At 68.5% G+C, this 49,753-nt stretch carries 46 protein-coding genes; 27 read left to right on the top strand and 19 right to left on the bottom strand.

Annotated features, from left to right (window positions below; translation table 11 throughout):
• Positions 1-344 precede the first annotated feature (344 nt).
• On the bottom strand, positions 345-1,124 hold the full coding sequence (locus tag ACM14_RS22020) for an IclR family transcriptional regulator (RefSeq protein WP_012203056.1): 780 nt from the start codon (positions 1,122-1,124) through the stop codon (positions 345-347).
• A gap of 126 nt (positions 1,125-1,250) precedes the next feature.
• Here ACM14_RS22020 and ACM14_RS22015 point away from each other — a divergent pair, with 126 nt between their 5' ends.
• The 3 genes from ACM14_RS22015 to ACM14_RS22005 all read left to right on the top strand — a co-directional run bounded on the left by ACM14_RS22015 (position 1,251) and on the right by ACM14_RS22005 (position 4,339).
• A complete protein-coding gene (locus ACM14_RS22015; protein WP_034390060.1) occupies positions 1,251-2,273 on the top strand; it encodes a fumarylacetoacetate hydrolase family protein in 1,023 nt (340 codons plus the stop codon).
• Complete coding sequence (locus ACM14_RS22010) at positions 2,270-3,283, top strand: TraB/GumN family protein (protein WP_065347329.1); 1,014 nt, start codon at positions 2,270-2,272, stop codon at positions 3,281-3,283. The genes ACM14_RS22015 and ACM14_RS22010 overlap by 4 nt, the downstream gene beginning before the upstream one ends.
• An 81-nt stretch (positions 3,284-3,364) precedes the next feature.
• On the top strand, positions 3,365-4,339 hold the full coding sequence (locus ACM14_RS22005) for a tripartite tricarboxylate transporter substrate binding protein (protein ID WP_016446620.1): 975 nt from the start codon (positions 3,365-3,367) through the stop codon (positions 4,337-4,339).
• Positions 4,340-4,503: 164 nt separating this feature from the next.
• Here ACM14_RS22005 and ACM14_RS22000 read toward each other — a convergent pair whose 3' ends face one another.
• Together ACM14_RS22000 and ACM14_RS21995 are read right to left on the bottom strand one after the other, a co-directional pair.
• A complete protein-coding gene (locus tag ACM14_RS22000) occupies positions 4,504-6,261 on the bottom strand; it encodes an AarF/ABC1/UbiB kinase family protein (protein ID WP_065347331.1) in 1,758 nt (585 codons plus the stop codon).
• A 90-nt stretch (positions 6,262-6,351) separates the two neighbouring features.
• Positions 6,352-8,430: a molybdopterin-dependent oxidoreductase gene (locus tag ACM14_RS21995; protein ID WP_065347328.1), complete on the bottom strand. Its 2,079-nt coding sequence runs from the start codon at positions 8,428-8,430 to the stop codon at positions 6,352-6,354.
• Positions 8,431-8,627: 197 nt separating this feature from the next.
• Here ACM14_RS21995 and ACM14_RS21990 point away from each other — a divergent pair, with 197 nt between their 5' ends.
• The 4 genes from ACM14_RS21990 to ACM14_RS21975 all read left to right on the top strand — a co-directional run bounded on the left by ACM14_RS21990 (position 8,628) and on the right by ACM14_RS21975 (position 12,231).
• Positions 8,628-9,785 carry an ABC transporter substrate-binding protein gene (locus ACM14_RS21990; RefSeq protein WP_065347327.1) on the top strand — a complete coding sequence of 386 codons (1,158 nt, stop codon included), beginning with the start codon at positions 8,628-8,630 and terminating at the stop codon, positions 9,783-9,785.
• Positions 9,786-9,811: 26 nt separating this feature from the next.
• Positions 9,812-11,020 carry a M20 aminoacylase family protein gene (locus ACM14_RS21985; RefSeq protein WP_043825815.1) on the top strand — a complete coding sequence of 403 codons (1,209 nt, stop codon included), beginning with the start codon at positions 9,812-9,814 and terminating at the stop codon, positions 11,018-11,020.
• 61 nt (positions 11,021-11,081) lie between these two features.
• Positions 11,082-11,861 carry an ABC transporter ATP-binding protein gene (locus tag ACM14_RS21980; protein ID WP_065347326.1) on the top strand — a complete coding sequence of 260 codons (780 nt, stop codon included), beginning with the start codon at positions 11,082-11,084 and terminating at the stop codon, positions 11,859-11,861.
• Between the two features lie 115 nt (positions 11,862-11,976).
• Positions 11,977-12,231 (top strand): acyl-CoA-binding protein, encoded by a 255-nt coding sequence (locus ACM14_RS21975; RefSeq protein ID WP_012203065.1) that lies wholly within the window; start codon positions 11,977-11,979, stop codon positions 12,229-12,231.
• An 82-nt stretch (positions 12,232-12,313) separates the two neighbouring features.
• Here ACM14_RS21975 and ACM14_RS21970 read toward each other — a convergent pair whose 3' ends face one another.
• Entirely contained in the window at positions 12,314-13,336 is a 1,023-nt protein-coding gene (locus ACM14_RS21970) for an isopenicillin N synthase family oxygenase (protein WP_065347325.1), read from the bottom strand.
• A gap of 597 nt (positions 13,337-13,933) precedes the next feature.
• Here ACM14_RS21970 and ACM14_RS21965 point away from each other — a divergent pair.
• The 6 genes from ACM14_RS21965 to ACM14_RS21940 all read left to right on the top strand — a co-directional run bounded on the left by ACM14_RS21965 (position 13,934) and on the right by ACM14_RS21940 (position 18,776).
• Positions 13,934-14,962 carry an ABC transporter substrate-binding protein gene (locus ACM14_RS21965; RefSeq protein WP_043780730.1) on the top strand — a complete coding sequence of 343 codons (1,029 nt, stop codon included), beginning with the start codon at positions 13,934-13,936 and terminating at the stop codon, positions 14,960-14,962.
• 10 nt (positions 14,963-14,972) lie between these two features.
• Positions 14,973-15,488, top strand: coding sequence for a nucleoside deaminase (locus tag ACM14_RS21960; protein WP_065347324.1), 516 nt, complete (start codon positions 14,973-14,975; stop codon positions 15,486-15,488).
• A gap of 55 nt (positions 15,489-15,543) precedes the next feature.
• Positions 15,544-16,581, top strand: coding sequence for an ABC transporter substrate-binding protein (locus ACM14_RS21955; protein ID WP_065347323.1), 1,038 nt, complete (start codon positions 15,544-15,546; stop codon positions 16,579-16,581).
• 68 nt (positions 16,582-16,649) lie between these two features.
• Entirely contained in the window at positions 16,650-17,492 is an 843-nt protein-coding gene (locus tag ACM14_RS21950) for an ABC transporter ATP-binding protein (RefSeq protein ID WP_012203070.1), read from the top strand.
• A gap of 16 nt (positions 17,493-17,508) precedes the next feature.
• Complete coding sequence (locus tag ACM14_RS21945; protein WP_012203071.1) at positions 17,509-18,276, top strand: ABC transporter permease; 768 nt, start codon at positions 17,509-17,511, stop codon at positions 18,274-18,276.
• Between the two features lie 14 nt (positions 18,277-18,290).
• Entirely contained in the window at positions 18,291-18,776 is a 486-nt protein-coding gene (locus ACM14_RS21940) for a nucleoside deaminase (protein ID WP_065347330.1), read from the top strand.
• Between the two features lie 24 nt (positions 18,777-18,800).
• Here ACM14_RS21940 and ACM14_RS21935 read toward each other — a convergent pair whose 3' ends face one another.
• On the bottom strand, positions 18,801-20,558 hold the full coding sequence (locus ACM14_RS21935; RefSeq protein WP_065347322.1) for a phosphoethanolamine transferase: 1,758 nt from the start codon (positions 20,556-20,558) through the stop codon (positions 18,801-18,803).
• A 136-nt stretch (positions 20,559-20,694) separates the two neighbouring features.
• Between ACM14_RS21935 and ACM14_RS21930 the strand changes: the two genes are divergently transcribed.
• A complete protein-coding gene (locus ACM14_RS21930; protein WP_013804362.1) occupies positions 20,695-21,369 on the top strand; it encodes a response regulator transcription factor in 675 nt (224 codons plus the stop codon).
• A complete protein-coding gene (locus tag ACM14_RS21925) occupies positions 21,362-22,789 on the top strand; it encodes an ATP-binding protein (protein ID WP_065347321.1) in 1,428 nt (475 codons plus the stop codon). The genes ACM14_RS21930 and ACM14_RS21925 overlap by 8 nt, the downstream gene beginning before the upstream one ends.
• Here ACM14_RS21925 and ACM14_RS21920 read toward each other — a convergent pair.
• The gene (locus tag ACM14_RS21920; protein ID WP_065347320.1) at positions 22,741-24,012 is read right to left on the bottom strand and encodes an aminopeptidase; all 1,272 of its coding nucleotides are present in this window, start codon (positions 24,010-24,012) and stop codon (positions 22,741-22,743) included. The genes ACM14_RS21925 and ACM14_RS21920 overlap by 49 nt on opposite strands.
• A gap of 22 nt (positions 24,013-24,034) precedes the next feature.
• Between ACM14_RS21920 and ACM14_RS21915 the strand changes: the two genes are divergently transcribed.
• The 3 genes from ACM14_RS21915 to ACM14_RS21905 all read left to right on the top strand — a co-directional run bounded on the left by ACM14_RS21915 (position 24,035) and on the right by ACM14_RS21905 (position 26,359).
• Entirely contained in the window at positions 24,035-24,643 is a 609-nt protein-coding gene (locus ACM14_RS21915; protein WP_065347319.1) for a hypothetical protein, read from the top strand.
• A gap of 81 nt (positions 24,644-24,724) precedes the next feature.
• On the top strand, positions 24,725-25,996 hold the full coding sequence (locus tag ACM14_RS21910; RefSeq protein WP_175403294.1) for a class I SAM-dependent methyltransferase: 1,272 nt from the start codon (positions 24,725-24,727) through the stop codon (positions 25,994-25,996).
• Positions 25,997-26,029: 33 nt separating this feature from the next.
• Positions 26,030-26,359: a DUF1840 domain-containing protein gene (locus ACM14_RS21905; RefSeq protein WP_013804357.1), complete on the top strand. Its 330-nt coding sequence runs from the start codon at positions 26,030-26,032 to the stop codon at positions 26,357-26,359.
• Between the two features lie 22 nt (positions 26,360-26,381).
• Here ACM14_RS21905 and ACM14_RS21900 read toward each other — a convergent pair whose 3' ends face one another.
• The gene (locus ACM14_RS21900) at positions 26,382-27,365 is read right to left on the bottom strand and encodes an aldo/keto reductase (RefSeq protein WP_065347317.1); all 984 of its coding nucleotides are present in this window, start codon (positions 27,363-27,365) and stop codon (positions 26,382-26,384) included.
• 123 nt (positions 27,366-27,488) lie between these two features.
• On the opposite strand from ACM14_RS21900, the gene ACM14_RS21895 reads away from it, so the two are divergent.
• Positions 27,489-28,391, top strand: coding sequence for a LysR family transcriptional regulator (locus tag ACM14_RS21895; RefSeq protein ID WP_065347316.1), 903 nt, complete (start codon positions 27,489-27,491; stop codon positions 28,389-28,391).
• A 64-nt stretch (positions 28,392-28,455) separates the two neighbouring features.
• The gene (locus ACM14_RS21890; RefSeq protein ID WP_016446600.1) at positions 28,456-28,971 is read left to right on the top strand and encodes a hypothetical protein; all 516 of its coding nucleotides are present in this window, start codon (positions 28,456-28,458) and stop codon (positions 28,969-28,971) included.
• 109 nt (positions 28,972-29,080) lie between these two features.
• Here ACM14_RS21890 and ACM14_RS21885 read toward each other — a convergent pair whose 3' ends face one another.
• The 8 genes from ACM14_RS21885 to ACM14_RS21850 form a co-directional block, all read right to left on the bottom strand.
• Positions 29,081-30,070, bottom strand: a complete 990-nt coding sequence (locus tag ACM14_RS21885) for a tripartite tricarboxylate transporter substrate-binding protein (protein WP_012203083.1) — start codon at positions 30,068-30,070, stop codon at positions 29,081-29,083.
• A gap of 241 nt (positions 30,071-30,311) precedes the next feature.
• Positions 30,312-31,559 (bottom strand): phenylacetate--CoA ligase family protein, encoded by a 1,248-nt coding sequence (locus ACM14_RS21880; RefSeq protein WP_063327372.1) that lies wholly within the window; start codon positions 31,557-31,559, stop codon positions 30,312-30,314.
• A 53-nt stretch (positions 31,560-31,612) separates the two neighbouring features.
• On the bottom strand, positions 31,613-32,446 hold the full coding sequence (locus tag ACM14_RS21875; protein ID WP_016446597.1) for an ABC transporter ATP-binding protein: 834 nt from the start codon (positions 32,444-32,446) through the stop codon (positions 31,613-31,615).
• Positions 32,447-32,614: 168 nt separating this feature from the next.
• Positions 32,615-33,931, bottom strand: coding sequence for an ABC transporter substrate-binding protein (locus tag ACM14_RS21870; protein ID WP_065347315.1), 1,317 nt, complete (start codon positions 33,929-33,931; stop codon positions 32,615-32,617).
• A 79-nt stretch (positions 33,932-34,010) separates the two neighbouring features.
• The gene (locus tag ACM14_RS21865) at positions 34,011-35,075 is read right to left on the bottom strand and encodes a branched-chain amino acid ABC transporter permease (RefSeq protein ID WP_012203087.1); all 1,065 of its coding nucleotides are present in this window, start codon (positions 35,073-35,075) and stop codon (positions 34,011-34,013) included.
• Between the two features lie 21 nt (positions 35,076-35,096).
• Complete coding sequence (locus ACM14_RS21860; RefSeq protein WP_012203088.1) at positions 35,097-36,026, bottom strand: branched-chain amino acid ABC transporter permease; 930 nt, start codon at positions 36,024-36,026, stop codon at positions 35,097-35,099.
• Between the two features lie 10 nt (positions 36,027-36,036).
• Positions 36,037-36,822, bottom strand: a complete 786-nt coding sequence (locus ACM14_RS21855) for an ABC transporter ATP-binding protein (RefSeq protein WP_012203089.1) — start codon at positions 36,820-36,822, stop codon at positions 36,037-36,039.
• A 14-nt stretch (positions 36,823-36,836) separates the two neighbouring features.
• Positions 36,837-38,774, bottom strand: a complete 1,938-nt coding sequence (locus ACM14_RS21850) for a long-chain fatty acid--CoA ligase (protein ID WP_065347314.1) — start codon at positions 38,772-38,774, stop codon at positions 36,837-36,839.
• A gap of 319 nt (positions 38,775-39,093) precedes the next feature.
• Here ACM14_RS21850 and ACM14_RS21845 point away from each other — a divergent pair, with 319 nt between their 5' ends.
• From ACM14_RS21845 to ACM14_RS21835, 3 genes are all read left to right on the top strand, one after another.
• Entirely contained in the window at positions 39,094-39,822 is a 729-nt protein-coding gene (locus ACM14_RS21845; RefSeq protein WP_065347313.1) for a Crp/Fnr family transcriptional regulator, read from the top strand.
• 161 nt (positions 39,823-39,983) lie between these two features.
• Positions 39,984-40,721 (top strand): type IV toxin-antitoxin system AbiEi family antitoxin, encoded by a 738-nt coding sequence (locus tag ACM14_RS21840; protein WP_065347312.1) that lies wholly within the window; start codon positions 39,984-39,986, stop codon positions 40,719-40,721.
• A complete protein-coding gene (locus ACM14_RS21835; protein ID WP_065347311.1) occupies positions 40,718-41,632 on the top strand; it encodes a nucleotidyl transferase AbiEii/AbiGii toxin family protein in 915 nt (304 codons plus the stop codon). Before ACM14_RS21840 ends, ACM14_RS21835 begins: the two co-directional genes overlap by 4 nt.
• Positions 41,633-41,650: 18 nt before the next feature.
• Here the strand turns inward: ACM14_RS21835 and ACM14_RS21830 are convergent, their stop codons facing one another.
• From ACM14_RS21830 to ACM14_RS21820, 3 genes are read right to left on the bottom strand one after another with little or no spacing between them, the layout of a single operon-like run.
• On the bottom strand, positions 41,651-42,859 hold the full coding sequence (locus ACM14_RS21830) for a CaiB/BaiF CoA-transferase family protein (RefSeq protein ID WP_065347310.1): 1,209 nt from the start codon (positions 42,857-42,859) through the stop codon (positions 41,651-41,653).
• On the bottom strand, positions 42,859-43,857 hold the full coding sequence (locus ACM14_RS21825; RefSeq protein ID WP_065347309.1) for a tripartite tricarboxylate transporter substrate binding protein: 999 nt from the start codon (positions 43,855-43,857) through the stop codon (positions 42,859-42,861). The genes ACM14_RS21830 and ACM14_RS21825 overlap by 1 nt, the downstream gene beginning before the upstream one ends.
• Before the next feature lie 14 nt (positions 43,858-43,871).
• Complete coding sequence (locus tag ACM14_RS21820; protein ID WP_065347308.1) at positions 43,872-45,041, bottom strand: acyl-CoA dehydrogenase family protein; 1,170 nt, start codon at positions 45,039-45,041, stop codon at positions 43,872-43,874.
• A gap of 57 nt (positions 45,042-45,098) precedes the next feature.
• Here ACM14_RS21820 and ACM14_RS21815 point away from each other — a divergent pair, with 57 nt between their 5' ends.
• Positions 45,099-45,965, top strand: a complete 867-nt coding sequence (locus tag ACM14_RS21815; RefSeq protein ID WP_016446586.1) for an IclR family transcriptional regulator — start codon at positions 45,099-45,101, stop codon at positions 45,963-45,965.
• Between the two features lie 17 nt (positions 45,966-45,982).
• On the opposite strand, the gene ACM14_RS21810 is transcribed toward ACM14_RS21815, so the two are convergent.
• Complete coding sequence (locus ACM14_RS21810; protein WP_065347307.1) at positions 45,983-46,522, bottom strand: hypothetical protein; 540 nt, start codon at positions 46,520-46,522, stop codon at positions 45,983-45,985.
• Positions 46,523-47,079: 557 nt separating this feature from the next.
• Between ACM14_RS21810 and ACM14_RS32125 the strand changes: the two genes are divergently transcribed.
• From ACM14_RS32125 to ACM14_RS21795, 3 genes are all read left to right on the top strand, one after another.
• Positions 47,080-48,705, top strand: coding sequence for a pseudouridine synthase (locus ACM14_RS32125; protein WP_368072937.1), 1,626 nt, complete (start codon positions 47,080-47,082; stop codon positions 48,703-48,705).
• A gap of 174 nt (positions 48,706-48,879) precedes the next feature.
• On the top strand, positions 48,880-49,377 hold the full coding sequence (locus ACM14_RS21800) for a sigma-70 family RNA polymerase sigma factor (protein ID WP_013804342.1): 498 nt from the start codon (positions 48,880-48,882) through the stop codon (positions 49,375-49,377).
• Positions 49,377-49,753: FecR/PupR family sigma factor regulator (locus tag ACM14_RS21795; RefSeq protein WP_139093480.1), on the top strand; the 377-nt coding region annotated here is incomplete at its 3' end. The genes ACM14_RS21800 and ACM14_RS21795, both read left to right, overlap by 1 nt.

The raw sequence follows: 49,753 nt of genomic DNA, 5'->3' as shown, positions 1-49,753 counted from the left end.
CGCTGCAGGCGGGGGGGCGGGTGGCTCGGGCAGGGACAGCGCCCGCGTCTGCATGGCTGCCACCTCGGTGTGCGGCGCTGACACCTGGCTCCACAGCGGCAGGCCCAGCAGGGCCAGGGCGTGCACGCCCAGCACCACGGCGGTGAGGGCGGGCAGGGCGCGCTGGCGCAGGCTCATGTCAGTTATCCATAGTGCTGCGCGCCACCCACAGCCCATGAAACCGGCGCGGCCCAAGGCCAGGGACAGCGAGCAAGGGCCTACGCCGGCCGCGCCGCCCCGCAGCGAGGCTGTCGTCCCCCTTCCAGGGGGAAGGCGCGAAGCGACTCAGGGGGTGTAGCTTCATCTCAGGCATTCCAGCCCAGGTCCTGGGACAGCTGGACGCAGGCCTCGCGCAGGGGCGCATCGATGGCGCCGCCGTATTCGGGGTCGAAAGTGGCAATCGAGCCCAGCGTGGTCAGGCCCAGCACGATATGGCCCGAGGAGTCGAAGACCGGCGTGCAAAAGGCCACGATGCCGGGCAGCACGGTATCGACCACGCGGGCGGTGCCGCGCTCGCGCACCTCGGCCAGCATGGCGTCTATGGCCTCGGGGGTGAGCGGCAGGTCCTTGCGCTGGATGCGGCGGGCCTTGTCCACCTCGGGCTCCAGCAGCGGGGCCGTGACCTCGCGCGGCAGCCAGGCCGCGAAGCAGCGCCCGGTGGCCGAGGCCAGCATGGGCATGACATCGCCCAGGCGCAGGTTGGCGGTGACCGACTGGGCGCTTTCCTCCCAGTGCACGATGGTCGGCCCGTGGTTGCCCCAGACGGCGATGGCCGCCGTGTGGTGGATGCGCTCCATGAGCGCGGGCATGCGTTCGCGCGCCAGCCGCACGGGGTCCAGCCGCGCCAGCGATGCCAGGCCCAGCTTGAGCGAGGCCGGGCCCAGGTCGTAGCGGGAGGTGCGCGCGTCCTGGGTGACCAGGCCGATGCGCTGGAAGCTCACGAGGTAGCGGTGCGCCTTGGCGGCGCTCATGCCGGCGTCGGACGCCAGGTCCTTGAGCATCTGCGGGCCCCGGGCGCGCGTCAGCGCCTCCAGCAATGTAAAACCGACCTCGACCGATTGAATCCCTGCGCGTTCCTTGTCCATTGCAATAGAATTTGGTTTTGTTTAGTTAAATCAATTTAACTTATCGTAATTCGTGGCTGCGTCGCCATGGGTATCCAGGCCGCTGCCCGGATGCCGTGGCGCGCGGCGGCGGCACGGGGGAGCAGCATGAAACTTGCCACATACAAGGACGGATCGCGGGACGGGCAACTGGTCGTGGTGTCACGCGACCTGAGCCAGGCCCATTATGCGACCGGCATAGCGAGCCGCCTGCAGCAGGTGCTCGACGACTGGAGCTACATGGCGCCCCAGCTGCAGGACCTGTACCACCTGCTCAACAGCGGCAAGGCGGTCCATGCCTTTGCCTTCGATCCGCGCCAGTGCATGGCGCCGCTGCCGCGTGCCTACCAATGGGCCGATGGCTCGGCCTACATCAACCATGTGGAGCTGGTGCGCCAGGCGCGCGGCGCCGAGGTGCCCGCCAATTTCTACACCGACCCGCTGATGTACCAGGGCGGCAGCGACGATTTCCTGGGCCCTTGCGACGATGTGGTGGTGCCCAGCGAGTCCATGGGCATCGACTTCGAGGCCGAGATCGCCGTCATCACCGCCGACGTGCCCATGGGCGCCACGCCCGAGCGTGCGCTGGGCGGCGTGCGCCTGGTCATGCTGGCCAACGACGTGAGCCTGCGCAACCTGATCCCCAATGAGCTGTCCAAGGGCTTCGGCTTCTTCCAGTCCAAGCCCGCCACCTCCTTCAGCCCCGTGGCCGTGACGCTGGACGAGCTGGGCGACGCCTGGAAGGGCGGGCGCCTGCACCTGACGCTGCAGTCCACCTGGAACGGCCGCAAGGTCGGCATGTGCGATGCGGGCGAGGACATGAGCTTTCACTTCGGCCAGCTCATCGCCCATATCTGCAAGACGCGCAATGTGCGCGCCGGCTCCATCGTGGGCAGCGGCACCGTGAGCAACAAGGGCGTGGAAAGCGGCAAGGGCAAGAACCGGCGCATGGAGTGGCCCAAGGGCTACAGCTGCATCGCCGAAAAGCGCTGCATAGAGACCATCCAGGACGGCGCGCCCAAGACCGAGTTCATGCGCTTTGGCGACACCATCCGCATCGAGATGAAGGGCAAGGACGGCCAGAGCATCTTCGGCGCCATCGACCAGAACATCGTCGAGCCTGCCGAATGAGCCGCGTCTGCGCACCCTGGTGGCGCCTGGCGGGCAGGTCGCTGCGCGCCGGCCTGGCCGCGCTGGCGCTGTCGCCGCTGGCGGGGGCATTCGCGGCGCCCCCGGCCGCGGACCCCGTCACCTGCCCGCCCGAGGCGCGCATGCCCGGCCCGGACGAGATCCGCGCCATGCAGCGCAAGGCGCAGGACCGCGGGCTGCTGTGGCGCATCGAGCACCGGGGCCGCACCAGCTGGCTCTACGGCACCATGCATGCGGCCAAGCTCGACTGGAGCGTGCCCGGCCCCACGGTGGCGGACGCGCTGCGCGCCTCCGACAGCCTGGCGCTGGAGCTGAACATCCTCGATCCCGAGGTCATGAAGGTCCTGTTCGCCGGCATGCAGGCCCGGCCCGATGCGCCGCCGCTGCGCGGCGATCTCCAGCGCCGGCTTGAGGAGCAAAGGCGCCTGGCCTGCGCCGGCCCCGAGCTGGCCCTGCTGCGCCCCGACGCCCAGGTGATCTCCCTGTTGTCGCTGGCCGGCCGCAGCGAGGGGCTGGACGCGTCCTATGGCATCGATTTCTCGCTGGCCGGCGTGGCGCTGGCCCTGGGCAAGCCCGTACTGTCGCTGGAGACACCCGAGCTGCAACTGCGCGAGCTGGTCTCGGACGACCCCGCGCGCGTGGCCGAGACGGTGGAGTCCGGCCTGCGCCAGCTGGAAAGCGGCATCGCCTCCCAGAAGCTGGGACTGATCGCACGCGTCTGGGCCGATGGCCGCATCCACCTGCTGGAGAGCCTGCCCGACTGGTGCGACTGCATGGCCAATGCCGCCGAGCGCGCCGACTACGACCGCATGGTCTATGGCCGCAACCCCGGCCTGGCGCGTGAAGTGGCGCGGCAGATCCGTTCCGGCCGCAGCGTGTTTGCCGCCGTGGGCGCCCTGCACATGGTGGGCACGCGCGGCCTGCCGGCGCTGCTGGCGGCCCAGGGCTTCAAGGTGCAGCGCGTGGAGTTCCCCGCAGCCAGCCCGCCCTGAAACACACGGCCGCCGCCTCCATGAACAAGAGCAACAGGGCGCGGCCAGGACCCATCCACACCCATCCCACAGGAGACAACAATGGACCGTAGACAATTCCTGGCCGCCGTGGCGGCCTCATCCGCCGGCATGGCCGCGCCTTTTGCGCAGGCGCAGGACTGGCCCGCCAGCAACATCCGCTGGGTCGTGCCCTATCCGCCCGGCGGCGGCACCGACGTGCTGGCGCGCACCGTGGCCGAGGCCATGCGCCAGACGCTGAACCAGACCATCGTGGTGGACAACCGCCCCGGCGCCTCCACCAACATCGGCGCCCAGATCGTGGCCACGGCCAAGCCCGACGGCTACACCATCATGTCGGCCGACAACGCCGTGCTGGCCTACAACGAGCACCTGTTCAGCAAGCTGTCCTTCAACCCCGAAAAGGACTTCACCTACATCGGCGGCATCAGCCGCTTCCCGATGGCGCTGGTGGTGAACCCGAACTTCGAGGCCAAGACCTTCAAGGAATTCCTGGCCTACGTGAAGGCGCATCCGGGCCAGGTCAACTACGCCTCGCCCGGCAACGGCTCGCCCCACCACCTGGCCATGGAGATGTTCAAGAACCGCACGGGTACCTTCCTGACGCACATCCCCTACCGTGGCGCGGCGCCTGCGCTGGCCGACGTGATGGGCGGCCAGGTGCCCTGCATGTTCCTGGACCTGGCCTCGGGCCTGCCCGTGATCCAGTCGGGCAAGGTGCGCGCCCTGGCCATCGGCACGGGCAAGCGCGTGCCCAGCCTGCCCGAGCTGCCCACGCTGGCCGAGGTCGGCGTGCCCGATACCGAGGTCTATGCCTTCCAGGGCATCCTGGGCCCGGCCAAGATGCCCCCCGCCGTGGTGCAGCGCCTGAACGCCGAGCTCAACAAGGCGCTTGCCAACCCCGCCGTGGTCAAGCGCATGCAGGACTTCGGCATGGAGGCGCTGCCCGGCACGCCCGAGCAGTTCCTGGCCATGTCGCGCGCGGAATCCAAGCGCTGGGGGGCGATCATCAAGAGCGCGGGCGTGAAGCTGGACTGACCCCCTGAGGCGCTGCGCGCCTTCCCCCTTCTCGCTTCGCGGAGGGGGACGACACCCTCGGTGCGGGGCTGCCCTTCCTCGGTGTCTCTGGGTTGGGCCGTGGCGGGTTTGGGCGCTGGTGTGCTGGCGGTGCCTTTGGGCGTTGCTCATCGCCAATCCAGCGATCAATCCAGCGCCTTCTGCCTGCGCATGGTGGTGAAAAGAACTGCCAGGCTGGCGGCGGCGCCGGCCACGCCCAGGACGGCGAAGAGGGGGATGCCCCACAGGCGCGGGCCCATGGTCAGCAGGCCGGGGGCCAGGCCCAGGATGAAGGCGCCGGAGACCACGGCCAGGGCCAGGCGGGTGGCGGCGCGTTCCAGTGCCAGGGAAAGCCGGTCGATGTGGCGTATGTCCAGGTCGGCCTGCAGCCGGCCCGAGCGCAGTCTTTGCATCACCAGCCGCAGGGTGTGCGGCGCATCGTCGGCCAGTTCCAGCCACTGCGCCATGGCGGCGCGGCGCTGGCGCGCCAGGCTGCGCAGGGAGTAGCGCTGCAGCAGCTGGGCCTTAACCAGGGGCGTGGCCGTCTGCACCACGTCGAATTGCGGGTCCAGCTGCAGCAGTACCTGGTCGGCCGTGATCAGGGCCTTGAGCAGCAGGGCCATGTCGGCGGGCAGGGCCACGCCGGTTTCGCGGGCCAGAGCCATGAAGTCCTGCAGTGCGCGGGACATGACCAGGCGGCCGTTGCTGGCGCCGGGGCCATGGCGGGTCACGAAGCGGTCCACGGCAGCCTCGATGCGTGCGGCCGAGGGCGGGGCGCGGCCGGGCATTTCGCTTTCGGCCGCCCATTCCAGCAGCACGCCCGAGAGGCTGCGGCCCTGGCCCTCGACCAGGGCGCGCATCAGGCCCAGCACCTGGCGGCGGCGCTGGGGAGACAGCCGCCCGACCATGCCGAAGTCGATGAAGCCCACGCGGTTGCCGGGCAGGGCCAGCAGGTTGCCCGGGTGCGGGTCGGCGTGGAACAGGCCGTCGCGCAGCACCATCTGCAAAAACGCGCAGGCGCCACGGCGCGCCAGCAGCGGGCCGTCCAGCGCGGGGTCCGCACCCACGGCCGAGGCTGGCACGCCCGGCACGAAGTCCTGCACCAGCAGGCGCGGCCCGCTCAATGCCCAGTGGATGGCCGGCACGACGATCTCGGGCTGGGCCGCGAAGTGCCGCGCCACGGCGTCGCCGTTGTGGGCTTCGACGGTGAAATCCAGTTCCTCGCGCAGCGCCTGGCCTAGCTGGCGCGTGACCTCGCGCGGGCGGTAGCGCGCCAGCTGCGGCCATTGTTCCTGGGCCAGCAGCGCCAGGTGCTCGAGCAGGCGCAGGTCGGCCTCGATCTGGGGGCGCAGCCCGGGGCGCTGGACCTTGACCACGACTTCGATGTCGGCAGCGCTGGCCGCAGGGGTGCTGTCGCTGTCGCGGCCGTCTTTCTGGTCTTCCCGGTCATCCCGGTCTTCAGCCGCAGGCAGCCGCGCGCGGTACACCTGGGCCATGGAGGCCGAGGCCAGCGGCACGGGATCGAAATGCGTAAACACCTGCTCCACTGGCAGGCCCAGCGACTGCTCGATCAACGGCTGGGCCGTCTCCCAGGGCAGCGGGGCGGCGTGGCTGTGCAGTTGCTGCAGTGCGGCCGTCCATTCGGGCGCGAGCAGGTCCGAGCGCGTGGCCATGATCTGGCCCAGCTTGACGAAGCTGGGACCCAGGTGTTCGAGGGCCATGCGCAGGCGCTCGGGGCGGCTGGCATCCAGCGGATGCTCGGGATGGGGCTGGCTGCCGCGTGGCGCGAAGCGGGCCAGGCCCAGCGTGTCGACCAGGTCGGCCAGCCCGAAGCGCAGCAGCACGCCGACGATTTCCTGCAGCCGGGCACGGTCGCGCACGGCGACCACGGCGGTTTGCAGCATGGGCATCTCCTGTCGGTGGTGGCAATGCGGTCCATTGTGCCGATGCGCCAGACGCCATTGCGCAGGAATCGCCCGTCTCCGGGGCGGGGCTCAGGCCAGCCGCTGCACCTGCACCGCGCAGTCGTAGAAGCTGGGCGCGCGGCCCAGGTCGGTCAGGCGCTGGTGGGTGAGCTCGTTGACATTGGTGCCGTTGTCGCCATGCTTGCGCCACCAGATGCCCAGGCCGTTGACCACGCCACGGCGCGCGCGGCCGTTGAGGGTGGCGTGGCATTCGTAGCTGCCCCGGTCGTTGAAGACGCGCACGCGGTCGCCCTCGGCCACGCCGCGCGGGGCGGCGTCGTCGGGGTGCAGCTCCACCAGCGGGCGGCCTTCCATGGTGCGCAGGCTCTTGACGTTGACGAAGCTGCTGTTGAGAAAGTTGCGTGCCGGCGGCGAGATCATGGCCAGCGGGTAGCGCGCATCCGTTTCGGCGGTTTCGTAGTTGGGCAGGTAGTCAGGCAGCGGGTCCATGCCGCGCCGCGCCAGCTCGGCGCTGGTGAATTCGCAGCGGCCCGAGGGCGTGGCGAAGCCGCCCTCGGCAAAGGGGGCCTCGGGCAGGGCCAGGGTGGCAAAGCCCTTGTCCATCAGCTCGTTGAAGTCCACGCCGCGCCCCTCGAAGGCTTCGCGGCACAGTTGCTCGTCTCCCGTCTGGAAATGGGCAGCGGCAAAGGCGTCGTCATGCCGCGCCATGTGCGCGGCCAGGTCGCGGAAGATCTGGCCGTTGCTGCGCGCCTGGCCCAGCGGCGCGATGGCGGGGCGGTTGAGCAGCACGTCGGTATGCCCGTAGCTGCCGTGAATGTCCCAGTGCTCGATCTGCGTGGTGGCCGGCAGCACGTAGTCGGCCAGGTCGGCCGTGTCGGTCATGAACTGCTCCAGCACCACGGTGAACAGGTTCTCGCGCGCAAAGCCGGCCACGACCTTGGCCGACTCGGGCGCCACGGCCACGGGATTGCTGTTGTAGACCACGATGGCGTCCACGCGCGGGCCGAAGCCATTGCCGCCTTCGTGCAGCAAGGCGTCGCCGATGGTGCTCATGTTGATGGTGCGCGGGCGGCGTTCGCCCAGCAGGTGCGGCATCTGCAGTCGGGCGCGCTGTGCGGGCAGGGCGCCCGAGGCGGACAGCAGCAGGCCGCCGGCACGGTGGCGCCAGGCGCCCACCAGGGCCGGCAGGCAGGCAATGGCGCGCACGGCATTGCCGCCGCCGCGCGCGCGCTGCACGCCATAGTTCAGGCGGATGGCGGCGGGCGTGGTGGTGCCGTAGTCGCGCGCCAGCTGGCGGATCTGCTCCACGGGCAGGCCGCAGACCTGGGCCGCGCGCTCGGGCGGCCACTGCAGGGCGCGGGCCTTGAGTTCCTCCCAGCCCAGCGTGTGGCGCGCAATGTAGTCATGGTCCAGCCAGCCGTGCGTGATCAGCTCGTGCATCAGGGCCAGTGCCAGGGCGGCATCGGTGCCGGGCAGCAGCTGCAGGTGCTCGTGGCACTTGTCGGCGGTCTCGGTCTTGCGCGGGTCTATGCACACCAGGCGTGCGCCGTTGCGCTTGGCCTCCAGCGCATAGCGCCAGAAATGCAGGCTGCTGCCGATGCTGTTGCTGCCCCAGATGAGGATGAGCCGGCTTTCGGTGAAATGCTCCACGCGCATGCCCAGCTTGCCGCCATAGGTCAGGTTCAGGGCCTCGCCCCCGGCGCTGGAGCAGATGGTGCGGTCCAGCAGCGAGGCGCCGAGCTGGTGGAAGAAGCGCCGGTCCATGCTCTCGCCTTGCACCAGGCCCATGGTGCCTGCGTAGCTGTAGGGCAGGATGGTTTCGGGATCGCGCGCCGCCAGGGACTGCAGGCGCGCGGCGATGTCGGCCAGCGCCTCGTCCCAGCCCACGGGCTCGAACTGCCCGGAGCCCTTGGGGCCCACGCGGCGCAGCGGGGTGAGCACGCGCTCGGGGTGGTAGCTGCGCTCGGTGTATTTGCTGACCTTGGCGCAGAGCACGCCGCCCGTGTGCGGATGGGCGGGGTTGCCCTGGACTCTCTTGGCGATGCCGTCTTCGACCGTGGTCACCAGCGAGCAGGTATCGGGGCAGTCATGGGGGCAGGCGCCCAGCACCTGTGAGGTGGCCTGGAGTGGGGGCGTGGCGGAGGACATGGTGGCAGCGGTCTCGGACAGGTGGGTACTTTGCGAAAAAACCGTGAAAAGCCGGGAAAACGGGAAAAGGCCGTCACGGGCAAGGGGCGGTGCCGGTCTTGCATGCCGCAATCGCCGCTTGTCTTTATTATGCGGACCCTTGCAGCCGGCTGCACGCAGCAACGGCGCCGATTCCAGCGACAAAAACAGGCAAGTTCATGTTCCGACCCAAGACGGCGTTCAGCCGCAGACAGTTCATCGCAGCCAGCACGGCTGCTGCCGCCACCTGGACCGGCGCAGTGCGCGCCCAGGACGCGGGTGGCACCATCGTGCTGGGCCAGTCCTGCCCGTTGACCGGGTCTGCAGCGCAGATCGGCCAGCCCTTCCATGAAGGCGCCAAGCTGTACTTCGAGCAGCTCAACGCGCAGGGGGGCATTGCCCGGCGCAACATCGAACTGCGCGTGATGGACGACGGCTACGAGCCCGAGCGCTGCGCGGCCAATACCCAGCGCTTCCTGTCCGACGACGTGTTCGCCCTGTTCGGCTACGTGGGCACGTCCACCAGCATGGCCGCGCTGCCGCTGCTGCAAAAGGCGCGCGTGCCCCTGTTCGCACCGCTGACGGGCGCCGACGCGCTGCGCCAGCCCCAGCTGGCCCACCTGGTCTTCAATGTGCGCGCCTCCTATGCCGACGAGACGGCGCTGATGGTGCGCCACCTCACGGGCCTGGGTCTCAAGAAGGTGGCCGTGCTGCACCAGAACGATGCCTATGGCGAGTCGGGCCTGGCCGGTGTCAAGGCGGCCCTGGCCGCCAAGGGGCTGGAGCCCGTGGGCGCGGCCACGGTGGAGCGCAACTCGAACAATGTGGCGGCGGCCGTCAAGACGCTGGTGCCGCTGGGCGCCGATGTGATCGTGCAGATCGTCACCTACTCGGCCAGCGCGGCCTTTGTGCGCGCGGCGCGCCAGGCAGGCTTTGGCGGGCAGTTCTACAACGTGTCCTTCGTGGGTGCCCAGGCTTTGTCGGAGACGCTGGGCAAGGATGCCGAAGGCGTGGTGGTCACCCAGGTCGTGCCCTCGCCCTTCCAGACCTCGCGCCAGATCACGCGCGATTTCCTGGCGGCCATCCAGAAGGGCGGCGGCAAGCTGACGCCCAGCTATTCCAGCATGGAAGGCTACTTGGCGGCGCGCGTGTTCGCCGATGCGCTGCGCCAGGCATCGGCCTCGGGCAAGCCCACGCGCGACGGCCTGGTGGCCGCGCTCGACGCCATGCACGGCCAGCAGGTGGCAGGCTTCCCGCTGGTCTTCAAGCCGCAGTCCGGCAAGCCGCGCTTCGTGGAGTTGTCCATGCTGACCGGCGACGGCAAGGTCCGGGTGTAGGCTTGCAGCTCTAGAAGGAGAACCCCATGGCCTTGCTGCAGGAACTGCTGGACCGCGCACCCGAGATCACCGCGCTGCGCCGCGACATACATGCCCATCCCGAACTGTGCTTCGAGGAGATCCGCACCGCCGACCTCGTGGCCCGGCAACTGGAGGGATGGGGCATTGCCGTGCACCGCGGCCTGGGCCGCACGGGCGTGGTGGGCACCATCCATGGCCGTGACGGCGGCGCCAGCGGCCGCGCCGTCGGGCTGCGCGCCGACATGGACGCGCTGCCCATGCAGGAGTTCAACACCTTCGAGCACGCCAGCCGCCATGCCGGAAAAATGCATGCCTGCGGACATGACGGCCATGTCGCCATGCTGCTGGCTGCCGCGCAGTACCTGGCCGCGCACCGCGACAGCTTCGAGGGCACGGTGCACCTGATCTTCCAGCCGGCCGAAGAGGGCGGCGGCGGCGCGCGCGAGATGGTCGAGGACGGCCTGTTCACCCAGTTCCCCATGCAGGCCGTGTTCGGCATGCACAACTGGCCGGGCATGAAGGCCGGCACCATGGCCGTGGGCCCGGGCCCGGCCATGGCGTCGAGCAACGAGTTCCGCATCGTCGTGCGCGGCAAGGGCGGCCACGCGGCCATGCCGCACATGGTGATCGACCCGCTGCCCGTGGCGGCACAGCTGATCCTGGGCCTGCAGACCATCGTCAGCCGCAACGTCAAGCCCATCGAGGCGGGCGTGGTCTCGGTCACCATGGTCCACGCGGGCGAGGCCACGAACGTGGTGCCCGACAGCGTGGAGCTGCAGGGCACGGTGCGCACCTTCACGCTGGAGGTGCTGGACCTGATCGAGCGGCGCATGAAGACCCTGGCCGAGAGCATCTGCGCGGCGCATGACACGCGCTGCGAGTTCGAGTTCGTGCGCAACTACCCGCCCACCATCAACTCCGCCCCCGAGGCCGAGTTCGCACGCCGCGTCATGGCCGAGGTCGTGGGCGAGGCCAACGTGCTGCCCCAGGAGCCGTCCATGGGCGCCGAGGACTTCGCCTTCATGCTGCTGGAAAAGCCCGGCGCCTACTGCTTCATCGCCAATGGCGACGGCGACCACCGCGCCATCGGCCACGGCGGCGGTCCCTGCACGCTGCACAACCCCAGCTACGACTTCAACGACCAGCTGATCCCGCAGGGCGCCACGTTCTGGGTGAAGCTGGCCCAGCGCTGGCTGAGCGAGCCCACGCGCTGAGGCCCTTGCAGGGTCCGGCCGACACCGGCATGTCACACACCGCACCTAGCATGCGGTCCCTGTGACCTCCATCGAATCCTCCACGGCCGCCGCGCAGGGCGTGGCCGTCCAAGCCCGGCAGCTCAAGCGCATCCACGGCGAGCGCGCCGTGCTCCAGGACATCAGCCTGCAGATCGCCCCCGGCGAGGTGCTGGCCCTGCTGGGTCCTTCGGGCTGCGGCAAGACCACCCTGCTCAAGATCCTGGCCGGGCTGGAGCAGCCCAGCCGCGGCGAAGTCTGGATGGGCGGGCAGTGCGCGGCCAGCGCCTCGCAGCCCCTGCCGCCCGAGCGGCGCGAACTGGGCCTGGTGCTCCAGGACCATGCGCTCTGGCCCCATATGAGCCTGCAGGCCAACGTGGCCTTCCCATTGGAGATGCGCGGCCTGCCTCGCGCGCAGATCCACGAGTGGGTGCAGCAGACCCTGGGCCTGGTCGGGCTGCAGGGCATGGGCGAGCGCCTTCCCGGCAGCCTGTCGGGCGGCCAGCAGCAGCGCGCGGCGCTGGCCTGCGCCGTGGTGGAGCGCCCGCGCCTGGTGCTGCTGGACGAACCCCTGTCCGGCCTCGACTGCAACCTGCGCGAGCGCCTGTGCGAGGAAATTCCCCGGCTGCTGCGCAGCCTGGGTTGTACGGCCGTCTATGCGACCCAGGACCGCCAGCAGGCCTTGGCCGTCGCCGACCGCGTGGTCGTGATGGAGCACGGCCGCATCCTGCAACCGGGCAGCGCCCGGGACCAGGCGCCGGCCCCCACGCCTTGCGAGGCCGACCGATGGCCCGTGGCCGGGCACCTGTGCAGCCCAGCGTAGGAGCGGCATGGCCGGTCTCGGTGCGGCTGACGGAGAAAAAAGCACGGTCGTTCTAAATTTCTGCTTTTTTGGCTACACTGTGCCGCTACACGAACCGCCCACCAGGAGACCTGCCATGTCCGATCTGAACGCCGCCTTCGAGGCCGCCGTCAAGAACTCCACCTCGATCAGCGAGCGCCCCGACAACGCCACGCTGCTCAAGCTCTACGCGCTGTACAAGCAGGCCACCGAAGGCGACAACGAGGCCAAGAAGCCCAGCTTCACCGACATGGTCGGCCGCGCCAAGTGGGACGCCTGGGAAAAGCTCAAGGACACCTCGGCCGACGACGCCAAGCAGCAGTACATCGACCTGATCGAATCGCTGCGCTGATCCGCGCCACCACCGATCGCAGACACAGACAAGGCCCCGGACTCCGGGGCCTTGTCGTTTCCGGCCACGGTCCCGGCCGGGCTCAGTACTTGTTGGAAAAGTTCGCGCTGATGCGCTGGCGCAGATATTCCGCGCCCGTGATCGGCGGGTACTTCTTTTGCGGCCCTTCGATCACCGCGTCCTCGTTGGCCTGGCAGAAGAAGGCCAGGCTGTAGCGCGCGCCCTGGTATTCATGGGGCAGGGGGTTGCGCACGCGGTGGAAGTTGCTGGGCAACTGGTCGTCGCTCCAGCGCGTGAGCATGTCGCCGATGTTGCAGGTGATCACGCCTTCCACCGGGTCCACGGGCGTCCATTGCTGGCCTTCCATCTCCTTGCCCGGCAGCACCTGCAGGCCGCCTTGGCCTGCGCGCTGGAACAGCAGGGTCAGGCAGTCGAAGTCGGTGTGGGCGCCTGCGCGCCACAGGCCCAGCTCGTCCTTGAGCGCGGGATCGACCGCGAAGTAATGCAGCATGCGCAGCGTGCTCTGGTAGGCGGGCACCGAAGGGTCGTGGGCGCGCGTGAAGAAGTCCGCATCAAAGCCCAGCTTGTGCGCAAAGCACGACAGCAGCTGCATGCCCACCTGCCAGCACTGGCGCTCAAAGCCCAGCGTGGCCTGCTGAAAGCCCGGCAGCTCCTGCTCCGTGGGCCACAGGCCGGCCATGCGCGGGCGCGTCATCTGGTAGGACTCCTTCTGGTCGGGCGTGCGCGTGGAAGGCCGGATCTGCGCCTTGTGCTCCCAGCCCGCATTGCGCGACAGCGGCCACTGCGCCTTCACCTCGCGCGGCAGGGCGAACAACTGCTCGGCACGCCCAAAGGCCGCATCGATATCGGGCTGGGGAATGCCGTGGCCCGACACCTGGAAGAAGCCGATCTCCACCGAGGCCTGCCAGATCGCATCGGCGATCTCGGCCTTGCGGCGGTCAAAGTCGGAGATATCGATCACCCGCACCTCCCGTGCGCGCGTCTCCTGCCCCTGGCCGCCCATGCGGGCCTCCTTGGCGAGTTCACCCAGCGCGTAATCTGAAGCCGGTGCCGAAGTCAGGGTGGGGTTGGCAAGCATGTTCATGGTCTGTTTCCTTTGCCGCAAAGGCAGTGGCAAGGCACGTGGCGGCCGGCGCAAAAAGACACCGATCCCGCCCGTCGCTCTTGAAGTGGCTGACAGGGCACAGGTCGCAGCCACGCCGCTCCCGCACCCGCTTCAAGAGCAATGACCCGCGCCGGCACAGGCCGGCAAGCTGAACGCTTCTACTCTTGCCAACCACCCAAGCAAACAGCGCGCCAGCCCGCGCAGGCCGGTTCAAGGCCACCTGCGTTCCATCGTGGTGCAAGAGGGCCGGGCAGCTTGGTGCACGCGCCGTATCGGAACCGTCTGGCACCAATCTGATGCATGCCCGCCGCGTCGAAAACCGGCGCGGCCCAGCCCAGTGACACCGAGGAAGGGCCGCCCCGCACCGAGGGTGTCGTCCCCCTCCCGCGAAGCGAGAGAGGGGGAAGGCGCGAAGCGACTCAGGGGGTGGTACGCACTTTGCATACAAGGACGAACGAGTAGAAGCGTTCAGCACGCGCCCAGTGCGCGTTGCCCGGAAATTGCTCATGTCACGCCAGCCGCCCGGCCCCATGCCAGCGGCCGGTCCCCATGTTGATAGCGACTGAGAGTTCCACCATGCAACGCCGCCATTTCCTTGCCGCCGCCGCCCTTCCCGCTGCCAGTGCCGTGATGCCCGGCGCCTTCGCCCAGGGCAAGGCGCTGACACCGCTGAAGTTCACGCTGGACTTTCGCGTGACCTCGCAGACCGCGCCCTTTTTCGTGGCGCTGCAAAAGGGCTACTACCGCGACGAGGGGCTGGACGTGAGCATCGACGTGGGCTCGGGCTCGGTGGCATCCATCACGCGGGTGGCCAGCGGCGCCTACCAGCTGGGCCTGGGCGACATCAGCTCGCTGATCGAGTTCCAGGCGCAGAACGCGGGTGCCGCGCGCGTGCAGGCCGTCTACCAGTACTACAACCGCGCGCCGTTCGCCATCATCGGCCGCAAGGACCGGGGCATCACGGGCGAGTTCGCCAGCCTCAAGGGCAAGAAGGTGGCCGCCGCCGCCGTGGAGTCCACGCGCCGCGTCTGGCCCCTGGTTGCGCAGCGACAGAACCTGCCGGCCGACCTGTTCGCCTGGACCACCACCGAGTTCTCGGCGCGCGACAACGTGGTGGTGCGCGGCGATGTGGATGCGGCCACCTATTTCCATGACTCGGCCGTGTCGCTGTTCGCGCGCATCAAGCCCGAGGAGCTGTCGGTGCTGCGCTATACCGATGCGGGCGTGCAGCTGTACGGCAACGCCATCCTGGCTTCCAGCGCGCTGGTGGCCGAGCAGCCGGCGCTGGTGGCGGGATTCCTGCGCGCCAGCAACCGCGCCCTCATCGAATGCCTGGCCCAGCCCGCGCTGGCCGTGGCCGCCGTGCGCCAGCGCGAGCCCATCCTGGATGAAAAGCTGGAACTGGCGCGCTGGGCCATCACCTCGCAATACCTGGCCGCGCCCGATACGCAGCGCCACGGCCTGGGCGACATCGACCCGCAGCTGCTGGCCCGCCAGGCCGAGCAGGTCAGCCAGGCCTTCGGCCTGAAGGCACCCGTGTCGGCCGATGCGCTGTTCAACCGCAGCCTGCTGCCGCCGCTGGCCGCGCGCATGGCCAAGGCCTGAGGGATCGCACATGGACCACGCCACCGCTTCACTGCCTCTTGAGGCCTCGCTCGACGAGCGCGACGGCCTGTACCTGCGCCGCGCCATCGCCATGGCCGACCGCGCGCGCAAGCGCGGCAACCGCCCTTTCGGCGCGCTCATCGTGGCCGCCGATGGCCGCGTGCTGGCCGAGGCCTCCAACGCCAATGGCGAGAGCGGCGACTGCACGGCCCATGCCGAGCTGTCGGCCATCCGCCTGGCCAGCCCGCAGCATGACCGCGAAGCGCTGTCCGCAGCCACCTTGTATTCATCGGCCGAGCCCTGCGTGATGTGCGCGGGCGCCATCTTCTGGTCGGCCATCGGCCGCGTGGTCTACGGCATAGACGCGGTGCGCCTGCGCGAATTCCGCGGCGAGCGCCTGGACCAGAAGGATGCCGAGCTGTCCTGCCGCGATGTGTTCGCCGCCTCGTCACACGCCATCGAATGCATAGGCCCGGCGCTGATCGGCGAGGCCGCCGCATCGCACCAGGGCGCCTGGAAAAGCTGATCCGGCCCCGTTCCGTTCCCACCGTTTCTTTTGACCATCAGAGAGGAAGCCCACCATGCAAAAACGACTGTTCCTGCACACCGTCCTGGCCCTGTCCGCCAGCGCGGGCCTGGCAATGGCCCAGACACAGGCCCATGCGGCCACGCCGCTGAAGTTCCAGCTGGACTGGCGCTTCGAGGGGCCGGCTGCCTTCTTCCTGCAGCCGGTGGCCAAGGGCTACTTCAAGGACGCGGGCCTGGATGTCACGGTCGATGCCGGCAGCGGCTCGGGCGGCGTGGTGCAGCGCGTGGCCTCGGGCGCCTATGACCTGGGCTTTGCCGACATCGCGGCGCTGATGGAGTTCCAGGCCAACAACCCGGACATGCCCAACAAGCCCGTGGCCGTGATGATGGTCTACAACAACACGCCGGCCTCGGTGATGGCTCTCAAGAAAAGCGGCATCGCCAAGACGGCTGACCTCACCGGCAAGAAGCTGGGCGCGCCCGTTTTCGATGCGGGCCGCCGCGCCTTCCCGCTGTTCGCCAAGGCCAACCAGGTCGGCACCGTGCAGTGGACGGCCATGGACCCGCCGCTGCGCGAGACCATGCTGGTGCGCGGCGATGTGGATGCCATCACGGGCTTCACCTTCACCTCGCTGCTGAACCTGGAGGCGCGCGGCATCAAGGCCGCCGACGTGGTGGTCATGCCCTATGCGGACTTCGGCGTGAAGCTGTACGGCAACGCCATCATCGCCAGCCCGAAGCTGATCAAGGAGAACCCGGCCGCCATCAAGGCCTTCCTGCAGGCCTTCGCCAAGGGGGCCAAGGAAGTCATCGCCAACCCGGGCGCGGCCATTGCCTACGTGAAGGAGCGCGACGGCATCGTCAACACCCAGCTGGAGACACGCCGCCTGCAGCTGGCCATCGACACCGTGGTCAACAGCGCCGACGCGCGTGCCGAGGGCTTTGGCCAGGTCGTGCCCACGCGCCTGTCGCTGATGGCGTCGCAGGTCTCCGATGTCTACGCCACCAAGACGCGCGTGAACCCGGCCGAGGTCTGGAACGGCAGCTTCCTGCCGTCTGCGGCCGAGCTGAACATCCTGCCCAAGAAGTGACGACAAAGTGATTGACACCGTGCGCGTGCGCCAGCGGGCGACGCGCCGGCCCTTGCCTGCTGCCTGCCATGAATTCCTCCACATCCCACGGCGATGACGACGCCTTCTTCGTCGAGTTCCGCGACGTCTGGCTTGCCTACAACGAGGAGCTGCTGCGCGCCAACCACTTCGCGGTCGAGGCTATCGACCTGCAGGTGCGGCGCGGCGAGTTCATCGCCATCGTCGGCCCCTCGGGCTGCGGCAAGTCCACCTTCATGAAGCTGACCACGGGGCTGAAGATGCCCTCCATGGGCCGCGTCATGGTCAACGGCGAGCGCGTGACCGGGCCGCTGAAGATCTCGGGCATGGCCTTCCAGGCGCCGTCGCTGCTGCCCTGGCGCACCACGGTGGACAACGTGCTGCTGCCGCTGGAGATCGTGGAGCCGCACCGCTCGCTGTTCCGCCAAAAGCGCAAGGAGTACGAGGCGCGGGCGCGCGCCCTGCTGCAGAAGGTGGGCCTGGGCGGCTACGAGGACAAGTACCCCTGGCAGCTGTCGGGCGGCATGCAGCAGCGCGCCAGCATCTGCCGCGCGCTGATCCACGAGCCCCAGATGCTGCTGCTGGACGAGCCCTTCGGCGCGCTCGACGCCTTCACGCGCGAGGAGCTGTGGTGCGTGCTGCGCGACCTGCAGGCCGAGCAGCGCTTCAACGTCATCCTGGTCACGCACGACCTGCGCGAGAGCGTCTTCCTGGCCGACACCGTGTACGTGATGAGCAAGAGCCCGGGCCGCTTCGTGGTGCGCCGCGACATCGAGCTGCCGCGCCCGCGCGAGCTGGAGCTGACCTACACGCGCGAATTCACCGACATCGTGCACGAGCTGCGCGGCCACATCGGCGCCATGCGCAAGACCGGCGCGGCCATCCAACAATAGAACGGGGGAGATTCACATGCACAAGAAATACGCGGAACGCTGGGCGCCCTGGGTGCTGCTGCTGGCGGTCATCCTGCTGTGGCAGGTCATCTGCTCGGCCTTCGAGGTCTCGGAATTCATCTTCCCCAGCCCCTGGGCCATCGGCCGGCAGCTGGCCGAGTTCAGCGGCATCATCGCCGCCCACGCCTGGCGCACCTACTGGGTGACGATGGCGGGCTTTGGCATCGCCATCGTGGTGGGCGTGCTGCTGGGCTTTCTGATCGGCTCCTCGCGCCTGGCCTATGCAGCGTTCTATCCGCTGATGACGGCCTTCAACGCGCTGCCCAAGGCGGCCTTCGTGCCCATCCTGGTGGTCTGGTTCGGCATCGGCGCGGGACCGGCCATCCTCACGGCCTTCCTGATCAGCTTCTTTCCCATCATGGTCAACATCGCCACCGGCCTGGCCACGCTGGAGCCCGAGCTGGAGGATGTGCTGCGCGTGCTGGGCGCCCGGCGCTGGGACGTGCTGATCAAGGTCGGCCTGCCGCGCTCCATGCCCTACTTCTACGGCTCGCTGAAGGTGGCGATCACCCTGGCCTTCGTGGGCACCACGGTCAGCGAGATGACGGCGGCCAACGAAGGCATCGGCTACCTGCTTGTGTCGGCCGGCTCGTCCATGCAGATGGGCCTGGCCTTTGCAGGCCTGATCGTGGTGGGCGCCATGGCCATGGTGATGTACGAGCTGTTCAGCGCCATCGAAAAGCGCACCACGGGCTGGGCCCGGCGCGGCTCGCAGGGCGAGTGATGGAGAATCCGGCCATGACGCCCCTGACCGACGAACAGGCTGCCCGCCATCTGCGCCGCGCAGGCGCCGTGGCCGGGCGGGCCATGGCCATGGGCCGCCACCCCTTTGGCGCGCTGCTGCTGGCGCCCGACGGCGAGACCGTGCTGGCCGAGCAAGGCAACATCGACACGGTGAACCATGCGGAGTCCACGCTGGCGCGCACGGCGGCCGCCAACTATCCGGGCGCCTACCTGGCGCAGTGCACCCTGGTGACCACCTTCGAGCCCTGCGCCATGTGCGCCGGAACCATCTACTGGGCCGGCATAGGCCGCGTGCTCTACGGCGCCGAGGAAACGGCGCTGATGGCGCTGACGGGCGACCATCCCGAAAATCCCACGCTGTCCCTGCCTTGCCGCGAGGTCTTCGCGCGCGGGCAGCGCGCCGTGCAGGTCATCGGTCCGGTGCCTGCGCTGCACGAGGAGATGCTGGAGCCGCACCGGGGCTTCTGGCAGCAGCGCTGAACGGCGGCTGCGCCCCGCGCCCGCTCAACTGCGGCAGCCGGCCAGCGCGTCCAGGGGCTTCTGGTAGGTGGGGCTGGTCACGTCCAGCAGGCCCAGGGTGGTGTGGTAGAGGTTGTCGTGCGACAGCGGCGCGTCCAGCTGGCCGCGCACGCAGCGCTCGGACACGCCGGTGCGCTCGCCCAGGTTGCCCAGCCAGGCAATCATGGGAATGTGCTTTTGCTCGTCGGGCGCCATGGCGTAGGGCATGCCGTGCAGGTAGATGCCCATCTCGCCCAGCGACTCGCCATGGTCCGACATGTAGACCATGCCGGTCTGGTAGCGCGACTGCTGGCTTGCCAGCCAGTCGATGGTCTGCGACAGGAAGTGGTCGTTGTAGCGGATGGAGTTGTCGTAGACATTGACCACCTGCTCGCGCGTGCAGCTGGACAGCGCATTGGTCAGGCATTCGGGCTGGAAGACCTTGGTCTCGGGCGTGGAGCGCTTGTAGTAGGCCGGGCCGTGGCTGCCCATCTCGTGCATGACCAGCACCACGCCGCGCTCGCGGCGCTCGCGCGGCAGGGCGGCGATGCGTTCGTCGATGCCGCTGAGCAGGATGCCGTCCAGGCATTCGCCGTCGCTGGAGCACAGGGCCTTGCCGTCGGGCGTGTTCAGGCGGTCGGCCGTGCTGGCGTTGGGAATGCGTTCGCACACGCCCTTGCAGCCGGCCTGGTTGTCCACCCACAGCACGGCCAGGCCGGCGTTGTACAGCACGTCCACCAAGTTGTCGTAGTCCACCTTGCTCTTGTAGAAGCCCGTGCGGCCCAGGTGCGAGAACATGCAGGGCACGGATTCGCGCGTGCTGGTGCCGCAGGAGGTCACGTTGCTCCAGTTGAGCACCTGGCGCCTGGCCAGCTCGGGCGTGGTGTCGCGGGCATAGCCGTTCAGGCCCCAGTTGGCGGCGCGCGCCGTCTCGCCCACCACGATGACGAACAGCGGTGGCTTGCGCTCGGCCGCGTAGGTGGCGCCGAGCGTGGCGCCGGCCGCAATGCTGGCAAACGGGCGCTTGGGCCGCAGGATGGGCTTGAGCACCGCGTCCAGCGAGGCCAGCACGGGGCTCACGGGGTTGAGCATGTGGCGCATCCACAGGTTGTTGCGGATCACGGGGGCCAGCTCGCGGTACGAGACAAAGACCGAGGCCGCCAGCAGCACCACCGAGGCGGCCAGCAGCCCCAGCGTGCGCAGCACCGTCTGCGTGCTGCGGCGCGGGCGGATGATGCGCAGCCGCAGCAGCCAGGCCGTGGGCAGGCCGGCCACCAGCAGCAGCTGCAGCAGCAGCTGGGGGTTGAACAGGTCGCTGCTTTCGCGCAGGTCGGTCTGCAGGATGTTGTTGATCATGCCGCCGTCCATCACCGTGCCGTAGGCGGTCATGAAGTACTGGGCCGAGCCGGCAATCCAGGGCAGGGCGATCCACAGCGGCTTCATGCCGCGTGGCCAGGCCGTCAGCGACAGCAGCAGCAGGATGCCGCCCAGGCCCAGGGGCAGCAGCCGCAGCACCAGGGTGGCCAGGCTGCCGTCATAGCCTTCGAGGTGGGGCAGGCGCAGCCACAGCGCCCAGTTCGCGGTGGCCAGCAGCCACAGCGCCAGCACCACGGCCACGGCCTGGGGCGAGCGCGGGGCGCTCCAGGCCGTGCGCAGCCGTGCCGGGAGGCTGGCGGGGGCAGGCTGGGCAGAAGATGGGGCCGGGGCTTGGCCGGTGCCGGATGAGCCGGCAAAGGGGGGGCGGGCGAGCAGGCGTTCTGACATGGCCGCGAGCGTAGAATTCGCAGCTTAAGAACATCTGAACCCCGCGTTCAGACTCCGTTCAGCTTGAACCCCTCCCGTCCCCTCTGTTGCGCACCCTACCCGGTGCACACCCTGATGTGCGAAGGCCCAGCCTCCCATGCGAATCCTGCTGGTCGAAGACGATGAGGCACTGGCCCAGGCGGTGGGCAGCTATCTGCGCTCCAAGGCCTTTCTGATCGACAGCGTGCCTTCTTTGGCCCAGGCGCGCGCCTGCCTGGCCGGTGCCAGCTACGCGGCCGTGCTGCTGGACCTGCACCTGTCCGACGGCGACGGCCTGGCGCTCATGCCCACGCTGCGCCGGCTGGAGCAGCCTCCCGTCACCATCGTGCTCACGGCCCGCGACCAGGTCAGCGACCGCATCCGCGGGCTGGACGCGGGGGCCGACGATTATCTGGTCAAGCCTTACGACCCCGAGGAACTGCTGGCCCGCCTGCGCGCCGTGAGCCGGCGCGGCGGCGGCATGCAGGCCGGACAGGACGCCGTGCTGCGCATGGGCACGCTGGAGATCGACCTGGCCCGCGAAATGGTGCGCGATGCCGGCCGCACCCTGCTGCTCACGCCCAAGGAATGGGCGCTGCTGCGCGTGCTCACGGCCCAGCCGCAGCGTGTGCACGCGCGCGAGCATCTGCTCGATGCGCTCTACGGCTTCGATGCCGAGGCCGACAGCAACACGCTGGAAGTGTTCATCAGCCGGCTGCGCCGCAAGCTCGGGCGCGACCGCATCCTGACCGTGCGCGGTACCGGCTACCGCCTGGCCCTTGAGCATGGATGAGCCGCAGCGCTACAGCCTGGCGCTGCCGCCCCGTCTGGCCGACCAGCTGGCCCGCGAGCTGACACTGGCCCTGGCCGCCGTCTGGCTGGCCTGCGTGCTGGCGCTGGCCTGGTATGTCAGCCACATCGTGCACCACAACTTCGACCAGGAAATGATCGACAGCGGCCACCGCCTGCTGGAGGTGGCCGTGCACCAGCTGGAACAGGAGGACCACTCGCGCGAGGGCGTGCAGCGCCCGCATGTGGCCTCGCAGCCGGGCGACGAGGCCGAGGATCTGGTCTACCAGCTGCAGGACGGCCGCGGCAACGTGCTGCTGCGCACCCAGGCCGCCCCCGTGGCAGCCTTTGCCGTGCCCATGCGCGAGGGCTTCTACGAACGCGAGGGCTGGCGCATCTATGTGGTGGCCCATCCCCGGCAGCCGCTGTTCCTGATGCTGGCCGATCCCATGGTCGAGCGCAGCGAGGCGCTGCAGCGGGCGCTGCTGGCGCTGGGCGCGGTGATGCTGGTCATGCTCGCCCTCATGGGCTGGGCACTGCGCGTGACCGCGCGGCGGCGCCTGCGCGTGCTGCGCGACATGCAGCTGCAGCTGAGCGAGCGCGGCGGCTCCAACCTGGAGCCGCTGGACCTGGACGCCATGCCGCGCGAGCTGTGGCGGCTGGGCCGGGGCATCAACCACCTGATGCAGCGCCTGTCGCATGCGCTGCAGGTGGAGCGCTCCATGGCTGCCAATGCGGCCCACGAGCTGCGCACTCCGCTGGCCGTGGCCACGCTGCGCCTGCAGACGGCCTTGGACAGGGGCGTGGACAACACCGATGTGCGCGCGGCCTATGAGGCGCTGGAGCGGCTGCGCCAGCGCACGGAAAAGCTGCTGCAGCTGTCGCGCGCGGCCTCGGGCTCGGCGCTGGCGCAGGACGAGATGCGGCTGGACGCGCTGGCCAGCATGGTGGCCTCCGAGTTCTGGCAGCAGGACGAATCCACCCAGCTGCGGCTGGACGTGGTGCTGCCCGAGCAGCCCTGCGGTCCGGTGGCGGGCGATGTGGACACGCTGGCCATCGCCTTGCGCAACCTGGTGGAGAACGCGCTGCGCTACAGCGATGGCTCGGAGGTGCTGCTCGAAGTCTGCGACAGCCACACCGTCCAGGTGCGCGACGAGGGGCCGGGCATGGATGCGGCGGCGCTGAGCACCGCGCGCGAGCGCCATGTGCGCCATGTGGACGACCTGCGCCTGCCCCAGGGCACCGTGCGGGAGCTGGCGTCGCCGGGCTACGGCCTGGGCCTGTCCATCGTGTCCATGATCGTGGCCCAGCATGGCGGCAGCCTGGAGCTGCAGTCGCCGCTGCCTGGCTGCTCCAGCGGCCTGCTGGCACGCATTCAGTTGCCGGGGCGCGATCCGTCCGCGGATTCCGACGCCCCGGCCTGATCCGGGGCGCAGGCAGGCGGCAGGAGCGCATCGGCGGGCATGAGACCGCACAGCCTTGTGTTGCGCTGCAAGGCAGGCAGGGCGGCCAGTTTCTCTACCTCGGCATAGAAACGCTGCCAGCCCTGGGCGGCCTCGCCGCCGGCCTGGGCCGGCGCCTGGGTCTGCGCCTTTTTCCACAGCGCGGTGAAGGCAGGCACCCAGTCGTCGTAGGCGGCCAGCGCGCCAAAGCTGGCGTTGTTGGCATCGGCTACCCACTGGTCCAGCCGCGCCTGGTTGCGGTCGTAGAGCTGGCGCTGTGCATCGGTGGTCAGCAGGGCCGCATCGGCGCTGCGCCATTGCGCGCGCAGCGCGGCGTAGTCGCTGCGGAACTGCTGGTAGATCTGCGCCTTGGCCTGCGCCATGGCGGGGCCGCGCTGCTGCGGGTCCTGGTAGAGCTGCTGCAGCGCCTGGCGCGTGTGGCCGGTCAGCGCCCGCCACTGCGCGCGCCGCAGCTGGCCTGCATCCCAGCGTGCGCGGGCGGCGGGGCCGGCCTCGGTGGCCAGCCACAGCGGCGTGCCCAGGCGCTCCACGGTGGTGGCAAAGGATTCGTTGAAGGCCGTGTCGCCCGCCACATAGACCACCTGGTGGGCCAGTTCGTGGAACAGCAGGCCGGCGAACTCGCCCTCGCCCCAGCCGATGAAGGTGTTGAGCAGCGGATCGCCGCCCAGCCAGTTCAGGTAGCCCAGCGTGGAATAGGCGGGCACGCCGTAGCTGCCGGACTCCAGGCCCTGGTCGGTCAGTTGCCGTGCCTGGGCCATGGCGTCGGCCTCGGCAAAGTAGCCCCGGTAGCCCACGCAGCCGGCCACGGGAAAGCACCAGCGGTGCAGCTCCAGGCTGTCGGGCGGCGCGGCCACCACGTTCCATACGGCAAACGGCCGCTGCAGATCGGCATAGCGGCGGTAGCTGGCGTTGTCGGGCAGGCCCAGGCGCTCCACGGCAAAGGCGCGCATGCGCCGGGCCGACAGCAGGCGCTCGCGCAGTGCGGGCGCAAGGCTCTCGTCCTGCAGCCAGTCGTCAATCGGGCGGCTGGCCTGCAGCAGGTGCATTTGCCCGCGCAGGCTTTGCCAGTAATAGCCCAGCCCGTCGCCACCGGCCCCACGGCTGGCACAGCCGCCCAGCAGCAGGCCTATGCCCACCAAAATCGCGGGCAGGCCGCGCCTGACTACACTCAAGCCTTCTCGCACCCTTGGCCCCCTTGCTGCTTTCATGGACTTCTTCACGCTGGCGATCATTGTCTTCATCGCAATCTACCTGCTCAAGACGCAGCAACAGCGTCGGCATACCCTGCTGCTGGCCCAGTATCTGGGGCGATTCCAGATCGAGAAGCTGATGGGCGGCCTGATCGAAGGCTATCTGCGCGTCCTGGGTGAGAACGACGAGCAGCGCCGTGCCCAGATCTGGACCGTGCTGGACAACACCGAGGCCAACCTGGCCGAGCAGTTCCAGCGCTTTGCCAAGGAGATGGCCACGGCCGATCCGCAGCTCACGCGCGTGAGCACGCTGCCCGTGGCGCTGCCCTATCTGGACCGGCTCTTTCCCTCGTCGTCCTTCGATCTGCGCGACGCCATGCAGCTGCATGCGCGCGGCATTGCCTCCGTGCGCGTGGCCGACAGCCGCAACGAGGACGAACGTCGTGCGCGCGCCTTCACGATGACGGCCGAGCTGTTGCTCATGCAGTACACCTGTCATTGGTTTTGCAAATCGCGCGCCGTGGCATCCCTGCGGCTGGTCGCACGGCACAAGACGCCCTTCGAGCAAGTGCTTGCTTCGGTGACGGATCAGACACGGCGCGACTACAGGCAGCTGATCGCCTGATCACTCCCGCTGTGGCGGAGCGCCATGCCCCGCCATGCACAGCCCAGGCTGCGATTGACGCAGTGCGCCTTGCTGTCAAAAATGAACGCCATGACACAAGTGCTGAGCTCCATCGAGGCGCGGCTGGCGTCTCTCCCTGTCCCCGTGGCCGTGATCCTGCCGTCCGGCCAGCGCGCTGGTCCTGCGGATGCGCAGGTGGTGCTGCATTTCCAGACCATGTCGGCCATCGCCAGCCTGGCGGCCGGGCAGATAGGGACACTGGGCAGTGCCATCGTGGAAGGGCTGGTGCGCATCGACGGCCGCATGCGCGACGTGATGGCGGTGGCCGCCAGCCTGCTGCAGTCCGATCCGGTGCGCGGCACATCGCACTGGTGGGGGCATGCCATGGCCCGCATGCGCTCCATGGCCGCGCACACGCTGGCGCGCGACGCCCAGCAGATCCAGTTCCACTACGACATCTCCGACGACTTCTACGGCCTGTGGCTGGACCCGCGCCGCGTCTATTCCTGCGCCTACTTCCGCGATCCGCAGATGACGCTGGCACAGGCCCAGGAGGCCAAGCTGGAGCACATCTGCCGCAAGCTGGACCTGCGGCCCGGCGAGCGCTTCCTGGACATCGGCGCGGGCTGGGGCGCGCTGCTGCTGTGGGCGGCCGAGCACTACGGCGTCACGGCCACGGGCATCACGCTCTCGCACAACCAGCACCGCTACGTGCAGCAGCTGATTGCCGAGCGCGGCCTGCAGGGCAAGGTGGACATGCAACTGCTGGACTACCGCGCGCTGGCGCCCGCCCAGCCCTTCGACAAGATAGGCTCGGTGGGCATGTTCGAGCATGTGGGCCAGGCCCAGCTGCCCGAGTACTTCCAGACCGTGCACCGCCTGCTGCGCCCGGGCGGCATGGCGCTGATCCACGGCATCACGGCGGGCGGCGTGGACAACACCGAGCTGGGCGCGGGCATGGGCGAGTTCATCGACCGCTACATCTTCCCCGGCGGCGAGCTGATGCATGTGAGCCGCGTGCTGCACGACATGGGCCACAGCGGGCTGGAAATGGTGGACACGGAGAACCTGCGGCCCCACTACGCACGCACGCTGTGGAACTGGTCCGACGCACTGGAAGCCCGGCTGCCGCAGGCGCAGCGTATCCTTGAGCAGCATGCCGATGCCGAAGGTGCCGCCAAGGTGCTGCGCGCCTACCGGCTCTATCTGGCGGGTTGCGCCATGGGATTCGAGCGCGGCTGGATCGCCCTGCACCAGATGCTGTGCACACATCCCGATGGACGGCTGCAGTCGGGACCCATGGTGGGGGCTCAATCGGACTATGCTTTCAACCGCGAGTACATGTACCGCTGAGTGCATGACACGCCACACAGAAAAAGGATAGCCATGCTCTACAAGTTCAAGTCCCGTGCCACGGCCGACGTCATCATGCTCGAATCCAATGGCCGCCAGGTCTTGGAGATCGTCGGCAAGACGCCCGGCGCCAGCGGCATCATCACGGTGCAGCAGATTCCCGCCGCCATAGAGGCGCTGGAGGCCGCCGTCGCCGACGACGACGCCCGCCGCAAGGCCAGCCATGAAGACGAGTCCCAGGACGGCGAGCAGGACAGCGCCGCAGCGGGCGCGCGCGACGCCGTCAGCCTGCGCCAGCGTGCCGCGCCCATGATCGACATGCTGCGACGCAGCGCCGCCGAGAACAGCGACGTCACCTGGTAAGCCGGCGGCACCACCGGCCCCTTCAGGCGTTGATGCCCTTCATGCCTTCCTCCGTATAGCGCTGCCCGGCCACGGGCAGCTCGTCGCTGGCGCGCCGCAGCTCGTCCAGCTCGGCGGGGGTCAGTGCCACGGACAGCGCGCCCAGGTTGTCCTGCAGATGGGCGATGCGCCGGGTGCCCGGAATGGGCACCACGTCCGGCCCCTGGGCCAGCAGCCAGGCCAGGGCGATCTGCGCGGGCGTGCTGCCCTTGCGCTGCGCCAGGGCCGATACGGCGCCCACCAGGGCCTGGTTGGTGTCGATGTTGCCCGGCTGAAAGCGCGGCAGGCTGGCGCGGAAATCGCCCTGCTCGAAGGCCGTGCCGCCATGAAAACGCCCCGTGAGAAAGCCGCGCCCCAGCGGCGAATAGGCCACCAGCCCCACGCCCAGCTCGCGGCAGGCGGGCAGCACCTCTTCCTCCACCTCGCGCGTCCACAGCGAATACTCGGTCTGCACGGCCGTCACCGGGTGCACGGCATGGGCGCGGCGCAGCGTGGCCGCGCTGACTTCGCACAGACCGATGCGGGCGATCTTGCCCTCCTGCACCAGCTGCGCCAGGCCTTGCATGGTCTCTTCGATGGGGCGCGTGGCATCGACGCGGTGCACGTAGTACAGGTCGATGCGCTCCACGCCCAGGCGCCGCAGCGAGTCCTCGCAGCTTTGCCGTGCGTACTGCGCGCTGTTGTCGATGCTGCGCCGGTACTCGCCGGCCTTGCGCACGATGCCGAACTTGGTGGCGATCTTCACGCGCGGGCGGCGCGTGGCCAGGAAGCGGCCGATCAGCTCCTCGTTGTGGTGCGGCCCGTAGACATCGGCCGTGTCCAGGAAATCGATGCCGGACTCCACGGCATGGTCCAGCGCCTGCAGCGCCAGGGCGTCGTCGCGCGGACCATAGAACTCGCTCATGCCCATGCAGCCCAGGCCCAGGGCGGATACCTGCAGATCGTGGCCAAGTTTGCGTTGTTGCATTGCATATCCTCTTGCTGAAACAAGGGGCCAGTATGGTTTTCCGAAGCAGCCTTGCCTACTGACAAAATCGCGCTTTGATCTTCCATTTTCGGAAAACATTCCCGAAAACAAAGGAGCATTCCATTGCAGTGGGACGACGCCCGCATCTTCCTGGCCATTGCCCGCGCCGGCAGCCTGAGCGGTGCCTCGGCCGCGCTGGGGCTGGGCGTGGCCACGGTCTCGCGCCGGCTGGATCGGCTGGAGTCTGCGCTGGCCATGCCGCTGTTCAGCCGCCACCAGAGCGGCTATCGGCTCACCGCCGACGGCCAGGCGCTGCTGGCCCCTGCCGAGGCGCTGGAGCAGGCGGCCCAGGCCCTGGGCGATGCCGCGCAAAGTCAGGCACAGGTGGCGGGCGTGGTGCGGCTGGCCACGGCCGAGAACCTGGCCAACCCGCTGATCGCGCCCTCGCTGGTCCCTCTGTTCGCCCGCCACCCGGGTCTGCGCGTGCAGTTGGTCAGCGGCGTGCAGACGCTGAATCTGCACCGGCGCGACGCCGACCTGGCCGTGCGCATGACCCAGCCCGAGGCCGGCCACCTCACGATACGGCGCCTGGGCACGCTGGGCTTCGGCCTGTACGGATCGGCCGGCTATGTGCAAGGCCGCGCAGGCGGAAACGGAAGCGCGGGCATCCACGGCTCGGACCCGTTCGAGGGCGATGCCTTCATCGGCTGGGACGACAGCCATGCCCACCTGCCCGCCGCACGCTGGATGGCGCGCGCCCTGCGCGGGCGTCCCTGCCGGCTGGAGACCAACACCCTGTCCGCGCAGCTGGCCGCGGCCCGGGCGGGCTTGGGCCTGGCCGTGCTGCCGCATTTCCTGGCGCGGCAGGCGGGGCTGGTCTGCGTGGAGCCGCAGCTGGGCGCCGACCAGCCGATCTGGCTTGCCATGCATGCCGACCTTGCCCATTCGCGGCGCGTACGGGCCGTGGCCGACCACCTCATTGAACTGTTCGAGCGGCGGCATGCGGAACTCGAAGGCCCGGCCTGAGCCGCAGCAGGGGCCGCGCGCCGTGTTAAACACGCACGCAGATTGCGAGAAAGAAAGGACTTCCATGCACCGCCTCCGTCATTCCTCCCGATTCCTGCCCTGGCTGGGCGCGCTGGCCGCCACGCTGGCACTGGCCGCATGCGCCGACAGGCCCAAGGCGCCCACCGGCCCGCAGGCGCCCCCGGGAGCGGCGGCTGCCGTGTATTCGCTGCTGTTTCTGGACAACGCCTCCAACCTCGGCCCCAAGGCGGCGGCCTACTGCATAGGCAACGGCCGGGGCTGGGCGCTGCTGGACCCCGATGCCGGCACGCTGGCCCTGCTCAGCGGCCAGAGCCAGGTGCGGCCGGCTTCGGCCTGCGACGTGGGCAAGGGCGGCGAGCAGGTGCTGGACCGGGCCAGCGGCCGGCCGGCGCTGATGTTCGGCGTCGAGCTTGTGCACTGCACGGCCTCGGGATCGCAATGCCTGATGCGCGGCAGCTACTACGAAGGTCCCGGCAACACGCAGAGCAACCTCTACAACGCAAGCCAGCGCGGCGGCAGCTGGCAGGCCGTGATGGCGCTGCGCGGGCCGGCGCCCTGAGCCCTGCATCTCTGCTGTCGCGCGGCTCCCGCCAACGAAAAAGCCCGGCCGAAGCCGGGCTTGATCGTGGTTGCAACCGGGCGATCCGTCGCGGTGGTGGTCCTCGGGATCAGTCGGCGTAGGTGCCGGCTGCCTTGATGACCTTGCCCCACTTCTCGATCTCGGCCTGGACGAACTTCTTGTGGCCTTCGGGCTCGATGCGGCCGTCGCTGGCGATCACGGCGCCCAGGGCTTCCTGGCGCTTGATGAACTCGGGGTCCTTCAGGGCGGCCTTCATGGCCTCGTTGACCTTCTTGACGATGTCGGCCGGCGTGCCCTTGGGTGCGTACAGGCCGTGCCAGATGGTGACCTGGAAGTCGGGCACGCCCACTTCGGCCAGCGTCGGCAGGTCCTTGAGCGCGGGCATGGTCAGGCGCTTGGGCGTGGTGACGGCATAGGCCTGCACCTTCTTGGCCGTGATCTGGCCCGTGGTGTTGGTGGTCTGGTCGCACAGCAGGTCCACCTGGTTGCCGATCAGGTCGGCAATCGCGGGGGCGGCGCCCTTGTAGGGCACGGGCGTCATTTCCGTCTTCATGGACGCCTGCAGCATCAGGCCGCACAGGTGGGAGGCGGAACCGATGCCGGCATTGGCCAGGTTGACCTTGCCCTGGTTCTTGCCGATCCAGTCCTTGACCTCGGCGAAGTTCTTGGCCGGCAGGCTGGGGCGGCCGATCAGGGTCATGGGCACGTCGTTGATGATGCCGGCGTACTCGAAGTCGTTGAGCACGTTGAACGACAGCTTGCGGTACAGCGACGGGATCGTGGACATGCCGATGTGGTTGATCAGCAGCGTGTAGCCGTCAGGACGGGCACGTGCGGCCTTGGCCGTGCCGATGGTGCTGCCGGCGCCGTCGGCGTTGTCCACCACGATGGTGGCATTGTTCAACTGCTTGCGCATGGACTCGGCCAGATCGCGGGCCACCTTGTCGGTCGGGCCGCCTGCGGTGAACGGCACGATGAGGGTGATCGTCTTGCCTGCGGCAGGATAGTCCTGCGCGTGGGCGCCAAGGGCTGCACCGGCTGCCAGCGCAATGGCTGCGATCTTGAACAATGCTTTCATAGTGTCTCCAAGTAAATAGCGTGCAAATGATAGGGGGCGATGCGCATTTGCCTTCGAGGGCAAACACGCAAGAGAAACCGAATGCACGAGGAGACGGATTTTAAGAATTGTTTCTATTGCGCCGCAGCAGATTCCCTTGCCATTGATCTAGTGCAAACCCTGGGAGTCTTGACAGGCGTCATGTTTTCAGGGTCTGCGAATGCTGCTCGGCGGCGAGGCCGCCGTCCCCGCGCCTCGGTGGCTACTTGTACGACCTCGCGTCTTCAATGACCTTCCCGTCATTGGGCAGGGTGCCCGGCAGCACCATCTGCACATCGCCGCGCAGCTTGGTGACTTCGCGCACGGCATCGGACAGTTGCTGGGCCAGGCCCGGTGAGGTTTCGCGGGTTTCGACCAGCAGCTGCATCTGGTCGTTGGCCATCTCGCCCGTGACCACCAGCCGCGCGCGCCCCACCTGGGGGAAGCGGCGCACGACGTCGGCAATCTGGCCCGGGTGCACGAACATGCCGCGCACCTTGGTGGTCTGGTCGGCGCGTCCCATCCAGCCCTTGATGCGCGCATTGGTGCGGCCCGTGGGGCACTGGCCGGGCAGCACGGCAGAGAGGTCGCCCGTGCCGAAGCGGATCAGCGGGTAGTCGGGGTTGAACGTGGTGATCACCAGCTCGCCCACCTCGCCGGGGGCCACCGGGTCGCCCGTGCCGGGGCGCACGATCTCGACGATGACCTGCTCGTCCAGCACCAGGCCTTCGCGGGCCTCGGTCTCGTAGGCGATCAGGCCCAGGTCGGCCGTGGCGTAGCACTGGTAGCCCGCGATGCCGCGCTCGGCCAGCCAGTCGCGCAGCGAGGGCGGGAAGGCCTCGCCCGAGACCATGGCCTTGGTCACGGAGGGGATGGGCAGGCCCATCTCCAGGGACTTTTCCACAATGATCTTGAGGAAGCTGGGCGTGCCCACGTAGCCGGCGGGCCGCAGGTCGGCCATGGCCTGCACCTGCTGCTCGGTCTGGCCCGTGCCGCCTGCGAACACCGTGCAGCCCAGCGCATGGGCGCCGCTTTCCATCATCGAGCCCGCGGGCACGAAGTGGTAGCTGAAGCAGTTGTGCACCAGCTCGCCGGGCCGAAAGCCCGAGGCATGCAGCGCGCGCGCCATGCGCCAGTAGTCGGGGCGGCGGCTTTCGGGCTCGTAGATGGGGCCGGGGCTGCAGAACAGGCGCGGCATGGGCTGGCCCAGGCCAATGGCGTTGAAGCCGCCGAAGATCTGCGCGGGCCGCTGCTCGGCCTGGCGCTGCAGCAGCTCGTACTTGCGCGTCACCGGCAGGCGGGCCAGGGCCTCGCGGCTGGTGATCTGCGTGGCGTCGACGCCGTCCAGGATCTGGGCGAAGGCGGCAGAGTGTTGCTGCGCATGGGCGATCTGCCGGGGCAGGGCGGACAGCAGCGCCGCTTCGCGTTCGTCAGGGGTGCGCGTCTCCAGCGCGTCGTAGAAGGCACTCATGGCTAGTCCTGTGGAAGAAGGGTCTGGGGCAGGGGCTGGGAAATGTCCGCCGGTCAGGCCAGCCAACGTTTTCTGCGCTTGTAGCTTTTCACGTCCTTGAAACTCTTGCGCTCGCCGCCGCCCACGCCCAGGTAGAACTCCTTGACGTCCTCGTTGCTGGCCAGGTCCGAGGCCGCGCCGTCCATGACGATGCGGCCGCTTTCCATGATGTAGCCGTAGTCCGAATATTTGAGGGCCATGTTGGTGTTCTGTTCGGCCAGCAGGAAGGTGACCTTCTCCTTGCTGTTGAGGTCGCGGACGATGTTGAACACCTCCTCGACGATCTGCGGGGCCAGGCCCATCGAGGGTTCGTCCAGGAGCACCATGCGCGGATTGGCCATCAGCGCGCGGCCGATGGCGCACATCTGCTGCTCGCCGCCCGAGGTGTAGGCGGCCTGCGAGGTACGGCGCGTCTTCAGGCGCGGAAAGTAGTTGTAGACCTTCTCGAGGTTGGCCGCTATCTCGCCCTTGTCAGTGCGCGTGTAGCTGCCGGTCATGAGGTTTTCCTCGATGGTCAGGTGGGCGAAGCAGTGACGCCCCTCCATGACCTGGACCACGCCGCGCTGTACCAGCTCGGAGGGCGTGAGGCTTTCGATGCGCTCGCCCTCCAGCTCGATCGTGCCCTTGGTCACCTCGCCGCGCTCGCCCTTGAGCAGGTTGGAGATGGCGCGCAGCGTCGTGGTCTTGCCCGCGCCGTTGCCGCCCAGAATGGCCACGATGCTCTCGCGCGGCACCTGGAGCGAAACGCCCTTGAGCACCAGGATCACATGGTTGTAGATGACTTCGATGCCATTGACCACGAGCAGCGGATCGCTGGCGGCCGGGGCGGAGGTGGGTGCGGTGGTCATGGCGTCGTCCATGGGCGTTGATACGAAAGCGGAGTGCGGGGCCGCAACTCTCGGAGCATCTCTGCGCGGGGCATGCCCCAACTCAGGGACACCGAGGAAGGGCCGCCCCGCACCGAGGGTGTCGTCCCCCTCCCGCGAAGCGAGAGAGGGGGAAGGCGCGTCAGCGCCTCAGGGGGTGCAGGTCCGAGTCTTTACGTTCTTTTCCTTGGCGTACTTGTCCGCGTACTCCTTGACCAGCGGTTCGACCATGGACTTGTCGGCCTGGTACCAGTCGGAGACCACCTTCCACTTGGCGCCATCCCACTGGGCAATGCGCGACCAGTCGGTGCCCAGGTGGTTGTCGCAGCTGGTCTTGACGGGGCGGATGATCTTGCCGAAGCCCAGCTCGTTGAGGCGCTCCTGCGTGAGGTTCAGGTTTTCCAGGCCCCAGCGCACCTGCTCGGAGGTCATGACCTTGCCCTTGCCGTACTTTTCCTGTGCCGTGCGGATGGCCTCCACCTGCAGCATGGAGATCACCATGCCGCGCGTGTGGGCCATGGCGCCCAGTTCCTTGGCGTCGGTGGCCGTGCCCTGGCCCTTGTCGTAGACCATGGCCTTGACCTCGTCGTGCACCTTGTCGTGCTCGGCCGTGTTGTGGATGGTCACGGTGTTGTAGCCCTTGGCGCCGGCGCCGATGTCCTTCACGTCATGGTCCGAGCCGGCCCACCAGATGGCGTACATCTTCTCGCGCGGATAGCCGGTGGCCTGCGCCTCGCGCACGGCCGTGGGCGTCATCACGCCGGCCGACCACAGCAGCACGTAATCGGGGCGCTGCTGGCGGATCTGCAGCCAGGTGGACTTCTGCTCCACGCCGGGCGCCGTCACGGGCAGCAGCGTCAGGTCGAAACCTTCCTTGGCGGCGCGCTTTTGCAGCAGCGGAATGGGTTCCTTGCCATAGGGCGAGTCGTGGTAGACCAGGGCGATCTTCTTGCCCTTGAGGCTGCCCTTTTCCTTCTTGAGGATGTCCTGGATGATGGAGTCGGCCGCCGTCCAGTAGTTGCCCAGCAGCGGGAAGTTCCACTCGAAGACCTTGCCGTCGGCCGACTGCGACAGGCCATAGCCTGTGGTGATGATGGGCATCTTGTCGCCGGGCGCCTTGTCCGTCACGGCGAACGTGATGCCGGTGGACTGCGGATCGAACCCGGCAGCGCCGCCGCCCTTGCCCTTCAGGCGCTCATAGCATTCCACGCCCTTGGCCGTGTCGTAGGCCGTCTCGCATTCCTCGTAGGCGATCTTCACGCCATTGATGCCGCCCTTGGCGTTGACCAGCTTGATGTAGTCCTGCTTGCCATCGGCCCATGGAATGCCCAGCGGCGCGAACTGGCCCGTGCGGTAGACCAGCAGCGGCACGAACTGGTCCTGGGCCTGTGCGGCAGGGGCGGCCACGAGAGCGCCGATTCCAGCAGCGACCGTGGCGGCGGCGATGGCGACTTTCTTGAACATCATGACGTTGTCTCCTAGTTGGCTGGGGAAGATTCCCCGGTTATCCGGCACTCTGTGGCGCCCTGTCTCGATACAGATCAACTCAATGCGGGAAGGGCCAGACGCGAAGCTTCTGGCGGGCTGTGGCCCACAGTTTTGCCAGGCCATGCGGCTCCACGATCAGGAAGAACACGATCAGCGCACCGAAGATCATGTGCTCCAGGTAGGTCGCCGTGGCCGTGGACAGCGGCAGGCCCATCCAGTGCGGCACCTGGGTGAGCAGCAGCGGCAGCAGCACGAAGAAGGCCGCGCCGAAGATGCTTCCCACCACCGAACCCAGGCCGCCGATGATGATCATGAACAGCAGCTGCAGCGAGCGGTCCAGGCTGAAGGCCGCGGGCTCCCAGGCGCCCAGGTGAACGAAGCCCCACAGCGCGCCGGCCACGCCGACGATGAAGCTGCTCACGGCAAAGGCGCTGAGCTTGGCGTAGGTCGGGCGGATGCCGATCACGCTGGCGGCCACGTCCATGTCGCGCATGGCCATCCACTCGCGGCCGATGGCGCCGCGCACCAGGTTCTTGGCGGCCAGGCCCAGCACGCACAGGATGCCCAGGCACAGCAGGTACTTCTCCATGGGCGTGTCGATCTTCCAGCCCATGATGGACAGCGGGCCTGCGCTCACCGAGCCCGAGGAAGAGTTGTTCGTCACCCAGGCCGCGCGGCTGGCCAGCCAGTCCACGAAGAACTGGGCGGCCAGCGTGGCCACGGCCAGGTACAGGCCCCGGATGCGCAGGCTGGGCAGGCCGAAGATCACGCCGAAGACCATGGCCAGCACGCCGCCGCCGATCAGGGCCACCAGCAGCGGCATGCCCTCGAAGCGCACCTGCAGGTTGTAGGCCGCGTAGGCGCCCACGGCCATGAAGGCGCCGGTGCCCAGAGAGATCTGGCCGCAGTAGCCGACCAGGATGTTCAGCCCCAGCGCCGCCAGCGACATGATCAGGAAGGGGATCAACACGGCCTGGAAGGTGTAGTCGCTGACGCTGAAGGGAATCACCAGGAAGGCGACGGCCAGCAGCGCCACGATGGCCCAGCGGTCCTGGGCAACGCCGAAGATCTGCTGGTCGGATGCGTAGGTCGTCTTGAATTGACCGTTCTCACGATAAAACATGGTGCAAGTTCTCCGTAACGGTCAAACGCGATCAATGATTTTGTCGCCGAACAGCCCCTGGGGCCGCACGAGCAGGAAGCACAGGGCAAGGCCGTAGGCGAACCAGGTCTCGATGCCGCCGCCGACCATGGGGCCCAGGTAGACCTCGGAGAGCTTCTCGCCCACGCCGATGATCAGGCCGCCGATGATGGCGCCGGGCAGCGAGGTCAGGCCGCCCAGGATCACCACGGGCAGGGCCTTCAGGGCCACCAGCGACAGCGAGTACTGCACGCCCAGCTTGGAGCCCCAGATGATGCCCACCACCAGGGCCACGCCGCCGGCCACCGACCAGACGATGACCCAGATGCGCGACAGCGGGATGCCGATGGACTGCGCCGCCTGGTGGTCGTCGGCCACGGCGCGCAGCGCGCGGCCGGTCTTGGTCTTCTGGAAGAACACGCTGAGCGCGGCCACCAGCAGCGCGGCGATGCAGGCCGCGTACAGGTCTTCCTGGCTCAGCAGCACGCCGCCCTGGAACAGGCCCTCGAGGATGAACATGGGGTCCTTGGGCATGCCCACGTTGATGCTGTAGACGGCGCTGCCGAAGATCATCGGGCCCAGGCCGTCCAGCAGGTAGGCGATGCCCAGCGTGGCCATCAAGAGCGTGATGGGCTCCTGGTTGACGAGGTGGCGCAGTGCCAGCCGCTCGATCACCCAGGCCACGACCACCATGATGGCCAGCGACACGCAGATGGCCAGCAGGTTGGTGAACCAGCCCGGCTCCATGCCGATCCACTTCGGGATCCACTCGGAAAAGCGCGCCATGGCCAGGGCCGAGAACAGCACCATCGCGCCCTGGGCGAAGTTGAACACGCCCGAGGCCTTGAAGATCAGCACGAAGCCGATGGCGATCAGCGCGTACAGCGTGCCCACCATGAGGCCGCCGAACAAGGTTTCCAGAAAAAATCCCATGTCAGTCCCCTCAATGGCCTGTGCCAAGGTAAGCGCGGATCACGTCTTCGTTCTGGCGCACCTCGTCGGGTGCGCCGTCGCCGATCTTCTTGCCGTAGTCCAGCACCACGACGCGGTCGCTGATGTCCATGACCACGCCCATGTCGTGCTCGATCAGCACGATGGTGGAGCCGAACTCGTCGTTGACATCGAGGATGAAGCGGCACATGTCCTGCTTTTCCTCCACGTTCATGCCGGCCATGGGCTCGTCCAGCAGCAGCACCTGCGGCTGCATGGCCAGTGCGCGGCCCAGGTCCACGCGCTTTTGCAGGCCGTAGGGCAGCTGGCCCACGGGGGTCTTGCGGTAGGCCTGGATCTCCAGGAAGTCGATGATGTGCTCGACGAACTCGCGGTGGCGGATCTCCTCGCGCTGGGCCGGGCCCAGGCGCAGGGCCTGCATCAGGATGCCGCTTTTGATCTGCAGGTTGCGGCCGGTCATGATGTTGTCGATCACGCTCATGCCCTTGAACAGCGCCAGGTTCTGGAAGGTGCGCGCCACGCCCATCTCGGCCACCTGGCGGCTGTTCATGTGGCTGAAGGTCTTGCCCCGGAAGGTGATCGATCCCTCGGACGGCGTGTACACGCCGTTGATGCAGTTGAGCATGGAGCTCTTGCCCGCGCCGTTGGGGCCGATGATGGAGCGGATCTCGTGCTCGCGCACATCGAACGAGATGTCCGTCAGCGCCTTCACCCCGCCGAAGCGCAGGCTGATGTTCTTGATGTCGAGGATGACATCGCCGATCTTCTTGTGGGTCATGTCAGCGGCTCCGGTCAGGCCCTGGCGGTGGCAGCCACCGAATGGGTTTTGGCATCGATGATGGACAGCGTGGCGCTGACGCTGCCGGTGCGGCCGTCCTCGAACTTGACCTGGGTCTCGATGAACTGCTCACGCTTGCCCGTGTACAGCGCATCGACCAGCACGCCGTACTTGTCGGCAATGAAGCCGCGGCGCACCTTGCGCGTGCGGGTCAGCTCGTCGTCGTCGGGGTCCAGCTCCTTGTGCAGCACCAGGAAGCGCGCCACCTGCGTGTCGGCCATGCCGGCTTCGGCGGCCAGGTCGGCGTTCACCTGGGCCACGCAGTCGGCCACCATCTCCAGCACCTTGGCCTTCGATGCCAGGTCCACATAGCCGCCATAGGGCAGGCCCTGCCGCTCGGCCCAGTTGCCCACGGCCTCGTAGTCGATGTTGATGAAGGCGCAGACCTGGTCGCGGCCGTGGCCGAAGCACACCGCCTCCTTGATCTGTGGGAAGAACTTGAGCTTGTTCTCGATGTAGTTGGGCGCGAACATGGCGCCCCGGCTGGTCTTGCCCACGTCCTTGGCGCGGTCGATGATGCGCAGCTGGCCGCTGGCGTCGATCACGCCGGCATCTCCCGTGTGGAACCAGCCGTCGGCATCCACCACCTCGGCCGTGGCGTCGGGGCGCTTGTAGTACTCCTTGAGCACGGACACGCCCTTGAGCAGCACCTCGCCGTTGTCGGCGATCTTCAGCTCGATGCCCGGTGCGGCCTGGCCCACGCTGCTCAGCTCCACCTGCCCGTCGCGCTGTATGCACACATAGGCGCAGGTCTCGGTCTGGCCGTAGAGCTGCTTGAGGTTGATGCCGATGGAGCGGAAGAAGCGGAACAGCTCGGGCCCGATGGCCGCACCCGCCGTGTAGGCCACGCGGATGCGCGACAGGCCCATGGCATTGCGCAGCGGCCCGTAGATGCACAGGTCGCCCAGCGCGTACTTCAGGCGGTCCAGCGTGCCCACCGTCTTGCCGTCCAGGATGTCCGAGCCCACGCGGCGCGCCACGGCCATGGCGCGGCCGTACATCCATTGCTTGAAGGGCGCGGCATCCTCCATGCGGATGGACACCGAGGTCAGCATGCCCTCGAAGATGCGCGGTGGCGCGAAGTAGTAGCTGGGGCCGATCTCGCGCAGGTCGATGGACACGGTCGAGGCCGACTCCGGGCAGTTGATGGTGAAGCCCGCCACCAGCCACTGCGCGAAGGAGAACAGGTGGTCGCCCACCCAGGCCGGAGGCAGGTAGGAGATCACGTTGTCGCCGGGGCCCAGGCGGTCCACCTGCACGCCGCCGCGTGCCGACTCGCCAAAGCTGCGGTGCGTCTGGCACACGCCCTTGGGCTTGCCGGTCGTGCCCGAGGTGTAGAGGATGACCGAGACATCGTCGGGCGACAGCGCGGCCAGCATCGCATCCCAGGCGCCCGGGTGTGCGGCATCCCACTCCTGGCCCTTTTGCAGCAGCGCCTCGGTGCTGATCAGCCCCGGCTGGTCGTAGTTGCGCAGGCCGCGCGGGTCGTCATAGATGATGTGGCCGAGGCCGGAGACGCTCTCGCGCACCTCCAGCAGCTTGTCGACCTGCTCCTGGTTCTCGGCAAAGGCGAAGTCGATCTCGGCATCCTCGATGACGAAGCGCATCTCGGCGGCCACGGCATCCTGGTACAGCGGGATCGGTACGCCGCCCAGCGCCTGCACGGCAATGAAGCCCATGTAGACATGGGGCCGGTTGTCGCTGATGAAGGCCAGATTCTGGCCGCGTGCCAGGCCCAGCGCCGCCAGGCCGCAGGCCATGTGGCGCACGGTCTCGGCGGCCTCGCTCCAGCTCCAGGTCTGCCAGATGCCGTATTCCTTCTCGCGCAGCGCCGGCGCCTGGGGGCGCTGGGCGGCATGCTGGAGCAGCAGGTGCGGGAACGTGGTCGTCATTCCATGTCCTTGGATGTTCGTGAATGGTGGTCGCATGGTGCAGATGCCCAGGCTGTGACCTACCGGCTTGGACTGCATCCTAGGACTGGCTTTGACGCCGTGGTGTCTGTTTGACGACAATCCGCGGGAAACTCATCATCGGGAAAACGCGCCGTAACAAAAGGTGCCAAAACGGTCTCATGTCCCGCTTGGGGGCTTGCGCATCCAGGAATGTGCGCGTGCCGCGGTCCTTCTGGAAATCCCGCTCACGCCAGCCACCGGGCTCGGGCAATGCTTGGGTGGTTTTGATGATTGATCCGCGCACCCTCGCCGCGACTCCATGAGCCAAGAACTGTCACTGCACCAGCGCCGCCGCGCGCCCCGGCCCGAGGAACTCGAAGGCATTCCCTGGCTGGCCGTACTCCAGCCCGCCGAGCGCGAACGGGCCCAGAAGGCGCTGGTCGTCGGCGACGCCCAGCCCGGCGACTATGTCTGCCGCACCGGCCGCGCGCCCACCTACTGGTTCGGCGTGGTCGAAGGCCTGCTCAAGATGAACACCGACGGCGCCGATGGCGCCAGCATGACCCTGGCCGGCCTGCCCCCGGGCGGCTGGTTCGGCGAAGGCACGGCCGTCAAGCGCGAGCCCTACCGCTACAACGTGCAGGCCATACGCCGCAGCGTGGTCGGTGGCCTGCCAATCGAGACCTTCCACTGGCTGCTGGACCACTCCATCGGCTTCAACCGCTTCGTCATGAGCCAGCTCAACGAGCGCCTGGGCCAATTCATCTCGGCCCGCGAAATCGACCGCCTCACCAACCCCGACCTGCGCGTGGCCCGCAGCCTGGCCGCGCTCTTTCACCCGCTGCTGTACCCGGGCGTGGGCGAGGTGCTGCGCATCACCCAGCAGGAACTGGCCTACCTGGTGGGCCTGTCACGCCAGCGCGTCAACGAGGCGCTGTCCGTGCTGCAGCGCGAAAACGCCATCGTCGTGGAGTACGGCGGCCTGCGCGTGCTCGACCTGGAAGCGCTGCGCAGCGGTCTGTTTGCGGGGGCGCGGCGGGCGGCTTGAGCATGCGCGGCGTCCGCTTTGGCGCCGTACCCATTGGCATGAACCAGCACCGATGCATGCCACCACGGAATTTTGAAAAGTACTGAAAATCGTAGCCAAACTACGATTGGCAGAAAAATACCAAACTTGTCCGTGTTTGGAATAAGTGCTTGAATCGCAGCATGACTACGACCGGGGCAAGCAAATTAAACGCGCTCTACACGCAGCTGCCTGCGGGCACGCCCATTACCTCGCAGGATCTGGCAGGACTGGGCATCTCCGCAGACCTGGCTGTCCATTACGTGCGCGCGGGCTGGCTGAAGCGCCTGATGCGGGGGGTCTTCTGCCGGCCCAACGACAGCCTGGCCCTGCATCCGAGCCTGGGCGTGCTGCAGCGCCGCCTGGAGGGCCTGCATGTGGGGGGCAAGTCGGCGCTGGACTGGTACGGCATGCGCCAGTATGTGGCGCAGCAGCCGGTGCTGCAGCTGTATGGCTGGGCCGCCGGGCAGTTGCCGCCATGGTTCACGGAGCGGTTCCCTGCCGAATACCATCGCAAACGGCTGTTCGATGAACAACCCGGCGATTTGCTGCACGTGGGGCCGTTCGAGAAACGCAGCGGTGCCGCCCAGGTCTCGGCCCCGGAGCGTGCGCTGCTGGAGCTTCTGAGCGATGTGGGCGTGCGCCAGCCGCTGCAGGAAGCCAGGGAGCTGGTGGAGAGCGCGTACAGCCTGCGCGCCGATGTGCTGCGTGAACTTCTGCAGCGCTGCACCAGCGTCAAGACCGTGCGCCTGTGCCTTCAACTCGGGCGCGAGGGGGCGCTGCCCTGGGTCGCCAGGCTGGAGACGGCCTCGCTGCCGACGGGAAGCGACAGGCCCTGGGTGTCCCGGTCGGCCGAGGGCCTGTTGGTGCTCAAGCCATGAACCAGACCTATCTCGACACTGCGCGCCTGTTGACACAGGTCGCGCCGCTGGTGTTTGTGGATGACACGTTCGCGCTGAAGGGCGGAACCGCGATCAACCTGTTCGTGCGCGATATGCCGCGCCTGTCCGTTGATCTGGACCTGGTGTTTCCCGACCACAGGCCGTCACGTGATGAGGCGCTGCTGCGGATCAATCAGGCCATCCGGCAAGCGGCAGAACGCCTGACGAAGCGAGGCTTTCAGACCCATGCGCCGGTGGCTGCAGCGGGCCAGACCAAGCTGCTGGTGCGCCGTGGTCCCGTGCAGGTCAAGATCGAAGTGAACTATGTCATGCGGGGCACGGTGCTGCCGGTGCGGCAGGCCTCGCTCACGCCAACTGCGCGCGATGTGCTGATGGCTGACCTGGAGATTCCCGTGGTCTCCGCAGAGGACGTGTACGGCGGCAAGCTCGTGGCCGCCCTGGACCGGCAGCACCCGCGTGATCTGTTCGATGTGATGCAGCTGTTCGCGCACGGCGGCATCACCTCAGGCATCCGGCGCGCCTTCGTGGTCTATCTGGCATGCAGCAACCGACCTTTGCACGAAGTGCTGTTTCCTCCCTTGCGTGATGTCCGGCACGATTTCGAGAACAACTTCCGGGGCATGACGGCCGAGCCTGTGCCGCTGCAATCTCTGCTCGCAGCACGCGAGCGGTTGCTGCGGGAGCTTCAGCAAGGGCTGGATGCCAGTGAGCGGCGCTTTTTGCTGTCGCTGGCCGCAGGAGCCCCCGATTGGCCGGCGCTGGACATCGCCCATCTCGAACACCTGCCCGGCGTGCGATGGAAGGTGCAGAACCTGGCGCAGCTGCGCACGTCCCATCCCCGCAAGTTCGCCGAGCAGGCGGACCTGCTGGCCGCACGGCTGGTCATCTGACGCCAGCACTGCACACCTTCAGATCACGCCTTCGCGCCGCAGCCTCTCCTGCTGCTGCGCATCCAGCCCCAGCGCCGCATAGATGCGTGCATTGTCCTGGCCTGTGGCCGGGCCGCTGCGGGGCGAAGGGGCCTGGCGGCCCGTGAAGCGGGGTACGGGCGCGGGGGCGGTGAGGGGGCCCAGGTCGGGGTCGGGCAGGGTGATGAAGCTGCCGCGCTCCACGAAATGCGGGTCCTGCAGCGCGTCCTCGGCCGAGCAGACCTTGCTGAACGGAATGTCGTGCGCGGCCAGCGCGGCCGTGGCCTGGGCGCAGTCCAGGCCTGCGCACCATTGCACGATCTGCGCATCCAGCGCCTGCAGGTGGCGGATGCGCGCGGCGTTGTCCGCAAAGCGCGGGTCGGCGGCCAGGTCGGCGCGGTCCATGGCCTGGCACAGGCGCGCGAAGATGGCGTCGCCCGTGGCGACCACGGTGAGCCAGGCGCCGTCGCGCGTGCGGTAGACGTTGGAGGGCGCCGTGTAGCCCGCGCACGATCCCGTGCGGCTGCGCGCCTGTCCGCCCAGCTGGTACTCGGCCGCCAGCGGGTCCAGCAGGCGTAGCATGGCTTCGGTGGCCGACAGGTCGATCTCCATGCCGCGCCGTTCACCGGGCGGCTGCGCGTTGCGCTCGGCCAGTGCGGCCGCGATGGAGAAGGCGCCGAACAGGCCGGCCACGGCATCGCCCAGCGGGTAGTTCATGTGCTGGGGCGGGCCGTCCGCCTCGCCCGTGAGGTGGGCGAAGCCGCTCATGGCCTCGAAGATGCGCGCAAAGCCCGGCCGGCGCGCATAGGGGCCGGTCTGGCCGAAGCCCGTCAGGCGCAGCACGATGAGGCGCGGGTTGCGGGCATGCAAGGTGGCCAGGTCCAGCCCCCAGCGGTCCAGCGTGCCGGTGCGGAAGTTCTCCACCAGCACGTCGAAATCCTCGATCAGCCGCAGGAACAGCGTGCGGCCTTCGGCCTTGCGCACATCCAGCGAGATGCCCTGCTTGCCCCGGTTGGCGGTTTTCCAGAACACGGCGTGGCCATCGTGCACGGGGGCCAGGCTGCGCAGCGTGTCGCCGCCGCCGGGCAGCTCCAGCTTGACGACATCGGCGCCCAGGTCGCCGCACAGCGTGGCCGAGAAGGGGGCGGCCAGCACCGTGGCCATGTCGAGGATGCGCACACCCTCCAGCGGATAGCCTTGGCGCTGCATCAGTTGCCTTTCAGGTCCACGTTCTTCAGCACGGGCTCCCAGGCGCGGCGGTCTTCGGCCACGCGCTTGTGGAAGTCCGCCGTCTGCGTGGGCAGCGGCGTGGCACCCAGGCGCGCCAGCTTGTCGCGCGTCTCGGGCAAGGCCATGGCCTTGGCCAGCGCCTGGTTGAGCGTGGCCACGATCTGCTGCGGCGTGCCCTTGGGCGCGGCCAGGCCCACCCACAGGCCGGTGTCCAGCCCGGCCACGCCCAGCTCGGCAAAGGTGGGAATGTCGGGCGCTGCGGGCGAGCGGCTCTTGCCGGTCTGCGCCAGGATGCGGATCTGCCCGCCCTGCATGTAGGGCAGGGTGCCGCCCAGGTTGTTGCACATCACCGGGATGTGGCCGGCCATGAGGTCGTTGACGGCCGGGGCGTTGCCCTTGTAGGGCAGGTGCTGCATCTTCGTGCCGAGCCGGTGGTTGACCATCTCGCAGACCAGGTGCGAGGGCGTGGCCGTGCCGGCCGAGCCGAAGGACAGCGTGCCGGGCCTGGCCTTGTCGGCCGCCACCAATTCGGCCAGCGTGCGGTAGGGGGTCTTGGCGTTGACGGCAATGACGTTGGGCAGGTCGGCCACCAGGCCGATGTACTCGTAGTCGGTCAGCGGATTCCACTTGAGGTTGGCGTGCACATGGGGCAGGAAGACATTGCTCAGGCCTGCCATGAGCAGGGTGTAGCCATCGGGCGCGGCGCGGGCCACGAGTTCCGAGCCGACCAGGCTGCCTGCGCCCGGCTTGTTCTCCACCACCACCGGCTGGCCCAGGGCCTGGCCCAGTTCCACCGACAGCGCGCGGGCCACGAGGTCGGTGCTGCCGCCTGCGGGAAAGGGAACGATCACGCGCACGGGCCGATCGGGAAAAGTCGCCTGGGCCGTCTGTGCCGCTTGGGCCGCCTGCGCGCAGGCACACAGCGCAGCCAGCAGGCCCAGGGTGGCCAGGTACTTCGAGGTGAGGGGGTGTGTCATGGGGGCCTCCGGTGTCAGGCGCTCTCGCGCAGCATGAGCTTGGCGATGTTGAGCTGGTGGATCTGGCTGGTGCCTTCGTAGAGGCGGAACAGGCGCACGTCGCGGAAGTAGCGCTCGATGGGGCTGAAGTCGGCCACATAGCCTGCGCCGCCGAACATCTGCACGGCGCGGTCGGCCACGCGGCCGCACATCTCGGAGGCGAAGTACTTGCACATGGAGGCGGACAGCGCCACGTCCTCGCCCCGGTCGCGGGCGCGGGCGGCCTCCAGGATCATGGATTGCGCCGCGAAGATCTCGGTGCGGCTGTCAGCCAGCATGGCCTGCACCAGCTGGAAGTTCGCCACCGGCTGGCCGAACTGCTCGCGCTGGCGCACATGGGCCAGCGCCAGGTCCAGCATGCGGATCGCCGGCCCCGTGCACAGCGCTGCCAGGTGCAGGCGCTGCTTGTTGAGCACCTTCATCACGGTCTTGAAGCCCTGGCCCTCGCGCCCGCCGATGATCTGGTCGGCCGGCACGCGGCAGTCCTGGAAATGCACGTCGGACACGGGCGAGCCCGCCTGGCCCATCTTGCGATAGGGCTGGCCTGTCACCAGACCCGGCGAGCGCTCCACGAAGAAGGCCGTCAGCCCCTCGCTGCCCGTGCTGCCTTCGCCGGTGCGGGCGATGACGGTGAACACATCGGCCAGCGGCGCATTGGTGATGAAGCGCTTGCTGCCGTTGAGCACGTAGTGGTCGCCCTCGCGGCGCGCCGTGGTCTGGATGTTGCTCGCCTCCGAGCCCGCGTCCGGCTCGGTCAGCGCCAGGCAACCCGTGAGCTCGCCGCGCGCCATGCGCGGCAGCCAGCGCTGCTTTTGCGCCTCGGTGCCGTCGGCCACCAGGGCTTCCGAGCCAATGCCGGTGTTGGTGCCCACGCGGGCCCGCAGCGCCACCGAGGCCTGGGACAGCTCGAAGGCGCAGCACACCAGCTCCTCGGTGCTCAGGCCCAGGCCGCCATAGGCCTGGGGAATGCTCCAGCCGAAATAGCCCTTGTCGCGCAGCTCCTGGACCACGGCGGGCGGAATGCTGTCGTCGCGCTCGATCTGCTCTTCGAGCGGATGCCAGCGGTGGCGCACGAAATGGCGGATGTCTGCAATCAACGCCTGCAGGCGGGCGTCGGCGGGATGGGGGGTGGGGGCTTGGCTCATGGGCCGCACTGTAGGAAGCGCGGGCACCAGGGCTGCAATGCAGTTTCAAATATTGAAATGCAGTTGCGGCTTTGCGGCGGTGGTCCGCACAATCGCCACGTGCCCCACACCCCCATTGCCCACCAACCCAGGGACTCGCAGGATGTCTGCCGCATCCGCGAGCAGGACCCGTATTTCGCTGGCACGCTGGCCAAGGGGCTGATGATTCTCCAGTGCTTCGTCAGCGACCCGCGCCCGCATGCCAACAGCGAGCTGGCCCGCCGCCTGGGCCTGCCGCGCCCCACCGTGTCCAGGCTGTGCCGCAGCCTGCAGACCATGGGCTACCTGGACCATGACGAGCGGCTGGACCGCTACTTCGTCGGCCCGGCCGCTGTCGCCCTGGGCTACCCCTATGTAATCAACACGCCCTTGCTCGGCCCGCTGCGCCTGCCCATGCAGGCGCTGGCCGACCGTGTGAAGGGGGCGGTGTCGGTGGGCGTGGTCATGGACCTGGATGTGGTCTATCTGGATACCTGCGCCTGGGAGGGCGGCACGCTCAAGCGACCCGGCGTGGGCGCCGTGCGCGGCGTGCTGGAAACGGCCATGGGCCGGGCAGGGCTGGCCCAGCTCGATGCCGGGGAACTGCAGCGCTTCCTGGACCGCGTGCGCAGCCAGCGGCCCGAGGAATATGCGCGCTGCAGGGACAACGCCAGCGAAAGCCTGGCGCACTATGCCGCCCGGGGCTTCGCGGTCAACATGGGCGACTCCGGCCTGGGCGTGTGCGCCGTGGGTGCGGCCTCGCGCATCCGCTACGGGTCGCGCCGCCTGCTGTTCAACTGCGCTGTGCCGGGCCTGCGCATGCCGGCCCGCACGCTGATCCGGGATGTGGGCCCCCAGTTGGCGCAGTTGGTGGCCCTGTGCGACCGGCTGCCCGTGGACCGCTGATCTGCGGGCCTGGCGCTTCAGAAAGCGGCCAGCACGATGCCGATGGCCAGCAGCACGCCGAAGGAGATCCAGCCGTTCTTCTGGTCCAGGCCGCCGATCTGGCGCAGCGCCTCTTCGCGCGCAGCGCCCACCAGGCCCCTCTGGTTGATCTGCTGTATGCGCGTGACCAGCCATTGCAGGTAGGTGCGCTTGACCGTGAACGAGATGGCCACCGCGATGCCGAGCACGCGCCCGGCGCCGCCCGTGCCGGGCATCAGCAGATTGATGATCAACAGGGTGATGAAGGCCACCACGGCATAGGCGTAGACGCGGCGCGCAATGGCCCAGGAAACGCCCATGAAGGGAATGGCGGTCCAGCAGGGACTCATGGATGCGAAAAAGCCCTTTTTCCCGCTGACCATGCGCTCCCACAGTGGCCGGTATTTTTCAGCATTCGGGCCGATGGCGGTCTCCATATCGGACCACTCGATTCCAGTCAAGTCCGGCTTGGTGATAAGCAGCGCCTTGAATTGTTCTTTCAAGGGCATGGAATTCAATAGGTTGGGTGTATCGCTCATGGTTTTCCTTGTTGAATGAGGCGGGAGTCCGGGCGGGATGGTCTGGATACCGCAGCAGGCGCTGCGCGAAGGGCTGTTGTCTCGAAAGAGCCCCCCGTTTCTGGACGGGCGCCATTCTATGGGGAGATGTATGGGCAATGGCAAGCCCAATGGGTTGATTTGCAATCGCCAATGAATGAAATCGCCCAAATAAAATACATTTTTTTACATATTGCATGCCGTGCATTGGAAGATCCCAATCGGCCGGATTGAAGATGTTTTGCCGATGTGATTCGTTTCTTGTCGATTTTTCATTGAGGATTCATCCGGTTGTGCATATCGCGCCGGATACAGCGATCGGGATGGGGTGGCCACCAGGCGCATTGCATGGGGCATGAATGTGTTGTGCGGAACATGGCGAGCCCGCCGGGGCGCAGGGCCGGGCGGCGGGGCTGGCAAGGGAGCCCTGGCGGCCTGCGCGCAGGCCGCCCGATAGTCGCCCGATAGCCGAGCGCAATGCCCGTATTGGCCGCAGGGCGCAGCCGCTGCGGGCCTTGCCGCGCGACAATGGCGGTCTAATGTCATCCCCTACTTCTTCCAAACCGTCCCGGCCCGGCGCCGACGAGGCGGCAGCGCCCTCCGCGCGCCCTGTGCTGCGCCGCCCCGAAAAGCCACAGGCCGAGCCGGCTGGCGATGCCCGCCGCCCTTCGGGTGGCGCGGGCAAATCTGCGGGCGCACGCGGCGGCCCGCGCAGTGACCGCAACGACCGCAATGAACGTGGCGGCGACCGTGGCGGCCGCAATGATCGTTACGAGCGCTCCGACCGCCGTGATGCCCCCCCTCGCGGCGATGCCCGCGGTGCGGCTCCCCGAGGCGATGCCCCCCGCGGTGCAGCACCCCGCGACGACGCCCGTGACCAGCGCCCGCGCAGCAGCGGTTTCGGCCGTGCCGAGGACCTGGACCGTTCCCAGCCGCGTGGCGACTGGCGCGAACAGGGCGGCGGCGAGAACCGTGCCCCGCGCGAGCAGCGCGACATGCGCGATGCCCGTGATACGCGCGATGCCCGCCCCCCGCGCGCGCCCCGCCCGGACGATCGCCGCGACCGGCCCTATGGCCAGCGCGATGAGCGTCCGCGTGATGGTCAGCGCGATGGCCAACGTGACGGCCAGCGCGACGGTCCCCGTGACGGCCCGCGTGAAGGTGGTTTCCGCGACCGTCCCCGTGACGACGCCCGCGGCCCCCGCCGTGACGATGCGCGCGGACCGCGCCGCGACGACGCCCGTGGTCCCCGCCGTGATGACGCCCGTGGCCCGCGCCGCGACGAGGCGCCCCAGGCCGAGCCCGCCTACCGTCCGCTCAGCGGCATCCGCACCTACCGTCCCGCCGACGGTGGCGCCAGCCGCGAAATCCCCGTCAAGCGTGCTCCCGAGCCGCTGCAGGAGCAGGTTCCCGGTGGCGTGCGCATCAACAAGCGCCTGGCCGACATGGGCCTGTGCTCGCGCCGCGAGGCCGACGAGTGGGTGGACAAGGGTTGGGTCCGCGTCAATGGCGAACTCGCCGTGATGGGCCAGAACGTGGTGGCGGCCGACCGCATCACCGTCGAGCGCGAAGCGCGCGAGCGCCAGGACCAGCAGGTCACCATCCTGATCCACAAGCCCATGGGCTATGTCAGCGGCCAAGCCGAGGACGGGCACGAGCCCGCCGTGGTCCTGGTCACGCCCCAGAACCACTGGAACCAGGACACCAGCCGCACGCGCTTCAACTTCGCGCAGCTCAAGGGCCTGGCTCCCTGCGGCCGGCTGGACATCGACTCCGTGGGCCTGCTCGTCATGACCCAGGATGGCCGCGTGGCGCGCCAGATCATTGGCGAAGACTCGGAGATGGACAAGGAGTACCTGGTGCGCGTGACCTACGGCGACCGCGACATCGACGTGCAATCCGTGTTCCCGGCCGAACAGCTGGCACGCCTGTGCCATGGCCTGTCGCTCGATGGCGAGGCACTCAAGCCCGCCAAGGTGGACTGGCAGAACCCCGAGCAGCTGCGCTTTGTGCTGACCGAAGGCAAGAAGCGCCAGATCCGCCGCATGTGCGAACTGGTGGGCCTGCGCGTAGTGGGCCTCAAGCGCATCCGCATCGGCCGCGTGACGCTGGGCAATCTGCCTGTGGGCCAGTGGCGCTACCTGGGTGCACATGAGAATTTTTAGCACCCCCTGAGCGGCTGCGCCGCTTCCCCCTCTCTCGCTTCGCGGGAGGGGGACGGCACCCTCGGTGCCCCTGATTTGGGCAGCGGCGGTTTTGAGCTCGTGTTTAGAATGCGAACCATTCTCAAACGAGCTTCAGCGCTGCGGCACGCCAGTCCGGGGCGCGTCCGTCTTTTCATGCGCGCACCGGCCGATCCCGTACACACCCTCTATGTCGAACACCACGGCTGGCTGCAAGGCTGGCTGCGCCGCAAGCTGGGCAATGTGTTCGAGGCTTCCGATATCGCGCACGACACTTTCGTCAACGTGATCACCTCGGGCATGGCCGGCCGCATCGAGCAGCCGCGCCCCTTTCTGGCCACCGTGGCCCGCCATCTTGTGATCCGCCAGCACCGGCGCCGGCTGCTGGAGCGCGCCTATCTCGACACCCTGGCCCTGTTGCCCGCTGAACTTGCCCCTTCGCCCGAAGAGCGGCTGATCGCCCTCGAATCGCTGCAGGCCGTGGACCAGGCGCTGGACGCGCTGGCGCCCAAGGTGCGCGAGGCCTTCCTGCTGGCCCACCTCGAAGGCCTGAGCTATGCGGACATCGCCACGCGCCTGGGCGTGTCCATGACCAGCGTCAAGCGCTACCTGGCCCAGGGCTATGAGCGCTGCTTCGTGCTGGCGCTGTCCTGATGGCGCCGGTGCCTCCTTCCGATCCTCGGCGCCTGTCCAGCGCCGCGCCGCTACCCGGCAGCAGTATCCAGGCGCCCCAGGCGCTGGGCCGGCCCTTGCCGGCCGGCGTGGCGCGGGCGGCGGCCGGCTGGTTTGCGCTGCTGCAATCGGGCCAGGCCTCGGCCGCCGACCGGGCGCGCTGGCAGCGCTGGCTCGATGAAGACGCCGACCATGGCCGCGCCTGGGCCCATCTGCAGGCCGTCACGGGCGCGCTGACGGGGCTCAACGCGGGTGGCGCGGGCTATCGCGGCCTGTCCGCCGCTCCCCGGGCTGCGCGGCGGCGCCTGCTGGGCCTGTTTGCGGGCCTGGGCACGGCGGCCGGCGCGGGCTGGCTGGC

This window comes from Delftia sp. JD2 (assembly GCF_001682645.1).
GTDB classification, from domain to species: domain Bacteria; phylum Pseudomonadota; class Gammaproteobacteria; order Burkholderiales; family Burkholderiaceae_C; genus Comamonas; species Comamonas acidovorans.
Note: the sequence above shows the minus strand (reverse complement) of the source record. Positions and strands in the feature narration are given on the sequence as shown.

Bases quoted from the DNA above. Each gene is read 5' to 3' on its own strand.
- ACM14_RS22020 (WP_012203056.1), bottom strand. From the start codon at position 1,124: ATGGACAAGGAACGCGCAGGGATTCAATCGGTCGAGGTCGGTTTTACA.
- ACM14_RS22015 (WP_034390060.1), top strand. From the start codon at position 1,251: ATGAAACTTGCCACATACAAGGACGGATCGCGGGACGGGCAACTGGTC.
- ACM14_RS22010 (WP_065347329.1), top strand. From the start codon at position 2,270: ATGAGCCGCGTCTGCGCACCCTGGTGGCGCCTGGCGGGCAGGTCGCTG.
- ACM14_RS22005 (WP_016446620.1), top strand. From the start codon at position 3,365: ATGGACCGTAGACAATTCCTGGCCGCCGTGGCGGCCTCATCCGCCGGC.
- ACM14_RS22000 (WP_065347331.1), bottom strand. From the start codon at position 6,261: ATGCTGCAAACCGCCGTGGTCGCCGTGCGCGACCGTGCCCGGCTGCAG.
- ACM14_RS21995 (WP_065347328.1), bottom strand. From the start codon at position 8,430: ATGTCCTCCGCCACGCCCCCACTCCAGGCCACCTCACAGGTGCTGGGC.
- ACM14_RS21990 (WP_065347327.1), top strand. From the start codon at position 8,628: ATGTTCCGACCCAAGACGGCGTTCAGCCGCAGACAGTTCATCGCAGCC.
- ACM14_RS21985 (WP_043825815.1), top strand. From the start codon at position 9,812: ATGGCCTTGCTGCAGGAACTGCTGGACCGCGCACCCGAGATCACCGCG.
- ACM14_RS21975 (WP_012203065.1), top strand. From the start codon at position 11,977: ATGTCCGATCTGAACGCCGCCTTCGAGGCCGCCGTCAAGAACTCCACC.
- ACM14_RS21970 (WP_065347325.1), bottom strand. From the start codon at position 13,336: ATGAACATGCTTGCCAACCCCACCCTGACTTCGGCACCGGCTTCAGAT.
- ACM14_RS21965 (WP_043780730.1), top strand. From the start codon at position 13,934: ATGCAACGCCGCCATTTCCTTGCCGCCGCCGCCCTTCCCGCTGCCAGT.
- ACM14_RS21960 (WP_065347324.1), top strand. From the start codon at position 14,973: ATGGACCACGCCACCGCTTCACTGCCTCTTGAGGCCTCGCTCGACGAG.
- ACM14_RS21955 (WP_065347323.1), top strand. From the start codon at position 15,544: ATGCAAAAACGACTGTTCCTGCACACCGTCCTGGCCCTGTCCGCCAGC.
- ACM14_RS21950 (WP_012203070.1), top strand. From the start codon at position 16,650: ATGAATTCCTCCACATCCCACGGCGATGACGACGCCTTCTTCGTCGAG.
- ACM14_RS21945 (WP_012203071.1), top strand. From the start codon at position 17,509: ATGCACAAGAAATACGCGGAACGCTGGGCGCCCTGGGTGCTGCTGCTG.
- ACM14_RS21940 (WP_065347330.1), top strand. From the start codon at position 18,291: ATGACGCCCCTGACCGACGAACAGGCTGCCCGCCATCTGCGCCGCGCA.
- ACM14_RS21935 (WP_065347322.1), bottom strand. From the start codon at position 20,558: ATGTCAGAACGCCTGCTCGCCCGCCCCCCCTTTGCCGGCTCATCCGGC.
- ACM14_RS21930 (WP_013804362.1), top strand. From the start codon at position 20,695: ATGCGAATCCTGCTGGTCGAAGACGATGAGGCACTGGCCCAGGCGGTG.
- ACM14_RS21925 (WP_065347321.1), top strand. From the start codon at position 21,362: ATGGATGAGCCGCAGCGCTACAGCCTGGCGCTGCCGCCCCGTCTGGCC.
- ACM14_RS21915 (WP_065347319.1), top strand. From the start codon at position 24,035: ATGGACTTCTTCACGCTGGCGATCATTGTCTTCATCGCAATCTACCTG.
- ACM14_RS21910 (WP_175403294.1), top strand. From the start codon at position 24,725: ATGAACGCCATGACACAAGTGCTGAGCTCCATCGAGGCGCGGCTGGCG.
- ACM14_RS21905 (WP_013804357.1), top strand. From the start codon at position 26,030: ATGCTCTACAAGTTCAAGTCCCGTGCCACGGCCGACGTCATCATGCTC.
- ACM14_RS21900 (WP_065347317.1), bottom strand. From the start codon at position 27,365: ATGCAACAACGCAAACTTGGCCACGATCTGCAGGTATCCGCCCTGGGC.
- ACM14_RS21890 (WP_016446600.1), top strand. From the start codon at position 28,456: ATGCACCGCCTCCGTCATTCCTCCCGATTCCTGCCCTGGCTGGGCGCG.
- ACM14_RS21885 (WP_012203083.1), bottom strand. From the start codon at position 30,070: ATGAAAGCATTGTTCAAGATCGCAGCCATTGCGCTGGCAGCCGGTGCA.
- ACM14_RS21880 (WP_063327372.1), bottom strand. From the start codon at position 31,559: ATGAGTGCCTTCTACGACGCGCTGGAGACGCGCACCCCTGACGAACGC.
- ACM14_RS21875 (WP_016446597.1), bottom strand. From the start codon at position 32,446: ATGACCACCGCACCCACCTCCGCCCCGGCCGCCAGCGATCCGCTGCTC.
- ACM14_RS21870 (WP_065347315.1), bottom strand. From the start codon at position 33,931: ATGATGTTCAAGAAAGTCGCCATCGCCGCCGCCACGGTCGCTGCTGGA.
- ACM14_RS21865 (WP_012203087.1), bottom strand. From the start codon at position 35,075: ATGTTTTATCGTGAGAACGGTCAATTCAAGACGACCTACGCATCCGAC.
- ACM14_RS21860 (WP_012203088.1), bottom strand. From the start codon at position 36,026: ATGGGATTTTTTCTGGAAACCTTGTTCGGCGGCCTCATGGTGGGCACG.
- ACM14_RS21855 (WP_012203089.1), bottom strand. From the start codon at position 36,822: ATGACCCACAAGAAGATCGGCGATGTCATCCTCGACATCAAGAACATC.
- ACM14_RS21850 (WP_065347314.1), bottom strand. From the start codon at position 38,774: ATGACGACCACGTTCCCGCACCTGCTGCTCCAGCATGCCGCCCAGCGC.
- ACM14_RS21845 (WP_065347313.1), top strand. From the start codon at position 39,094: ATGAGCCAAGAACTGTCACTGCACCAGCGCCGCCGCGCGCCCCGGCCC.
- ACM14_RS21840 (WP_065347312.1), top strand. From the start codon at position 39,984: ATGACTACGACCGGGGCAAGCAAATTAAACGCGCTCTACACGCAGCTG.
- ACM14_RS21835 (WP_065347311.1), top strand. From the start codon at position 40,718: ATGAACCAGACCTATCTCGACACTGCGCGCCTGTTGACACAGGTCGCG.
- ACM14_RS21830 (WP_065347310.1), bottom strand. From the start codon at position 42,859: ATGCAGCGCCAAGGCTATCCGCTGGAGGGTGTGCGCATCCTCGACATG.
- ACM14_RS21825 (WP_065347309.1), bottom strand. From the start codon at position 43,857: ATGACACACCCCCTCACCTCGAAGTACCTGGCCACCCTGGGCCTGCTG.
- ACM14_RS21820 (WP_065347308.1), bottom strand. From the start codon at position 45,041: ATGAGCCAAGCCCCCACCCCCCATCCCGCCGACGCCCGCCTGCAGGCG.
- ACM14_RS21815 (WP_016446586.1), top strand. From the start codon at position 45,099: ATGCAGTTGCGGCTTTGCGGCGGTGGTCCGCACAATCGCCACGTGCCC.
- ACM14_RS21810 (WP_065347307.1), bottom strand. From the start codon at position 46,522: ATGAGCGATACACCCAACCTATTGAATTCCATGCCCTTGAAAGAACAA.
- ACM14_RS32125 (WP_368072937.1), top strand. From the start codon at position 47,080: ATGTCATCCCCTACTTCTTCCAAACCGTCCCGGCCCGGCGCCGACGAG.
- ACM14_RS21800 (WP_013804342.1), top strand. From the start codon at position 48,880: ATGCGCGCACCGGCCGATCCCGTACACACCCTCTATGTCGAACACCAC.